This is a genomic window from Nocardia sp. NPDC052316 (assembly GCF_044547795.1).
Taxonomy (GTDB): domain Bacteria; phylum Actinomycetota; class Actinomycetes; order Mycobacteriales; family Mycobacteriaceae; genus Nocardia.
This window is the reverse complement of sequence record NZ_JBIUBB010000005.1, coordinates 456,430-513,492: the sequence shown is the minus strand read 5'-3', so window position 1 is coordinate 513,492 and position 57,063 is coordinate 456,430. Positions and strand designations below refer to the sequence as shown.

Genomic DNA, 57,063 nt, shown 5'->3' with positions numbered 1-57,063 from the left:
GTTCACGGCAGCGCAGCAGTATCTCGCCGCCGCCGTGTACCTGGACGCGAATCGGTTGCCGCAGTTGGCCAAACATTGCTACGGCAAGTCCGAGGAGCAGCGCGGCCACGCATTGCGGATGGTCCAGTATCTGCTCGACCGTGATCTCGACGTCCAGATCGGCGGCCTGGACGAGATCCGGTCGACCTTCGAATCCCCCCGTGCGGCAATAGCTTTCCTGCTGGAGACCGAGCAGCACCGGAGCACGCAGATCACCGGGCTGGCCCGCGCCGCCCGCGAATCGGGCGACTATCTCGGCGAACGCTTCGTCCAGTGGTTCCTGAAGGAACAGGTCGAAGACGTCGCCAGAATGACGACGCTGCTGACCGTCATCGACCGCGCGGCGGACAACCTGTTCGACGTCGAGGAGTTCATCGCGCGCGAACTCCGGGTGCCGCAGCGCATCGACAACGCGACCCCGAGAATGGCTGGGACAGCGAAGAATTAATTAGGCAATACTAGCCTCAATAAGGTTGCACTTGGATGACACGCGCCTTGACCAGCGCTAATGTCAGCTACTATGTCCAGCCATCCGGAGTCCCCACGCAGCAAATTCCACGGCCTGCTCCACGATCAGATCAGGCATGAATTCAATGCCGAACATCAATACATCGCCATCGCGGTGTGGTTCGACAATGCTGATCTGCCCCAGTTGGCCAAGCGTTTCTATGCGCAGGCGGTGGAAGAGCGCAACCACGCGATGATGATCGTGCAGTACTTCCTCGACCGGGACATCAGTGTCGAGCTGTCCGGCATCGACGCCGCCAAATCCAAGTTCGAGAATGTGCACGAGCCGATCGCGCTCGCCCTCGCTCAGGAGAAGACGGTCACCGACCAGATCATCCAGCTGGCGAGCACTGCCCGCGAAGAGGGCGACTACCTCGGCGAACAGTTCATGCAGTGGTTCCTGAAGGAGCAGGTCGAGGAGGTCGCCAACATGACCACCCTGCTCACCATTGCCGAGCGCGCCGGGTCCAACCTGTTCGATCTGGAAGAGTTCATCGCCCGGGAAATGAGTGGTCCCAGCGATACTTCCGGCGCCCCTTCGGCAGCGGGTGGATCCGTCTGATAGGCGTCACCCATCAATAGCGAACAGGCCCAGCTCTGCACGATGAGCTGGGCCTGTTGCCGTTCCACACAGTCCTACTGGACGCCACGGTGCTGAGCAGCGATTGCAACGGCCGGCGAATAACGTCCACCGTTTGTTCTTCCGCATCGGTTAGGTGAGACCGCGCTCACTTCCGCGACTTTTCAGCGGTGATAGCCGACCGCACCGGCGGCACAATTAGCAGGACTGTTCTTCGCCGAATTCTCTTATTGGTACGCAACAATTCAGCGCAAGGTCACCTGACGCGACCGCAGACCATCCCGCGACCGACGCTCACCGGCGGTCAACGGCGCGTCCGAAGCCAGCGCCTCCGCCAGCCGGGCGTCGAATTCCTGAGCAGGCTTTGCCCATTCGTCGGCGTGCATCTCCGGATCGAGGTCGAAGACCGGGACGAGCACACCGTGCGTGCGGAACGAGCCGGCGAATCGGGAGCCCTCGCCCAACTGCAGGCCACCCGCGGCGTGCAGGCGGGCCAGCGCCAGCATCAGATCGTCCTCGTTCTCCGGGCGCACCCAGCGGATGTGCGCCTTCTCGCCCGCGTCCACCCACCAGGCCGCGCCGACCGCGTCCGGGCCGAGCGCGATCCGGGCGGACGGCTTGATCGCCTGCTTGGCCTGCTCGATGGTCGCGGCGACCTGCGGGTCGGGCTGCACGCCCTCCGGCACCCACCAGTCGAAGTCCTGGTGCACCGTGATGTCCAGCGGCGCAGCGGGATCGATCACGTCGGCCAGCCGAGGGCCGCCCGCCACGCTCGCCACCGAGGCCAGCGAGTCGCCGGGCTCCGCTGACTGCGTCCACAGGATGGCGGCCGCGATATCGGCGCCCAGGTCGGCACCTTGGAACTGCACCTGCGCGCCGACGTAGCCGCTCGGCGACTCGCCCGCCCGCACCAGTGCGGCCACCGCACCCGGTAGCACCGTCGCGAGCACGACCGAACGCTCCGCCGCGACACTCGACGCCAGCTTCAGCTCGGCGGTCGCCGACGGCACGAACTCGCACAGCGCGACCAGATCGCACTCCGCGGCCAGCCCCTCGAAGGGGCGCGAGACGGACTGCGCCGCCTGCTCGAGCGCCACCTTCCGCTCGGCGAGACGCTGTGCCCGGTTCCCTCCGGGCTTAGGACTATTCCGCTTGCTCTTACCCACGGGGGGTCAACCTACATGGTGTGCGCTCCGCCACCCCGCGCGCCACGGCACCGGGACGGTGCTGAGCGCGGCTGCGGACAGTTGGCCGCTGAACGGCGCACGCGCACAAGCTGGTTCGCCGGTCCGCCGACCCGAGACGAACCGGTCGCCGGACCAACTCTGTCAAGCGGCCTTCCGTCAGCCCAGCTGGGGAGCAGCGCCGACGAGCAGCGAACCGAGGCGCGCCGATTCGGCGACGACGGATACGCAAGGACTGCTTCAGAGGTCAACGGTGCCAACCCGTTCGAGCGGGTCAGGCGGCGTCGAGCAGCGCCTTGGTGCGACCGGGATGGTTGGTAGCAACCCAACTCACACCGAGGTCGGCGCACAGGCGCACGTCGTCGGGGTCGTCCACGGTCCAGCAGTAGGTGGCACGGCCCGCGGCGGCGGCCTTGTCGACCAGTTCGGGGTGGTCGCGCAGCGTCTTCACCGACGGGCCGACAGCGGTGGCGCCCACCGTGGTCGCGGCGCCGCCACCGAGGTAGCGCGACGACTCGCCGAGCAGCACGGTCGGCAGCAGGGGTGCGGCCCGCCGAATCCGCCAGACCGCGGTGGCGGCGAAAGACATGACCACCGCGCGGGAATGGTCGGCGGAGGCGGGGGTGGCGATGCCGAACCGCTGCAGTTCGGCCAGCAGCTTGTTCTCCACCAGCGCGCCGTAGCGGACCGGGTGCTTGGTCTCGATGAACAGCTTGGTCGGCCTGCTGCGCCAATCGAGCACCAACGTGATCAGCTCGCTGAGGGTGAGCACCTCCGCGGCTTCGCCGTCGGCGCCGAAGTCGAGGTCCTTCAGTTCGTCCAGCGTCATCTCACTGACGAGGCCGGTGCCGGAGGAGGTGCGGTCGACGGTGCGGTCGTGCACGCACACCAGGTGCCCGTCCCTGGTCAGCCGGACGTCGCACTCGACGCCGTCCGCGCCTTCCTGGAGCGCCAATTCGTATGCGGCGAGCGTGTGTTCGGGGCGCGCCGCCGACGCACCGCGGTGCGCCACGACGAACGGTGCGCGACTGACCTGGCTCACTTGGCCAAAACCTCCTGTTGCTCACGGTCCACTGCACCGTTGTCCTCAACGCCCGCGCCGCTGTCTTCAGCATTGTTGTGCTCAGCCGCGTCCGGCGCGGACTCGCCGACCGCCCGTGGCGCACGTCCACCGGGCTGCACCGGCTCGATCACCGGCACGGCCGGGTCTACGGCGACCAACCAGCGCCGCGCGTTCCGGCTGCGGCCGAGCACATCTCGTTCCTCGACCACACGCATCATGGCCAGCGTGAGCACCGCGACGGCGGCGGCGACCAGGTCGGTGAACGCGGTGAACAGCACGCCATCCGCCTCGGCCTGCAACGAATCGGCGGTCCGCCACAGCAGCGCGGCCGCGGCGACCACACCGCCGAACACCCAGGCGGCCCACCAGATCCGGATCGCCCGCAGCGCGCGCGGATCGGACCGTCGCGCGACGAGCTCGGTCAGGAAGACCCCGGGCCACAGCAGATTGACCACCGGAACCACGCAGCCGAGCACCAGCACGCGCACCGATCGCGGGTCGGCGCGCCCGGTTTCCTGGAAGGCGGCCCGCCGCGCGTCGACCAGCCAGCCGACCACGGCCACCGCGCTCAGCAGGGCGAACAGGAGGGCGAGCACCGCGGCACCGACAACGAGCACGTCGGAACAGAGCAGCAGCGCGGGATGGATCAGCCGGGTGCGGTTGCGCAGCAGGAGCAGATAGCGCAGCAGCTCGGCGACGGACGCGACCGCGAACAACGCCGTAGTCGTGATCAGCAGGGTGGATGCTTTGGCGGTCAGCCTGGTGAGCGGACGAGGGGCCTCGGCGGCCGGCCTCGGCGGCGGATCGACCAGACCCCACCGCGGAATATGGGTGTAGCGCGGAGTTCCGGCGCTCGGCACGGGCTGCCCGGCGGCCGGGGACCTGCGCGCGCGGTGGTCCGGCCGACGCGCCACCCAGCGATAGTTACGCCGCTCGGCGGGTGCGTCGATGGGCGCGGGCGACAGCAGCACGCCGCGGCAGCGCGGGCACCAGTGCATCGGGGTCGACTGCACGGCCCAGCGCGCGCCACACCGCGCACAAGGTTGGACGACCGTGCTCACCGTGCCTCCTGTGTCTCGCGGGACACCCGCGCCCGGTCGGCGCTGATGAGCGCTGCGCCATCGTGTCTCATCACGCCTCCTTCGCGGGGGTCCTAGTAGATCTTCGCCTGCCCGGCGCCGTCGGCGACCAGCGGGCGGCCCGCCTGCTGCCACGCGACCATGCCGCCGTTGACCTGGATGGCGTCGAAGCCGATGTGCGTGAGGTATTCGACCACCTGGAGGGAACGGCCGCCTTGCCTGCAGATGACGTAGAGATCGACGTCGTACTCCAGCTCGTCCACCCGGGCGGGCACGTCGACCATCGGGATGTGCACGGCGCCCGGCGCGTGCCCGAGCTGCCACTCGTCGTCCTCGCGCACATCGAGCAGGATCGCCCGCGTGGCGTCGGCGGCCGGTTCGGCGCTGTCGAATTCGCGCGGCACCGCGTCCACCGGGACCGAGGGCACATGGGGGCTCGTCACGGTTTCGATCCTGCCATGGGCGACCGGGGGCCGTGCGATTCCGCCCGCGCCGCGGTCGCGGGCGGCTCGACATCGAGCCGATACTTCAGGTATGTTCTGCGTCCCGGAACCCTGATCGATGCCCCGATCAGGGTGGGCGTGTGTATACCTCCGACAGAGTTATCCACATAATCCACAACTTCATCCACAGGCTGCAGCTATCAGACAGCGCGCCACTTTCAGGGTTTGGCTATCAAAGCTACCCTCCGGCTAACCAACTCTCCGAGCCCAGAACACCGGATCAAGGGTCTTTCCGTAGCTCTCAGCGGATTCGCGGCATGCCTTTCGGCGCGAACGACCGATCCGAGACTCCCCTCCAGCCGCCAATCCCGGAGCGGTCATTCGCCGCCGACCTCGGAACTCGCGGCGCGGCGGGTCCCGATATTTACTTGGACGGCGGCGGGTCCCGATCGGTTCCATAAAAAACGAGAACACTAGCGAAAAACTGAAATACTGGGCTCCACCGGTAGCTGTCGGTAGCCTGTGGCCATGAACGTGAGCAGGGGGCTACTCGACGGCATGGATACGGCTGGGCTCAATGTCGCTCTGTCCGAGGCGACCTGCCTCGGCCTGGAGGTCGACGCGGCGGCCGGGCAACTACGACTCGACTTAGAGGTGCTGACGCTTCCGGAAAACGGAACGCCCACCGAGGATTACCGGGTTCAGGTCACCTTCACCGGAGTCAGCCGCGTCGCGGCGTCGCTGCGCGTGCAGAACTGGGACGACCTCGAACCGCGCGTGCTGCCACTGGAACTGACCGGCCTCGACGAGGCCATCCGCAGCTTCGGCGGCGGCAGGCTGCACGGCTGGGAGTTCATCGACCTCGACGACAGCGGCTGGGCACTGTGGAGCGAGTTGCTCAGCTTCGACACCACCCTCGACGAGCACGTCTCGGCGCACGTCCTGGAGTTCTCCCAGGAAGAGGGCATCGACCCGCGCGAGCTCGACGTGCGCGTATGGTTCGACAACATGGTCATCAACGACACCACCGGCCGGGAGATCCCGCTGGCGGAGTTCATCGCGGGCGCGGCGCGCTGGTGGGCGGCGCACGACGCGGGCGACCCGCGCGCGACACGTCCCGGAGTCGCGCCGCCGCTCTGACTCCAGCCCACCGATACCGCACACTCGGACTTGCCGGATGTGCGGTATTTCTGTCTCCGGGCGTCGCCGGAGCGGGCAGCGAACTCGGTGGTTCTCGCGCGGAAACGCCCGCTCGCCGCCGGCGCGTTCCGGGATCGGCGGCCGCCGCGAGTGACCATTGACGTAGTGGGTATCCGGAACGAGGATCGGTGCTGCCGATCGGGCAGCGCTGCTCCGAGCGATCACGGACGCGCGCGGGGAGGCGCAGTCGCTCCACTGGTTCGTCGTACCGCGACATGGTTCGATGCAACGCGTGAGGTTCGACCCGCTGCCGATGACGACGTGCCGGTGCACAGCCCGTGCCCGCGTCGGAATGCGGGGGCATCAGGCCCGGTTGGAACCGAGCGGGTGTACGAATGATGGTTGGGTGTGCTCGATAAGGGCGCACACAGCCCGACATAGGAAGGGACATCGTGGCTGAGTACACGCTGCCAGATCTGGATTACGACTACAGCGCCCTGGAGCCCCACATCTCCGGGCAGATCAACGAGCTGCATCATTCCAAGCACCACGCCGCTTACGTCGCGGGCGCGAACACCGCGCTCGAGAAGCTCGAAGCGGCCCGCGAAAGCGGCGATCACGGCGCCATTTTCCTGTACGAGAAGAACCTGGCCTTCCACCTGGGCGGGCACGTCAACCACTCCATCTGGTGGAAGAACCTGTCCCCCAACGGCGGTGACAAGCCGGTCGGTGACCTCGCCGCCGCGATCGACGACCAGTTCGGCTCGTTCGACAAGTTCCGCGCGCAGTTCACCGCCGCGGCCAACGGCCTGCAGGGCTCCGGCTGGGCGGTGCTCGGCTACGACACCCTCGGCCAGAAGCTGCTGACCTTCCAGCTGTACGACCAGCAGGCCAACGTCCCGCTGGGCATCATCCCGCTGCTGCAGGTCGACATGTGGGAGCACGCCTTCTACCTGCAGTACAAGAACGTCAAGGCGGACTACGTGACCGCGTTCTGGAACGTCGTCAACTGGGAAGACGTGCAGGACCGCTTCACCCGCGCCGTCGGCCAGGGCAAGGGCCTCATCTTCGGCTGATAGCGGACTACGCGCCCACAGGCCCGTGTCCCTGCCGCGGTTACGCGGTCGGGGCGCGGGCCCGTCGCCGTTTCGGGCGATCATCGCGACGCGATCAGGACACGCCCGAGCGGCAAACCGGTCTCGGACCGTGCCCCCGATCGACCGTCGCGAGCCTGTGGGCTGGATCAATCGCTGGTCAGCCCGATTTCACCGGGCGGCTGGCACTCTTTGGTACTTGTGTGCCAGGTGATTCGTAGTTCATTCTCGGATTCCACAGTTCGAGGACGGGCAAAGCCGCTGGGAGCGCTATCGAGCGTGAACGCGCGAGGCCACCCCGGTTACCCGGACGGGAGGCACCATGCGGACCAATGGACCGATCGGCATCACGCCTTTCCATGCCCGCGGCTCACTGCGCGGCTTCGTCATCTCCGGCCGCTGGCCGGACACCACCAAGGAATGGGCGCAGGTACTGGTGCTCGCCGTCCGGGTGGCCACGTTACCCGGGCTGCTGTCCACCTCGACGGTGTTCGGGGTGCGCGAGGAGCTACCGGACGACCCCGAACCCGACATGGTCGGGCTGGTGATGGCCGAGGGAACGGTACTAGGCGAGGAGGCCCTCGCACCCGGCCGGTTTGCCGACCATGTGCCTGCTGCCCTGCTGATGCTGCATCCACCCTCGGAAACCCGGCCGTCCCTGCCCGAGTGCGCGGGTGCCGCCTCCGGCTGCGTGCTGCTGCCCGGCGTGCCGCATCTCGGCCTGGAACACCGTGCGGCGTGGGCCGAGGCCGAGTCCGATGGGACGGTCACCTCCCTGGTCAGCCGGGTGGGACTGGACCCGATCAGCGATCCCGACACTGCGGTTCTGGCCATGCTGCTCGCCGCGTAAGGGTACCCGAAACTCTGCGCATGGATCGCCAAACTTATTGCGCCCATTGCGATTTGGATAACAGTCGGTTGGCGCGGTCGAGCACCCGCGGGTAGAGTCGGGGACAGCGAAGGGGAGTAGCCCCCAATTGCACAGTCGACATACTGACCCGCCACCCCACGAGGGCTCGGGTCCGGCTGGGTGAACCGGCGCAGACCGGTGGGCGAGACCTTCGGCCGAGACAACTATTTCGTTGTCGGCCGGAGGCATACCCAGACTCCGACCGGCAGGCCGGAGACCCGGGAGCCGCACACATCATGATCGCCACCGTTTTGCTGAGCATCGGCATCGTCTTCCTTGCCGAACTCGGTGACAAATCCCAGCTGATGGCCCTGACGTTCGCGTTGCGCTACCGCTGGTGGGTCGTGCTCGGCGGCATCGCGACCGCCTCGGCCGCGGTGCACCTGATCTCGGTGGGCGTCGGCTACTTCCTCGGATCGGCACTGCCCACCCGGGCCATCTCGCTGGTCGCCGCCCTCACCTTCCTGGCCGTCGGCCTGTGGACGCTGCGCGAACACTTCGGCGCGGACGAAGAAAACCCGGCCCCGAAGTCCTTGCGCGCGAGCACCGCACCGTTCCTCGTGGTGCTGTCGGCCTTCCTGCTCGCCGAACTCGGCGACCGGACCATGTTCGCGACCGCCGCGCTGGCCACCGACTACGACTGGGTCGGCGTGTGGCTCGGCTCGACCATCGGCATGGTCGCCGCCGACGCGCTCGCCATCGGGATCGGCATCCTGGTCGGCAAGCACCTGCCGGAACGCGCGATCGGGATCGGCTCGGGGCTGCTGTTCCTCTACTTCGGTGCCGCCACGCTGCTCGCCACCGCCGCGCCCGTGCTGGGTGGGCCGACCGTCGCCGCACTGGCCGCCGGGGCACCGGCGGTGGGCGGCGCGGTCATGCTGATCCTGCGCACGCTGCGTCCCGCCGCGCAGGCCGGACACCCGTCGGCGCCCGAAACGGCTACTCCCGACCTGTCTGCGGCCGGCTCAGCCGCGCCCAGCCCGCCGTCGTCCGTTGCCGCAACGCCTGACACGGCAGTATCCGGCGCGGCGCGGGATACGGAGAGGCGCTGGTAGTCCAGCAGGTTCGCACTGGATCCGGAAGTGGTCCAGCCAACTCTGGCTAGGTCTGCGGTTCGTCCGATTCGAGCAGAGCGTCGCCGTACAGCTCCCCGCCGCGCCGCACCAGATTCAGCAGCGGTACCCGCAGCGCCAGCAGGCCGTCCAGGTCGTCCGCCGCGATCCGGCCGGTGACCATCGCGCTGATCGAGGCCGCCAGGGTCTGGCAGGCGAACCGCTGATCGTCGGTTCCGGCGCCGAGCACATCGGCGATCAGGCCTACGAACAGTTCCATCAGCTGAGCCCGCCGCGAGAGCGCCGCCGAACCCACCGCGTAGACCTCGACCAGGAACAGCCGCGCGCTGGCCGGATCGTCCACCAGGTGCTGCAGATAGGCCCGAAAGATCCGGTCCATCCGATCCAAACTGCTCAGCTCCGGTCCGGCCGGATCATCCGCGCCGCGGGAGGCCTCCTCGATGCGGCCGAGCAGATTCTGCACGGCCCGCTCGTAGGCGGCTTCGAAACACGCCTCCTTGGAACGGAATTGCTCGTAGAAGGTCTCCCTGGAAACTCCGGCGCGCTTCAAGATCGCCGCAACGGACGTTCCGACATAACCGTTCTCGGTCATCGCCTCGGCCATCGCGATCAGGATTCGCTCGCGCTGCGACGCGACCACCTGCTCCCGCGGCAGGCCGTGCCTACCGCGCGGGAGTTGGCGTGCGCTGGTTGCCGATTCGGTCATTCGGTGGCTCCGGTGGTTCGGTCGGGCTAGGCTGGCCGCTCCATTTTGCGGGGTCGGGTGGGTTGGTCCGTTGTGAAGGGTGCCTCTTCACTTCGCGCGATCTCCAAGGCGCGCCGCACCCCTCGGCGCAGCGTGAAGCCGATCAGCCGCTGGGCGATCGGCCGCAACGGCAGCGCGACGGCCACCCACCAGGGCGAAACCACCTGACGACGCCGGCGCGCGATGGCCTTCTCCACCGAGTCGATGGCGGGGCCGAGCGGCGCGACGCCGGAGACGGTGGCGCGGCCGAGGATCGCGCGGGCCGCGGCGGTGCCGAAGCCACGCGAGGTCATGTCGGTGTCGAGTTCGGCGAAGTAGGCGATGCCCACCTTCGCGCCGGTGTGTTTCAGCTCGATCCGCAGCGTGTGGCCCAGCGCCTCCACCGCGGCCTTCGACGCGCTGTAGGCGCCGACCAGCGGCAGGTTCACCGCGGCGGCGAGCGAAGAGACCACCAGCGCATAGCCGTTCGCGTGACTGATGTGCGGACCGGCCGCGCGCACCGTGTAGTAGACGCCGAGCACGTTGACCGCCAGCGTCTCCTCCAGCACCGCCGGATCACCGCCGATCAACGGCAGCTGCCGCGCCACCCCCGCATTGGCCACCACCACATCCAGCCCGCCGAGCTCACCGACCAGCGTCTCCACCACCCGGTCCACCTGCGCCACATCCCCCACATCGCAGTAACGCCACGGCGCGTCCCCACACTCCCGCGCCACCTCCCCCAGCAACTCCTCCTCCAACCCCAGCAACGCGACCTTCGCCCCCGCGTCATGCAGTTGCCGAGCCAACGCGGCCCCGATCCCCCGCGCCGCCCCGGTGATCAACACCCGCCGCCCAGCCACCGACACCCCACCGAACAGCTTCATGCAGCGACGGTACCACCGAAGAACACGTTTGTTCGCAAATAGCCGAGTGTACGACCGAATAGCAGAACCGACCTGCCGAAATGCACTGCTACCTGCGCGTATTTCAGTTATGCGCGTACGCAATCAGATGTAACGCACATCACAAGCGGTCGATACAGCCGTCAGCAGTTAACCGTTCTCGACAAAGGCGAAGACATGACGACACCGCGCGATGAGTACCCATCCCAGCCACCGCAGAATCCCAACTGGGGCAATCAGCCGCCGGCCGGGAGCGGCCATCCCGGCCAGTTCCAACCACCTCCCGGATACGGGCAGCCGCCGCAGAAGAAGTCCAACGCCGGAAAGATCGTGCTGATCGTGGTGGCAGTCATGGTCGGGCTGTGCGGATTCGTCGGGCTCATCGCGGTGAACGGCGGGGACGACAAGGAGAAGGATACGGCGGCCACCAGTGCGGGGGCGGCGGAGCAGCCGCCTGCCGAGCAGCCATCGGCGGGGGCGCCCGGTCTCCATACGCCGGTACGCGACGGCAAGTTCGAGTTCGTCGTCACCGACGTTCAGATCGGTCTCAGCGAAGTGGGCGACAATCCGTATTTGCAGCGAAAAGCGCAGGGCGCGTACACGATCGTCACGATGACCGTGCGGAACACCTCGAACAAGCCGCAGGGATTCAGTCCCAGCGACCAGATCCTGTTCGACACGAAGAACCGCAAATTCGAGAACGACACGATGGCCGCGATAAACCTGCAGCCCGACACCAGCATGTACGCCGCCATCAACCCGGGCAACAGCGTGACAGCGCAGGTGGTGTACGACCTGCCGCCCGACGCAGTACCGAGTCACCTCATGCTGCACGATTCGATGTTCTCCGGCGGAGCGAAAGTGACTCTCCAATAGCCGCGCCCAAGGTACAGCGATGGTTCTCTCGAAAATGAGAGGGATGCCTCATGAAGGTCGGTGGTGGCAACCGTTAGGGTGCAATTGACGAAGGGCCAACTGGCTGTCACGAACGAGAGGACCATCGTGGAGATTTCGGGTTCCGCCGCCATTGTCACCGGAGGCGCATCCGGCCTCGGCGCCGCCACCGCCAAGCGTTTCGCCGAGCTGGGGGCCACTGTCTTCGGACTGGATGTGCCGCAGTCGATCGAGCGGGCCGGGGACAATGTGCCCGCCGGGGTCACCCTCATTCCGGCCGATGTGACCAGCAACGACGAGGTCAGCGCCGCGGTCGCGCAGGTCGTCGACTCGGGTGCGCCGCTGCGCATCGTGGTCAACTGCGCCGGTGTCGGCTGGGCCGGGCGCATCCTGTCCAAGAACGGCCCGCACGACCTGGAGCTGTTCCGCACCGTCATCACCGTGAACCTGCTCGGCACCTTCAATGTGATGCGCCTGGCCGCCGACGCCATCGCCAAGACCGACACCGTGGACGAGTACGGCCAGCGCGGCGTCATCATCAACACCGCCTCGGTCGCCGCGTTCGAGGGCCAGATCGGCCAGATCGCGTACTCGGCCTCCAAGGGTGGCGTGCACGGCATGACCGTGCCCGCCGCGCGCGACCTGGCCCAGTTCGGCATCCGGGTGAACACCATCGCCCCCGGCATCATCGACACCCCGATGCTGGCCGGCGTCACCGAGGAGTACCGCAAGGGCCTCGAGGCGGGCGTGCCCTTCCCGTCCCGCCTGGGCCGCCCGGACGAGTACGCGCAGCTGTCGCAGTACATCGTCGAGCACGACTACCTCAACGGCGAGACCATCCGCATGGACGGCGCGCTGCGCATGGCCCCGCGCTAACGAACACCCCCGCGAAAACCGCCGTCGACCAACCCGGTCGGCGGCGGTTTTTCGTGCCGGCTCAAGCCACCGGCTTGTGCCCGATGCCGAGGAACGCGGTGGTGGACAACGGCCGCTGCGGGCGATAGTGCTCGGCGAGGTAGGCCTTCATCAGCGCGACGCGTTCGGCCCACGCCTGTTCGCCGACGCTGCGGCGCATCATGGCCAGCGGCGCGCTGCTGCGTACCAGGGTTTCCCACATCTCGTCCGCGCTCGCAAAGGCGAGCGCGGTCGAGTGTCGTTGGATGGAGATGGCTTCGAAGCCGGCGCGGCGCATCTCGGTCTGGAAGACCTCGGGATTTTCCAGGCTGAGGTAGTTGGGCTGCGGCTCCTGCACGCTGGGGTCGGCGGCGTGCAGCGCGCCGAACATGGTCCGCATGAGCGGTGACTCGACCACCGGCGCCCAGCTGGACACCACGGCCGTGCCGCCGGGGCGCAGCACCCGGAACAGTTCGGCGAAACCTTTGGTCCGCTCCGGAAAGAACATCAGCCCGAACATCGAGAAGCCGGCGTCGAAGGTGTCGCTGTCGAACGGCAGAGCCTGCCCATCCCCCACCCGCGCTTCGATATTGGTCAGCCCGGCGGCCCGCGCGGCGGCGGTGAGCCGCTCGATCATCGGGGCGGAGAAGTCGATGGCCTGCACCCGCGCCACCTGCGGCGCGGCCAGCAGGCTCAGCAGGCCCGTCCCCGCCGCGACATCGATGACCTGGGAAGACGGTGTCAGCGAAGCGAATTCGAGCGCGCGATCGGAGAAGGGTTGCATGAGCGCGGGCGCGAATTCGGCGTATCCCTCGGCGACGAGATCCCACGGCTCGGCGACGGCAAGCGGGTTTCCGGACATAAGCTGACGATCCTTTCGATCGCCCAAATTTAACCGCGTCCACCCATGACCGAGCACCAACTCAGGCGAATATCGCTGTGCGCGAAGCTATTCGGATCGCGTGCCAGAAGGTAGCGAAGCCTGTCATTTCACACTGGACGCAGGATAGTGAGTGCCCAAGCAGCCGACGCACCGGCGAACGCACTTCGGCGGGGACCACCGTGCGGTGGCCCCTGCCGAAGATCGGATCAGAGCGTGCGCGTGAGGCGATCGGTGAGGATGTGCGCGAACCGCGCCGGATCCTTCAGCTCGCCGCCCTCGGCCAAGACCGCTGTGCCGTAGAGCAACTCGGCGGTCTCGGTGAGCTCGGGCACCTTGCCCGCGTCGGCGTCGTCCTTGCGGGTGTCGTAGGCGTCGCGCAGACCGGTGACCAGCGGGTGGGTCGGGTTGAGCTCGAGGATCCGCTTGGTCTCCGGCACCAGCTGACCGGACGCGCGATACATCCGCTCCAGCATCGGGGTGAAGTCGAAGACGTCACCGACGAGGCAGGCGGGTGAGGTGGTGAGCCGGTTGGTGAGGCGCACCTCCTTGACGCTCTCGTCCAGGGTCTTGCCGAGCCAGGTCAGCACCTCGGCGAAGTCCTTGTCCTGCTGTTCGCGCAGCGCCTCGGAGGCCTTCTTCTCCTCCTCGGACTCCAGGTCGACCTCGCCCTTGGCGATCGAGGTGAAGGCCTTGCCGTCGAACTCGGGCACCGAGCCGACCCACATCTCGTCCACCGGGTCGGTGAGGATCAGCACCTCGCGGCCCTTCGCCTTGAAAGCCTCCATGTGCGGGGAGCTTTCGACCTGCTGGCGCGACTCGCCGGTCATGTAGTAGATGGCGTCCTGCCCCTCGGGCATGCGCTCCACGTACTGGGCCAGCGTGGTCAGCTCGGTCTCGGAGTTCGTCGAGGCGAACGAGCTGACCTGCAGGATGGTCTCGCGGTTGTCGAAATCGCCGAGCAGACCCTCCTTGAGGACGCGCCCGAACTCCTTCCAGAAGGTCTGGTACTTGGTCTGGTCCTCGGCGCCCTGCAGGTCCTTGACCGTGGACAGCACCTTCTTGACCAGCCGCTTGCGGATCATCTGGATCTGGCGGTCCTGCTGCAGGATCTCGCGGGACACATTGAGCGAGAGGTCCTGTGCGTCGACCACACCCTTGACGAAGCGCAGGTACTCCGGCATCAGCTCTTCGCAGTTGTCCATGATGAACACCCGCTTGACGTAGAGCTGCACGCCGCGCTTGTGCTCGCGGGTGAACAGGTCGAACGGCGCCTGCGACGGCAGGAACAGCAGGGCCTGGTATTCAAAGGTGCCCTCCGCCTTGAGCGGGATGATCTCGAGCGGATCGTCCCAGGCGTGGCTGACGTGCTTGTAGAACTCCTTGTACTCCTCGTCGCTGACCTCGCTCTTCGGGCGGGTCCACAGCGCCTTCATGGAGTTGAGGGTCTGGTCCTCGACGACGGTCTTCTCGGACTTCTCGACGCCGTCGGGTCGCTCCGCAGGCTCCGCTCCTTCGCCCCCCTCAGCCTCTATGGTGACGGTCCGCTCGACCCGCATGCGGATCGGCCAGGCGATGAAGTCGGAGTACTTCTTGACGATCTCCCGGAGCTTCCACTCCTGGGTGTAGTCGAAGAGGTGGTCCTCTTCGTCGGCGGGCTTGAGGTGCAGCGAGACCGCGGTGCCCTGGGGCGCGGTGTCGAGGGTTTCGATGGTGTAGGTGGAACTGCCGGCGGCCGACTCCCAGCGGGTGCCCTCGGTCTCGCCGGCCCGTCGGGTGGTCAGGGTGACCTTGTCGGCGACCATGAAGGTCGAGTAGAAGCCGATGCCGAATTGGCCGATCAGCTCCGCGGTGTCGACATTGGCCGCCGCGCTCTTGGCCTCGTTCAGCTTCTTGCGCAGCTCGGCGGTGCCGGACTTGGCGAGGGTGCCGATCAGGTCGACCACCTCGGCGCGGGACATACCGATGCCGTTGTCCCGAACGGTCAGGATCCGGTTGTCCTTGTCGACTTCCAGCTCGATGTGGAGGTCGGACGTGTCGACATGCAGATCCTTGTCCCGGAAGGACTCCAGCCGCAGCTTGTCCAGCGCGTCGGAGGAGTTCGAGATCAGCTCCCGCAGGAAAGTGTCCTTGTTGGAGTAGACCGAATGGATCATCAGCTCGAGCAGCTGATGCGTCTCTGCCTGGAACTCGAGTTGTTCGACGTGCTCTGTCACGACGCGATAGTACGACGCCCGAAATCTTCGAGGCCAGGAACCTCGAGGTCTGCCCGATTCGACATCCACTCGCGCAGCACCTGGGTGGCGCGGACGTCGTCCTCGTTATACTCCAGCAACCGGGTGCGCTGCGACAGGTCGGGGTCGCCCTCGTAGCCGACGGCCAGCCGATACCAGCTCATCGACGCCTCGCCGCCCGCCTCGGCGTCGCGCCAGGCGAAACCGGCGACCGGCGCGATCTTCTTCAGGCCCTTGCCGTTCGGGCAGATGAACTGATCGGAGACGGCCTGGAACATGTCCACCCACTCGGGTCCGTCGACGAACGCGCGCACCTGATCGACCGTCGGCACGCCGGGCCGCCCGGCGAAGCGGCGCGCCGACTCGTAGAGCCACTTGTCCTCGGCGGTGCGCGAGTAGCAGTAGGCGGCAAAGGTTTTGCCGCGCGCGGCGGCCTCGGCGCGGATGGTCATCAGCCAGGTCCAGAACTCGCCGAACGAGCGGCCCTCGTCCTCGGTGGGCAGCGGATCCCAGGTGACGAACGGGCGATACACGCCGTCGAGCAGCGTGCCCCACAGGTACGCGCCGTACTCCTGGAAGCTCTCCAGGTCGACGTCGACCTCCACGTCGGCCCGCTGCACCCGGATCGGCGCCACCCGGCGGACCAGCGGCGCGCCCGCGATCCAGGCGCGCGCGGTGACCACCGCCTCGTCGAACGGGCCGTGCTGCCAGTCGTCAGGATCGTCGCCCGCCCACTCGGCCAGCTCGTCGATGGTCTGCACGCCGTGCCTGCGCAGCACGTCGGCCCGCGAACCGGGCGCGACCAGGCTGACGTCGCGATGCTCGATGAGCCAGCCCTCACAGCTGGGTCCTTCGATGCTGCGCGTCCACCACGGGCACTGCCTGCACTCGGGCACCTTCGACGGAATGGTCGGCAGTTCGCCGCGGACCACTGCGACGCGGTCGGCGTAGCGCTGGTCGTAGTCGGCGAGCACCGGTCCGAGGTCGTGCACCAGGATGCAGTCGAAGTGGTAGCCGATCACGCCGCCGACCAGCGCCGGGCTGGCCATGCCGTGGCGCTGCAGCATTCGGTACAGGTGCGCGAGGCGCTGCTGGTCGCGCGGCTGCTGGCGCAGCTTGCGGTGCCGGTCCGGTTTCGGGTTCCAGTGGAACGGGCTCGAGGTGGTCGGGTGGAAATCGGCGGGTTCGGGGTTTCGTGGGTCGGTCACCTTGTGGTTCACCACGATCACCGGGATGTACCCGCCGCGGTCGAGGTCGCGCAGCAGGATCTCCGAGCCGCCGCGCCTGCCCGTCTCCGGCTCCTGCGGCAGCAACCCACCCCAGATGTGTTGCACGCCAGCCGCACACGCCCGCATGGTGGCCTCGGCTCGCTCGGCCGCGCGCAGCGTGGGGTCGATCACCACCCAGCCTGCCGGGTCCGCGGCGATCAAGGCGTCGCGTACCCGCAGCCGATGTGCGGTGGCGGCCTCCCTGCGCTGCCGCACCCCAGGGTCCTCGGTGACACCGAGCAGCGCCCCGGGATGCGCCGCGTCCAGGTGCAGTCGATGCCGACAACCGATGAGCGCCCTGGCATCGATGAAGGGGGTCGGCGCATCCGCGACGCCGGCCGGCCGTTCGACGGCCGTGCCGTTGTGCTTGCGACCCGCTCGGTCACCGATGCCCGATTCCACGCTATGCAGTATGGTCCCTACCCCCGACAAACCCACGAACCCCATGGGCAACGGCACTGTTCCCGGCTCGTCGCCCTGCCACGCTCGCTGGTGTCGCGATGCACCCGTTAGGGTAGGACGCAAACCGTGTGACATGGGCGGACGGGCTTTCCCCGGCGTCGTACTGCCATGGCAAACCAGCATGACGGAGGGCCTTCGATGGGGTTGTTCACGAAGCGCAAGCGGCGCCCGAGCCGCAGGGCCGAGGCGAAAGCTCTCAAGCACAAGGCCGGTTTGGAAGCCAAGCTGGTCGCCAAGAACGACCGCAAAGCCCGTCGCGCGGAGGCCCGTACCCAGCGCAAGGTCGCCAAGGCGCAGATCTCGGCCCTGCAGGCGGAGGAGAAGGCCGCGCTCAAGCTGGCCGCCAAGGCCGAGCGTGAGCTGTTCAGCGCCGGTCAGGTGAAGAAGTACCTCGGCGTCGCCCGGGTGCTCATTCCCGTGCTCGCGCCGCTGGCCTACCGGGGCGCGACGTTCCTGCGCGCGCAGCTCGACACCCGCAAGGCTCAACAGCTCGGCATCGGCGTCGAGCAGCTCGCCGACTTCAGCGGCCACGGCGCCAAGCTGCGGGCCAGGATCGTGAATACCGAAGCGGCCCTTGGCAAGGTCGGCGCGCAGGGCGGCAAGGACAAGGCCGAGACGCAGAAGTTCGTCGCCGCCACCCAGACCCGCCTGGACAGCCTGGCCGCCGCGGTGCAGACCGCCGAGCAGATGCCCGCGCCGCGGCGGCGCGCCGTGCACGCCTCGATCGCGGACGAACTGTCCGGCGTCGAGGCGGACGTGCTCGCCCGGCTCGGCGTGCGCTGAGCTTCGCCCGCGATGCCGCCAGCACCTGATACCGGCCACCTGCGCGGTGGCCTGGTCGGTGTGCTGGTCGGCGCGCTCGCCGTCGCCGCGCACGGGGTCGCCGGCGGCGGTTTTCCCGGCTCGACGGAGCTGACGCTGGTGCTGCTGGTCGCCGCGCTGGCCGGTAGCGCCGCGAATGTGGCTGCGCGCGGACGTGGTTCGGTACTCGCCCTGTTGGCCCTCGGGCAGGTGGCGAGTCATCTCGCGCTGTCCGGCCTGCTCGGCCACGAACACGGCGGTGCCGCAACGGATCCGCTGCCCACCGGCGGGATGCTCGCCGCGCACGCCGTCGCCACGATCGGCTGCGCCGCGGTCATCTCGGTCGTCGAACGGCTCTACGCGCTGGTCTCCGGCGCGGTCCGCGCGGTGCTCGCCACACCGCGACTCCCCCGCGTTACCGGATCGCCGCACTGGTCCGATCCCGGTCTCGCGCACTATCACTGCCCGCCGAAGGGTGCGATCGGCCCGCGCGCGCCGCCGGTGCTCGCCTGACCCGCAGCACCATTACCCTTCGGACAGAAAGTCTCTCCATGCACCGTTCGATTTCGCGCGCCACCGGCACGGCGGCAGCCGCCGCCACCCTCGCCGTGCTGGCCTGCGGCACCGCCTCCGCCCACGTCAGCGTGGACGCGCCGGGCGCACAGCAGGGCAAGTATTCGGTCGCCACCTTCCGGGTGCCCACCGAATCCGACACCGCGAGTACCACCGCGCTCACCGTCACCCTGCCCAACCTGAAAAGCGCGCGGCCCGAACCCATTCCGGGCTGGTCGGTCAAGGTCGACAAGAACGAGAAGAAAGAGATCACCGCGGTCACCTGGACCGCGGACCCGGGTGCTCCCGGTGTCGGCCCCGGCCAGTTCCAGCGGTTCGCGGTCTCGGTCGGCCCGCTGCCCGCGCAGGAGACGGTCAGCTTCCCGGCCAAGCAGACCTACAGCGACGGCAAGATCGTCAACTGGGATCAGCCAGCGGGCAAAGACGGTGCGGAGCCCGAACATCCGGCGCCGTCGCTCACCCTGGCCAAGGGCAAGGCCGACGCGGCCGACGACCACAAGGTCGACAGCGACGCCGCGCACGCCGCCGTCGACGACACCGACAACACCGCCCGCTGGCTCGGCGGTATCGGCCTGGCGCTCGGGCTGCTCGGCGTCGCGCTCGGCCTCGGCAACGTGATCCGGGCGCGGCAGTCGTGACCCGGCGTCTGCTCACCGCACTCGTCGCGGGGGTGTTCCTGCTCGGATTCGGTCTCGCCGCAACGGGAACCGCCGCCGCGCACTCGGCCCCGACGGCCAGCGTGCCGGAGAACGGCGCGACCATCGAGGCGGGCCCGGCGCGCGCGAGCGTCACCTTCAACGAAGCCCTGCAGCCGAGCTTCCCGGCGCTCACCGTGGTCGGGCCGGACGGCAAGCTGTGGTCGAAGGGGTCGCCGACGGTCGACGGCAATACGGTCAGCGTCGAAGTGGGCGAGCTGGGGCCGGTCGGCGAATACACGATCGCCTACCGGGTGACCTCCGCCGACGGCCATCCGGTCAGTGGCACCCGGCATTTCACGCTGAGCAAGGCGGGCAACGGGGTGCCCGGTGCGAAGCCGAACGCCGACAGCGGTGGCTCCGACGATGACGGCTCCGGCGGAATTCCGTTGTGGGTCTTCATCGTCGGCGCCGTCGTACTCTTCGGCGGCGGACTGGCGTTCGCGCTGTTCGGCGGCAGGGGCCGGAAACCGAACCAGTGACCGGTAGGACAATCGGCGGCCGGGGCGGTGCGCGGCGGGGTACCGCTCGCGCACCGTGGCCGGTGCTGCTGATCGTCCCCGCGGGCTTGCTCGGTGTGCTGATCGCTTGGGTGCTGGCCAGGTCCGCCGGTTTCGCGGCCGAGGCCGTCGTCCGGGTACTCGCCGACGGCCTCGGCGCGACGGTGCTCGGGTTGGCCGCGCTGCCCCGGCTGCACCCGCGGCTGGAGCCGCCGTGGCGGTTGCTCGCGGTGCTGGCCGGGTGCTGGTGCGGCACCGAGTTCGCGCTCATCGTGTTCGAGGCGGCCCAGGTGGTCGGGGTGCCGGTCGGCGAGTTGGCGGCCGCGCAGTTCGGCGACTATCTGGTGCAGATCAGCGGCGGGCAGGTCGGCATCGCCATCCTGGTCGGGGTCGGCGCGGTCGCGGGTTACTCGGCGATGGCGTTCCGGCGGACCGAGATCGCCTCCGCCGACCTGGTTCTGGTGTTCGCGGCGGTCGCGCTGGCGCTGCGGCCGATCACCGGGCACATGTCGCAGCAGGCGTTCGGGTCGGTGCTCGCCGCGGTGCACGCGCTGGCGGCGGCGGCCTGGTTCGGGCTGCTCGTGGCGCTCGCGCTGGTGGTGCGCACCCGCGGCGAGTGGGCCGCGGTGTTGCCGAGGTATTCGGCGGTGGCGTTGCCGTTGGTCGCGGCGGTGGCGGCGACCGGGCTGCTCAACGGACTGGTGCGGGTCGGCGGGATCACGCCGTTCGTCAGCAGCGGTTACGGTCGCATTCTGCTCGCGAAAACCCTGGTGCTGATCGGTCTGCTTGCACTGGGCTGGTGGTGGCGACGCAGCTGGGTGCGCCGGGCCGCCGATCACCGGATGACGGCGGAAGCGTCGCTGCGCCGGGCGCTCATCGAGGTGGTCGTGATGGCACTGGCCTTCGGCCTGGCCGCGATGCTCGCGGTCACCGCCTGACGTATGCGCCGTCGTGCACGGCCCCCTCGGTCATTTGCTGATTTCCCCACGCCGAGCGAAGGCTGTGCGGCATCCGAGCCGGGGCACCTCCGGCGACCAGGCGACCTGGATCGCCACCGGTTACTGTTTTCGCATGACCGAAGTGAAGATCGTCGAGGACTGTGCGGCATCGGCGGAGTCCGCGTTCGCCTACGTGAACGACTACCGCAATCTGCCGAAGTTCCTGTACGGGATCCAATCCTTCACCCCGGTCGGCGCGCAGACGGTCGGTGTCGGCGCCGCGTTCGACGGGCACATCAAGCTCGGGCCTGCCTCGCTGAAGTCCCGCGTCGAGGTGGTGCGCTGGGCGGAGAACGCCCTGATCGCGGTGAAGTCGATCAAGGGCTTCGAGGTCGAGTCGACCTTCCTGTTCCACCCGAAGGGCGACGCGCTCTGCACCGTCGACGCGATCGTCGACTTCCGGGTGGGTGGCGGCCTGGCCGGCCGCGCGCTCGGCAAGACCATCGAGCCGTTCGTGAAGATCGCGGTGCAGCACACCACGCACAACCTGATCACCCAGATCCAGGCGTTCCACGCCGATCGCGCCGCGGAATCCGATGAGTCCGTTCATTGATCCGCCGGTACGGGATGCTTAGTCGATGAGTGCCACGCCGTCGTTCGTCCAGCGCATCGGTTACATCGCGGGCCGCACCCTGCCCGCCTCGATGACCGACTGGGTGCGCGCGGACCTGGTCGGACCCGGCGCGACGCGGCGGTATCTGCTGCGCATTCTCGTGCCGTTGATTCCGGTGCTCATGCTGTTTCTGCTGCTGCCCGGTCCGCTGTGGATGGGCCTGGCGATGATGGCGCTGCTGTATCTGCCGCTGATCTACTTCACGGTGGCGTTGATGTATGTGTACCGGCGGCACCGGCTGATCAAGCACGGCCTCGATCCCGCGCTGGCCGACGCGGATGCCCGGCGCAAAACCGAGCCGGAACGTCTCGCGTACGAGCGGCGGCACGGCCGAGGTTGAGGGGCTCAGCAACCTAGCGGTGACCCTTACCACAGGCATAGCCTCTAGGTATGAAAACCCCCACAATTCGGCAGCGGATCGCCTACGATCTGGGCCGCGAGCTCCCCGAGGAGCTGCACGAGTGGGTCATCCACGACCTCGTCGGACACGGGGCCATGGAGCGCTATCTCGTCCGATTTCTCGGGCCTGTGCTGCCGTTCTTCGCCCTGGTACTGCTGTTCCCGGGTCCGATGCCGCTGAAGATCGGCTTGATCGTGATGATGATCGTCCCGATGGTCATCTTCACCGTGGCGCTCAGCTACGTCTGGCGCCGCTACCGTTTGGGCCAGCACGGGCTGAACCCCGAACTGGTCAACCGCGCCAAGTTCTCCGAACACGATCGGGAGAGGTACGAACTGCGCTACGGGCACCGTTAGCGCCCTCCAGACGGGACGCGCACACCCGAAGCAACCACCACGCGCGAGTTTTGCGAGCGCCGTTCGCGGCCCGTCTCGCGTCCGAGTGGCCGAAGCGCATGCGACGAAGTCGCTAGTCTCGGCCGCTCGGACGCGAGACTGAGGGGGCCGTGAACACGCCGGGCCGCAGGCACGGCAAAATAAACACAGTGACCGAATCGCAGAATGTTGTCGCCACTGCCGACCTGGCCGACGAGATCGGCCCCGAGATCCGCAGCTGCGACACGCAGTTCATCCAGTTCGGTGGCCGCGCGGCATTCTCCGGCCGCATCTCCACCATCCGCTGCTTCCAGGACAACCTGCTGGTGAAGCAGACGCTCGGCGAGCCGGGCCACGGCAAGGTGCTGGTCGTCGACGGAGCCGCGAGCGTGCACACCGCGCTGGTCGGCGACATCATCGCCGGTCGCGGCGTGGACAACGGCTGGGCCGGGGTGATCATCAACGGCGCGGTGCGCGACTCGGCCATCCTGCGCACGCTCGACATCGGCATCAAGGCACTGGGCACCAACCCGCGCAAGAGCACGCAGACCGGTTCCGGCGACCGTGACGTCCCGGTCGAGTTCGGCGGCGTCACCTTCGTGCCGGGCGACATGCTCTACAGCGACCACGACGGCGTCGTGGTGCGTGCCGAGGACTGAAAGGTCCGCTCAGACCGACACTCTCGCCTGATGACCGGCCAGGGTGACGACGTCACCGATCTGCAACTGCCTGCCGCGGCGCAGCTCCACCTCGTCGTTCACCCGCACCAGACCGGACGCGATCACCGTCTTGGCCTCGGAGCCGGATTCGATCAGGTTGGCCAGTTTCAGGAACTGACCGAGCCGAATGACGTCGTCATCGATCGGTACATCGACTGGTTCTGACATGAGGTACATCCTTACCTTGCCTGCGTAATCGGCAAACGCCAGCCCCCTGCGCGCGTTGCTGACACGCGTGTGCGACGCGCCGAGAACCGACATGCCCGGGTGGTCTTCGAGCACCGAAACGGCGGCACCGTACACACTGGTTCAGTGACCACCACGCAAGCCCGGCAACACCTGATCGAACCGCCCGCGGATAGACCGACCCCACCCGTCCCGCATCGGGGACATGGCCGACTGGCCGAGGTACCGCATATCGCGGGCCTGGTGCTCGGGGTTTTCGCGGTGGCGTGTTTCCTCTGGAGCCTCTCGCCCGGCCTGCGCTTCCTGACCCAGGTACCGCGCCGCTACATCGACAACTACTACTTCGACGCCCCCGACACCAACCTGATGTGGGCGCTGATCATCGGCCTGCTCGCGGGCGCGCTGGCCAGCCGTAAACGGATCGCCTGGTGGTTGCTGCTCGGTTATCTCGCCCTGTACGCGCTGGCCGACGGCCTGGATTTCGCGGACACCGGCAACATCGACGCGCTGGTGGCGATGATCCTGCACCTCGGCGTGATCGGCGTGCTGATCGCCGCGTGGCGGGAGTTCTACACGAAGGTGCGCCGCGGGGCGGGCTGGAAGGCGCTCGGCGTGCTCCTCGGCGGCCTGACGGTCGGCTGCCTGCTCGGCTGGGGGCTGGTCGAGTTGTTCCCCGGTTCGCTGCCGAGCGGCGCGCAGCGACCCGGCTGGGCGATCTATCGGGTGACCGCAGCGGTGCTGGTGGACAACGAACACTTCGACGGGCACCCGCGCCCGTTCGTCAACTTCCTGCTCGGCCTGTTCGGCGCCGTCGCGCTGCTGGCCGCGGTGCTCATCCTGCTGCGTTCGCAGCGGGCGGCGAACGCGATGACCGGCACCGACGAGTCGGCCATCCGCGGCCTGCTGGAGCGTTCCGATCTGGAGGACTCGCTCGGCTACTTCGCGACCCGCCGCGACAAGGCGGTGGTGTTCGCGCCAAGCGGCAAGGCGGCGGTGACCTACCGCGTGGAACTCGGCGTCTGCCTCGCCAGCGGCGACCCGATCGGCATCCGCGAGGCCTGGCCGCAGGCCATCGATGCCTGGCTGCGGCTGGCCGACCAATTCGGCTGGGCCCCCGCGGTGATGGGCGCCAGCGAACTCGGCGCGACCTCGTACCGGCGGGCCGGGCTCTCCGCGATCCGGCTCGGCGACGAGGCCATCCTGGACACCAGAACGTTCTCCCTCGCCGGCCCGGAGATGAAGCCGGTCCGCCAGGCCGCGAACCGCCTGCGCAAGCACGGCATCACCGTGCGGATCCGGCGGCATCGCGACATCCCGGCCGAGGAGTTCCGGCAGGTGATCGCCCGCGCGGACGCCTGGCGCGACACCGAGACCGAGCGCGGCTTCTCGATGGCGCTCGGCAGGCTCGGCGATCCGCTGGACGGGGACTGCCTGCTCGTCGAGGCGGTCAACGGGCAGGACCGGGTGCTCGGCATGCTGTCGCTGGTGCCGTGGGGGCGCACCGGTGTCTCGCTGGAGTTGATGCGCCGGGATCCACACGGCCCGAACGGCGTGATGGAGCTGATGATTTCGCAGCTCGCGCTGAACTCCGAACAGCAGGGCATCACCAAGGTCTCGCTGAACTTCGCGGTGTTCCGCTCGGTGTTCGAGGAGGGCGGCCGGATCGGCGCCGGGCCGGTGCTGCGGCTGTGGCGCGGTGTGCTGCTGTTCTTTTCGCGCTGGTGGCAGCTGGAGGCGCTGTACCGCTCCAATGTGAAGTACCAGCCGCATTGGGTCCCAAGGTTTTTCCTGTTCGAAGAGCGCAGGCAGCTGCCGAGGGTCGCGGTGGCCAGTGCGCTCGCCGAGGGTTTCCTGCCGCGCTTCGGCAAGGAGCCGGATACGGTCGCGCACACCGGCATACACAGCGCGGTGCCCGCGACCATGACCGGACTGCATGCCGACGGCAGCCCGCCGGACATCGCGCACGTCGAGGGCGGCGAGCAGCTGCCGCGCCGCCCCGAGCAGGTGCGGGTGCGGATGGACAAGCTGGACCGGCTCACCGCGTCCGGTGTCGAGGCATATCCGGTCGCCTATCCGCCGACGCACACCGTCGCCAAGGCCAGGCAGTCGCCGCGCGGCACCACGGTGCGGGTCTGCGGCAGGCTGCTGCGCATCCGCGACTACGGCGGCGTGATCTTCGCCGTGGTGCGCGACTGGACCGACGACATCCAGCTGGTGATCGACCGCGACCGCGTCGGCGCCGAGCGCAGCGCCGAGTTCACCGAGTTCTTCGACCTGGGCGACCTGATCGAGGTCAGCGGCCAGATCGGCCGCAGCCGCCGCGGCGAACTCTCACTGCTGGCGGCGGACTGGCGGATGCTCGGCAAGTGCCTGCATCCGTTGCCGGACAAGTGGAAAGGCCTGTCCGACCCCGAGGCGAAGGTGCGGCAGCGCTACGTCGACATGGCGATCAACGCCGAGACCAGGGAGGTGCTCGCCAAGCGCAGCGCGGTGGTCCGTTCGCTGCGCGACTCGTTGCACGCCTGGGGTTACCTGGAGGTGGAGACGCCGATCCTGCAGCAGGTGCACGGCGGCGCCAACGCCACCCCGTTCCGCACCCACATCAACGCCTACGACCTGGATCTGTACCTGCGGATCGCCCCCGAGCTGTACCTGAAGCGACTCTGCGTCGGCGGCATGGAGAAGGTCTTCGAGATCGGCCGGACCTTCCGCAACGAGGGCGTCGACTTCAGCCACAACCCCGAGTTCACCATTCTCGAGGCCTACGAGGCGCACAGCGACTACGAGCGGATGATGCACGCCTGCCGCCAGCTGATCCAGGACGCCGCGCTCGCCGCGAACGGCGCGATGGTCGCGATGCGGCCGCAGGGCGACGGCTCCTATGAGCCGGTGGACATCTCCGGTGAGTGGGCGGTGAAGACGGTGCACGGCGCGGTCTCCGAGGCCATCGGCACCGAGATCACCCCGGACACCGAGCTGGACCAGCTGCGCGAGCTGTGCGACAAGGCCGAGGTGCCTTACCAGCACGGCTGGGACGCGGGCCAGGTGGTGCTGGAGATGTATGAGCACCTGGTCGAATCCCGTACCGAGGAACCGACTTTCTACATCAACTTCCCCACCTCGGTGTCCCCGCTGACCCGCGCGCACCGCTCGATTCCCGGTGTCACCGAGCGCTGGGACCTGGTCGCCTGGGGTGTCGAACTCGGTACCGCCTACAGCGAACTCACCGACCCGGTCGAGCAGCGCCGCAGGCTCACCGAGCAGTCGATGCTCGCGGCCAACGGCGATCCGGAGGCGATGGAGCTCGACGAGGACTTCCTGCAGGCCCTCGAGCACGCGATGCCGCCGACCGGCGGGCTCGGCATGGGCGTGGACCGGGTGGTCATGCTGATCACCGGGCGCAGCATCCGCGAGACGCTGCCGTTCCCGTTGGTGAAACCGCGCTGAGCCGAGACAAGGTTCGCTACGCTGGGTTATTCGGTCCGGGCGGCCGAATACTCGGGTTGACCGGCCGGTGGTTCGGGCGTGCGGTGAGTGGTATTCGGCCCGGGAGGAGACCGATACACGAGATGGGGTTGCCGAATGTACCTTGACCTGCTGACCAATATGAGCCTGGTGGACACGAGCGTGTGGGCGAGCCCGGACGTGTGGAACTCGGCGCTGGACCTCGCGGCCAAGAAGAAACGCCGAAGCAGCGGTGGACTGATCGTCGGCGCGCTGTGCTGCCTGTTGGTCGTCGCGGCGATCATCGCAGGCGTCTACCTGCTGCGCCGGCGCAAGAAGGGACCCAACCAGCAGCCGCCGAACCAGCCGCCCTACGGCGAGCAGCCCCCGTACGGGCAGCAGCAACCGCCTTACACTCCTTGACCGACCGAATGGCCCGGCTCGCACAGCGAACCGGGCCATTCGTTTGTCGCGCCCCTTCGGTCAAAGGACGGTGCGCTCGGACGCTACCTCCGCCTCCAGCAACAGCTCGTCGTCCAGGTCCACGCCGGGTGCGGTGGCGGGCACCGACTTCAGCACGAACACCGCGGCCAGCAGCGCGGCCACGACCAACGCGGCACCGATCCAGAACGCGAGCTGGAACCCACTGGTCAGCGCCTCGGGCACCGGAGTGCCGGCCTCCAACAGGTCGGTCGTCTTGCTCGCCGACAGGGTGGCGAGCACGGCGAGCCCGAGCGCGCCACCGACCTGCATCGTGGTGTTGGCCAGTCCGGAGGCCAGCCCCGCCTCCTCCGGTGCGACGCCGGACATCGCCAGGTTCATCAGCGCCGGAAAGGCAAGGCCCGCACCGGTTCCGAACAGCACCATCGGGCCGAAGATGTGCGGCAGGTAGCCGCCGTCGACCAGCGACGCCGCCCCGAGGCCGAGCGTGACCGGATCGGTCCAGCCGTACTCGGCGGCCGGCTTGACGATGGTGTAGACGCCGAGCATCAGCGCCGCCGTGATCAGTACGGCGCCGGGCACATCCGCGCCGTCCTTCAGGCCCGCGCCCTGAATCCTTGTCCAGGATCTTCACCGCGGCGAGCCCGACCAGGATGCCGATCGGCAGGTTGACCAGGAAGATCAGCCGCCAGTCCAGCGCGGTGAGCAGGCCGCCGAGCAGCAGGCCGATCGCGCCACCGGCCGATGCGACGAACGCGTAGCGACCGATCGCCTTCGCTGCTCCCTCGGGTCAGGGAACATCGCGAAGATCATGCCCAGGATCACCGCGGAGGTCATCGCGCCGCCGATGCCCTGCGGGAAGCGGGCCGCGATCAGGGTGACCTCGTTGACGGCGAGCCCGCACAGCACCGAGGCCACGGTGAAGACCACCAGGCCGGACAGGAACATGGTGCGGCGACCGATCAGGTCACCGAGCCGGCCCGCCAGCATCAGCAGGCCACCGAACGAGATCAGGTATCCGTTCACCACCCAGGCCAGCCCGGCCGAGGTGAACCCGAGGTCCTGCTGGATGTCGGCGAGCGCGACGTTCACGATCGTGGCGTCCAGCACGATCATCAGCATGCCGCCGCACAGCACATACAGCGCGAGCCATCGGCCGCGGTCCGCCACCTCACGCGTCCGTTCTCTTACCTCAACCACCCTCATCGTCTCGTTGCGCACCCATTTCCAGGCGGCTCGGGCTGCCGGCGTGCGGGCCGACTTCGACCTGCACCTCACCGGGCCCGATGCGAACACCGACGAATTCCACGCGGTGGTCGACGACGGCACGCTCACGATCACCCGCGGTGCGAGCGGCACCGCGGCGACCGCCATCCACACCAGCGTCGCCGCCTTCGTCGCGGTCGTCTACGACGGGCACGCGATGGCCGAGACGATCACCGCGGGCGTCACCAGGGTGACCGGCGACGCGACCGCCGCCGAGCAGTTCACCACCCTCTTCGAGCTGCCGAGGGAGTGCACCGGGCGTTGAGCCCGCGCCGTGTCGCGCCCGGATCGAGGCGCGGCCCGCGATACGGCAGAGTGGGCCTGTGCAGTTGATCCTCGTTCGCCATGCCCAGCCGGTCCGGATCATGAACTCCGCCGGTCCCGCCGATCCCGAGCTCGCGCCCGTCGGGCTCGAGCAGGCCGAGCGGGTGCCTGCCGCGTTGAGCCAGCACCGGATCACCCGGGTGGTGAGCAGCCCGCAGCGCCGGGCCCGCGAGACCGCGGCACCGACCGCCGCGAAGCTCGGCGCAGGCCTCGACATCATCGACGACCTCGCCGAATACGATCGCGATCTGCCCGCCTACATTCCGATCGAGGACGCCAAGGTCGAGTTCCGCGAGGTCTACGAACGGATCAAAGCGGGACACCTGCCGCACCAGATCGACGGCAAGGCGTTCAAGTCCCGGGTGCTCGACGCCGTCACCGAGATCGCCGCGGGCACCGACCCGGCGGGCACGGTGGTCGCCTTCACCCACGGTGGCGTGATCAACGTGCTGCTCCAGGAGATTCTCGGATTGGAACGGCCGCTGACCTTTCCGATCGACTACTGCTCGATCACCCGAATCCTGTTCTCCCGCACCGGGCGCCGGACCGCGGCGACCATCAATGAGAACGGGCACGTCTGGGATCTGTTGCCGCGCAATATCACAGCCTGAGCGCCACTCACAGACGATTGGCAGGGACGTCGCACCGGCGTCCCAGCGACGGAACCTTCTATGGGACGGGTGCGCTACCACCCTCAGTAGCGCACGGTTTCCAGAGAAAGGATTCCCGTGTTGCTCTCCAGTACATCGAGACGCCGCCTGACCCGAATTGCCGTGGCGGGAGCGTTGATCGCGTTACCGGCAGGCGCGCTGGCCGCGACCGCTTCGGCGGCGGCACCCGATCCGGCGGCTATTGCGCTGACCCCGGCCGACGGCACCGATATCAGTGCGCATCCGCACAGCGGCCTCGACCTGCCCGGTGGCCGCGGGCACGACGGCCCGCGGGTGGAATATCGCGAGGGTCCGCGCGGTGACGGGCCGCGCATCCACAAGGACGAGCCCGGTCCGCGGATCCTCTTCAAGGACGGTCGCCCGTCGACCGGTTCCGCGGGCAGCAGCTGATCGCTTGTCCGGCTAGTCCATACGACGAAGGCCCACCTCCTTACCGGAGGTGGGCCTTCGTTTCGGTGCGCGGTAGCTCTAGGCCATGCCCGCAATCCAGTTGTGCATCCAGGAGACGGCGGTCTGGCCGCCGCCGACCGGGTAGCTGCCGTACAGGGTGTGCGCTTGCGACTTGTAGAAGCGCTCCAGGTCCTTGGCCCGCTGCTCGTTCGCCGACTCGGTCAGCTGCGCCTGCAGTGTCGGCACGCCACCGTGTGCGAACAGATCGTTCATGATGTTTCCGGCTTCGATCTGGTAGCGCCACATGTTGGCCGGGTTCGCGTCCGAGGCCTGCGCCAAGAAGCCGGCGAAGCGGGTGACGAAGTCGTCGGTCGCGGTCGCGCAGTACAGATCGCTCACCGCGCAGATGGTGCGGGTGCGGTCGCTGATCCAGCCGAAGCCGCCGACCCGGGGGCCGCCGGCACCCGCGCCGGGCGCCGGGGCGCCGATCTGGATGTCGGTCGGGGCACGGCGCGGGTCGGAGATCAGGCCGACGCCCGCGATCCGCTCCGGCGCGACCACGCTGAGTCCGGTGCCGATCTCGGCCGCGAGATCACCGGCGGCGTCGGCGCCCTGGCTGTAGCCGACGAGCGCGATCTTCGTCGCGCCGCACGACTTCGCCATGTCGGAGATGAGGCCGCGCGCGGTGTCGACGGCTTCCTTCTTCGAGTTGCCGTAGACCTCGCCCTCCCACGGGAACGCGGTCGCGGCATAGGTCACGTAGTCGACCTCCGCCGAGCGGGGCAGATTGTTGGTGACCCCGGCCAGCATGCCGGGCTTCGGCGTCTTGTCTTTGCCGGTCTCCCAGGTACCCGGAATGGCCACCACGTACAGGCTCGGGCAGCCCGGCGCCGCGCTCGCGGCCCCGGCGCCGAACACCATGCCGGACAACACCGTCGCGGAAGCACCGAGAGCCGCGACAACCTTCTTCAACTGCATACCGCTCCAGTCCAAAACCATGCCTCTCGCGAGTTGCGTCCTCGACAAGTTGCGCCCCAATGCTGACCCCGACGGATGACGTTCCAGTGCACGCCGGGTTAACACAAGCCACCCACCGACGTGTCGGCTACGACCACAGCCCACATCCCAAGATCAGCAGCGCGACGGGATCACAATAGAGGTCCCGGCTCGTCGGCGCCATCCGAAACCCCGGCCTTGTTCGAATTTTCGTCGAATGCCCAAATCCCCAGCTGCCCAGCGCAACCCGTCACCAACCGGCACACGCCGGACCTCCGTTGCCGCGTCAGATCCAGGGCAATCACACAGCTACCGCAAGCCCAGCCGTAACCCGCGCAACCGACCTTCTGGCAAACCCCGCGACCCCGCGCGCGCCGCTCCACCGACCAAGACACCACCGGGGGCAAATCCGCGAAACACCCCCTACGTCCCGTTCGCCGCGAAAGTCCTTATGCGCTGGGATAGTTGAGCGTCGAACTGGATTGTCGTCAGCCCCCTTGTTATTCGGGGCAGCCGCAGCGGAAAACAAAGGCGCCTGTGGACATTGCTGTCCACAGGCGCCTTTTCCGCTCCGGTAAGAGAGGGGTTCAGATCATCGTTGCGCGACCATGGTGGGGGTGATGGGGGCGGGCAGGGCCGTCTCACCTTCCAGGAAGCGGTCCACCGCGGCGGCCGCGGCGCGGCCTTCGGCGATGGCCCAGACGATGAGGGATTGGCCGCGGCCCATGTCGCCCGCGACGAAGACGCCGGGGATGTTGGTCGCCCAGTTCTTGTCCCGCTGGACATTGCCGCGCTGGTCGTAGCCGACGCCGAGATCTTCGAGCAGGCCCGGCTTCTCGGGGCCGGTGAAGCCCATGGCGAGCAGGACGAGGTCGGCCTCGAGGGTGAAGTCGGTGCCCTCGACCTTCTCGAAGCGGCCGTTGACCATGGTGACCTCGTGCGCCTGCAGGCCGGTGACCTTGCCGTCTTCGCCGATGAAGCGCTCGGTGTTCACAGAGAACACCCGCTCGCCGCCCTCTTCGTGCGCCGAGGACACCCGGTACATGAGCGGGTAGGTCGGCCACGGGGTGGAGGCGGCGCGCTGCTCGGGCGGGCGCGGCATGATCTCGAACTGGTGAACGCTGGCCGCGCCCTGCCGGTGCGAGGTGCCGAGGCAGTCGGCGCCGGTGTCGCCGCCGCCGATGATGATGACCTTCTTGCCGCGCGCGTGAATCGGCGGCAGGCCGTCTTCGTCGGTGACGTCGTCGCCGAGCTGCACCTTGTTGGCCCACGGCAGGAACTCCATGGCCTGGTGGATGCCGTCGAGCTCACGACCGGGGATCGGCAGGTCACGCGCGAGGGTCGCGCCACCGGAGAGCACGACCGCGTCGTAGGTTTCGCGCAGCTGCTCGGCGGTGATGTCCACCCCGACGTTCACGCCGGTCTTGAAGATGGTGCCCTCGGCCTCCATCTGCGCGAGCCGCCGGTCGATGAAGCGCTTCTCCATCTTGAACTCCGGGATGCCGTAGCGCAGCAGCCCGCCGATGCGGTCGGCCCGCTCGAACACGGTCACGGTGTGGCCCGCGCGGGTGAGCTGCTGTGCGGCGGCGAGACCCGCCGGGCCGGAGCCGACGACGGCGACGCGCTTGCCGGTCAACCGGGTCGGGTAGACCGGGGCCACCCAGCCCTCGTCGAAGGCGTTCTCGATGAGATCGACCTCGACCTGCTTGATGGTCACCGGGTCCTGGTTGATCCCGAGGACACAGGACGCCTCACACGGCGCGGGGCACAACCGCCCGGTGAACTCCGGGAAGTTGTTGGTGGCGTGCAGCCGGTCGATGCCTTCGCGCCACTGCCCCTTGTAGACCAGGTCGTTCCACTCGGGGATCAGGTTGCCCAGCGGGCAGCCGTTGTGGCAGAACGGAATACCGCAGTCCATGCACCGGCTGGCCTGACGCTGCAGGGTCTCCTTCGGATACCCCTGTTCGTAGACCTCTTTCCAGTCCATCAACCGCAACTCGACCGGCCGACGGGTCGGTAGCTCGCGGTGCGTGTGCTTCAAAAATCCTTGTGCGTCAGCCACGTTCGGCCTCCGTAATCTTGCCTGTGGACATCGGACTCAGCTGTGGGGTGCGTCGCGTGTCAGCCACGGGCCGCCTCCATGATCGCCTCGTCGACGTCCTTGCCCGCCTTCTCCGCCTCGGAGATGGCCAGCAGTACCTTCTTGTATTCGCGCGGCATCAGCTTCACGAAGTGGTTCACCTGCTGCGACCAGTCACCCAGGATGCGTTCGGCGACAGCCGAACCCGTCTGATCGCGGTGCTGGGTGATGATGTCGCGCAGCCAGGTGAAGTCGTCACCGGAGAGCTGCTCGACGGCGTCGGCCTGCTCGGGGTTGAGCCTGGACTCGAAGGTGCCGTTCGGGTTGTAGACGAACGCGACGCCGCCGGACATACCGGCGCCGAAGTTGCGCCCGGTCTCCCCGAGGATGACCACCCGGCCACCGGTCATGTACTCCAGACCGTGGTCGCCGACACCCTCGACCACCGCGAGGGCACCCGAGTTACGGACGGCGAAGCGCTCGCCGACCACACCGCGGATGAACGCCTTGCCGTTGGTGGCGCCGAACAGGATCACGTTGCCCGCGATGATGTTCTCTTCCGCAACGAACTCGGCAGGCGCGTCCAGCGACGGGCGCACCACCAGGTGGCCGCCGGAGAGTCCCTTGCCGACATAGTCGTTCGCGTCACCCTGCACCCGCAGCGTGATGCCAGCGGGCACGAAGGCGCCGAAGCTGTTGCCCGCCGAGCCGGTGAAGGTGATGTCGATGGTGTCGTCGGGCAGGCCCGCGCCACCGTAGAGCTTGGTCACCTCGTGGCCGAGCATGGTGCCGACGGTGCGGTTCACGTTCGTGATCTTGGTTTCGAACTTCACCGCCTGGCCACGCTCGAGCGCGTCGCGGCTCTGCGTGATCAGCTGCTGATCCAGCGCCTTGTCCAGGCCGTGGTCCTGGGTCTTGGTGCAGCGCCGGTCCTGGTACATGAACGCGGTCTCGACATTGTCGAGGATCGGCGACAGGTCGAGCTTGCTGGCCTTCCAGTGCTGCTTGGCCTTGGCGGTGTCGAGCAGGTCGACCCGGCCGATGGCCTCGTCCAGCGTGCGGAAGCCCAACTGCGCCAGCAGTTCCCGGACCTCTTCGGCGATGAACAGCATGAAGTTCTCGACGAATTCCGGCTTGCCGGTGAAGCGTTCGCGCAGCACCGGGTTCTGCGTCGCGACACCGACGGGGCAGGTGTCGAGGTGGCAGACCCGCATCATGATGCAGCCCGACACCACCAAAGGCGCAGTGGCGAAACCGAACTCCTCGGCGCCGAGCAGCGCGGCGATCATCACGTCGCGGCCGGTCTTCATCTGACCGTCCACCTGCACGACGATCCGGTCGCGAAGTCCGTTGAGCAGCAACGTCTGCTGGGTCTCGGCCAGGCCGAGCTCCCACGGGCCGCCCGCGTGCTTGAGCGAGGTGAGCGGCGAGGCACCGGTGCCGCCGTCGTGGCCGGAGATCAGCACCACGTCCGCGTGCGCCTTGGACACACCGGCCGCGACGGTGCCGACGCCTGGCTCCGCAACAAGTTTCACGTGAATCCGCGCCTGCGGGTTCGCGTTCTTCAGATCGTGGATCAGCTGCGCCAGATCCTCGATCGAGTAGATGTCGTGGTGCGGCGGCGGCGAGATCAGGCCGACACCCGGCGTGGAGTGCCGCACCTCGGCGACCCACGGGTACACCTTGTGCGCCGGAAGTTGGCCGCCCTCACCGGGCTTCGCGCCCTGCGCCATCTTGATCTGGATATCGGTGCAGTTGGTCAGGTAGTGCGCGGTCACGCCGAAGCGGCCGGAGGCCACCTGCTTGATCGCGCTGCGCCGCCAGTCGCCGTTCTCCTCCGGCTCGAAACGGGCCGGCGACTCGCCGCCCTCGCCCGAGTTCGACCGGCCGCCGAGCCGGTTCATCGCGACGGCCAGGGTCTCGTGCGCCTCGGCGGAGATGGAGCCGTAGCTCATCGCGCCGGTGGAGAACCGCTTCACGATCTCCGACGCCGGCTCGACCTCATCGATCGAGATCGACGCGCGCTCCTTCTTGAACTTGAACAGCCCGCGCAGCGAGGCCAGCCGCTCGGTCTGGTCGTCGACCATCTTGGTGTACTCCTTGAAGATGGAGTACTGACCGGTGCGGGTCGCGTGCTGCAGCTTGAACACGGTGTCCGGGTTGAACAGGTGGTACTCACCCTCGCGCCGCCACTGGTACTCGCCGCCCACCTCGAGCTCGCGGTGCGCGCGCTCGTTGCGGTTCTCCAGGAACGCCAGCCGGTGCCGCTCGGCGACGTCGGCCGCGATGTCCTCGAGGCCGATGCCGTCCAGGTGCGAGCGCAGGCCGGTGAAGTACTCGTCGGCCAGGTCCTGGGACAGGCCGATCACCTGGAACAGCTGCGCGCCGGTGTAGGAGGCCAGCGTCGAGATGCCCATCTTGGACATCACCTTCAGCACGCCCTTGCTGGCGGCCTTGTTGTAGTTGGCGACCGCCTTGCGGAAGTCCTCGGCGTGATCGCCGGTGCTGCCCGGCATTTCGAGCGCGCCGCGCTCGAGCATGTCCTCGATGGTCTCGAAGGCCATGTACGGGTTGATCGCGGCCGCGCCGAAGCCGACCAGCATCGCCATGTGGTGCACCTCGCGGGCGTCACCGGCCTCGACGACGAGACCGACCATGGTGCGGGTGCGTTCGCGCACCAGGTGGTGGTGCACCGACGCGGTCAGCAGCAGCGACGGGATCGGCGCCAGCTTCTCGTTGGACTCGCGGTCCGACAGCACGACGATCCGGGCACCGCCGTCGATGGCGGCCGACACCTGGGTGTTGATCGCCTTGAGCGCCTTGCGCAGACCCTTGCCGCCCTTGGCCACCGGGTACAGGCCGCGCACGATCACCGAACGCAGCTCGGGCTGGGAGCCGTCGTCGTTGATGTGCACCAGCTTGGCCAGCTGGTCGTTGTCGATGATCGGCGATTCGATCGCGATCTGCTTGCACGACTCCGGGCCGGGGTGCATCAGGTCGGCCTCCGGGCCGATCGCCCGGCGCAGGCTGGTCACCACCTCTTCGCGGATCGCGTCCAGCGGCGGGTTGGTGACCTGCGCGAACAGCTGGGAGAAGTAGTCGAACAGCAGCCGGGGCCGCGACGACAGCACCGCGATCGGGGTGTCGGTGCCCATCGAGCCGAGCGCCTCGCCGCCGGTCTTGGCCATCGGCGAGATCAGCAGGTTCAGTTCTTCGTTGGTGTATCCGAAGATCTGCTGGCGGATCAGCACCCGGTCGTGCGACATGTGCACGTGCGGGCGGTCGGGCAGGTCCTCGAGCTTGGTCACACCCGCGTCCAGCCATTCCTGGTACGGGTGCTCGGCCGCAAGGTCGGTCTTCAGCTCGTCGTCGCCGACGATGCGGCCCAGCGAGGTGTCGACCAGGAACATGCGGCCGGGTTGTAGTCGGACCTTGCGGACCACCTTGGACGGGTCGATGTCGAGCACGCCGACCTCGGAGGCCATCACCACGAGGCCGTCGTCGGTGATCCAGATGCGGCTGGGGCGCAGGCCGTTACGGTCGAGCACGGCGCCGACCACGGTGCCGTCGGAGAAGCACACCGACGCCGGGCCGTCCCACGGCTCCATCAGCATCGAGTGGTACTCGTAGAACGCGCGGCGACGCTGATCCATGGTCTCGTTGCGTTCCCACGCCTCGGGGATCATCATCAGCACCGCGTGCGGCAAGCTGCGGCCGCCGAGGTGCAGCAGCTCCAGGACCTCGTCGAAGCGCGCGGTATCGCTCGCCCCCGGGGTACAGACCGGGAAGATCTTCTCCAGCCGGTTGTTGCCGGCCGAGTCGGTGCCGAAGATGTCCGAACGCAACAGCGCCTCGCGCGCCCGCATCCAGTTCTCGTTGCCGGTGACGGTGTTGATCTCGCCGTTGTGCGCGACCCGGCGGAACGGGTGCGCCAGCGGCCAGGACGGGAAGGTGTTGGTGGAGAAGCGCGAGTGCACGATGCCGAGGGCGGACTCCACCCGGCCGTCCTGCAGGTCCAGGTAGAACGCGCGCAGCTGCGGCGTGGTGAACATGCCCTTGTAGACGAAGGTCTGGCCGGACAGGCTGGGGAAGTACACCGACTCCTTGCCGACCGTGCCCTCGCCGGGGCCCGCCTTGCCGAGCTCGTGCTCGACCCGCTTGCGCACGACGTAGGCACGGCGCTCCAGGTCCATCCCGGACAGCTGCTCGGCCGCACCCCGCGGGGAGCCGATGAAGATCTGCCGGAACGTCGGCATGGCGTCGCGAGCCAGCGCACCGAGCGACGACTCGTCGATCGGCACCTCGCGCCAGCCGAAGACCTCGAGGCCCTCTTCCTTGACGATCTTCTCCACGCCGTAGGCGGCACGCGCGGCCTCGCGCCTGGCCTGCGGCAGGAAGGCGATACCGGTGGCGTAGGAGCCCTCCGGCGGCAACTCGAAGTCCACGATGGCGCGGAAGAATCGGTCCGGAACCTGGATCAGGATGCCCGCGCCGTCACCACTGTTGGGTTCGGCGCCCGCGGCACCACGGTGCTCCAGGTTCAACAGAGCCGTAATAGCCTTGTCGACGATGTCGCGGCTGCGGCGGCCGTGCATGTCGACGACGAACGCGACACCGCAGGCGTCGTGTTCGTTCGCCGGGTCGTAGAGCCCGACGGGTCCAGGTGACCTGTGGCCAGGAAGTTGCATCATGCCTCTGCCTTCAAGAAGGGCGTTCGACGAAATGAATTACGCAATTTCGCCTGAATGCCTCCGTACAAGACTGCGCCCGTACGTTCCGAAACCAGCCGCGCTGATGGTCTCAGTGTTCGATTAGTGGTGCTCTCGGGCTCTGCGTGGTTACGCAAGCTTCCGCCTCCGAGCCTGACGTTCGCACCACTGTGTGCAGTCACGTCTCCAGTTGTTCACCCGCTTCAGTGACGTAGTGGGTGCTCGTCGGTAACAGATCCCTAACGAGATCCTTACCTCCGTGCGGGTTCTCGCCAGCTACGCTGAGCACCGGTCCAGGAGCTGCCCGAGCGGGCGAGGGTGCCGATCATTCTGTGTTCGGCGTAAGAGCAAACGATAAGTCAGGTCCGGGGCCCAACCAACTAAGGTTGCACTAATAACCGGGTCTAGCTGGGCTTCTTCATTCGGTCCTCCACGTGTGCGCGTCGTCCAGTGTAAAGCAGCGGGTACCGCTGGATCGACCCTGCGGCACCCTCGGCCAGCCGCTCGACGCCGACGCGCGAGGGCGGCCCCAACCCTCGCAAAACGGTCAGAAGAACGCTCCTACCTGCATCGAAGATGATTTCCCTCGCTCAGCATCCGGCAAACCCCTCGGCGGCGGCTAACTCGGAAGCGGGCTGGATGAGATATTTCCGACAGGGTCCTGACGAGCCCGAGATGTGATCCGACCGTCCGGACTGTTTTGTTTTCTGTGGCCTTCAGCACATCTTCAGCTAACACGTGGGAGTGGTATTCGACACATTTTTGCGGCCGAAATCTATACGCCGTCAGGGGGTAATGGGTGTGGTTTATTGCGGGCCTGAACGCTTTTCGCCGAATATTCGCCGACAGCGCGCGCATACCGCCTGAAGACGGCGCTTAAGAAAGGCTTAAGCGGAGTATGGCGCGGGTTCCGTGGGGAGCGCGCAGCGTTCAACGCGGCGCGCACAACGACGCCGCGGCACGCACCAGCGCGGCCTGATGCAAGGCGTCGGTATTTCCGGCGACGAATACGTCGAAGACGCTGTAGGCCAATCTTTCCGCGCAGTCCGGCGCGGTGAGCTCGGCCCGCCGGGCGGCCAGCTGGTCGACGATCTCGACGTTCACCCGGTCGATCACCGGACGCACCGCCGCCAGATCGGGTGCCGAACCGGGGGCCGCGGCCGGGTCGAAGCGCCAGCGGGTGATCAGACCGCGCTGCACGATCTTGTTGGACTCGATCTGGCCGGAGAACACCTGCCGCACCCACGGTTCCGGCAGGTCGCGCCCCGCGCCGAGCTTCGCCATCGCGTCGTAGACCACGGCCTCCCTGGCCGGATCGTCGATGGTGGGCTCGGTGCCGCTCGCCGCGGCGGCCACCCACTTCGCCGCGGCCACCGCGTCACCGGTGTCGAGCCGCTCGAGCACCAAGGCGACCAGGCGATCCAGCGACTCGGCTCGGTCGTCGCCCGGAGCGGCCGCTGCGCTAACCGGCGACATGATCAGTGCCGCCGACACGATCATCAGCATGACAAGGCGCATAACCCGACCTCCTGAGCTGGCTCGCGCGGAAACCGATCATCGAGCCAGGGTAAGCGAACGGACCCGCGCGCTCGGTCCCGAAAGCGGCGAGGCGCGGCGGCCGCCGACCCCCGTACCCGCACCACATCGGCGGTTTTGTGAGCCTGACCACATACCTCCGCCGCCACTCGGTGTGTCGGGTTCGGTCCTGTCACGCTGTGACCACGAAACCGTGACGGTTTCATCGAGCCCTGAAATCGACTGGGACCAAGAGGATGTGAGCTCCCATGACCGTCATCGGCTTGTTCACCTGGCTCGGCGGGGGTCAGACCGGTGAAGTCGCCTACCGCCACGAGCGCACCGGCTATGCCGTCACCGGTGCGGCGGTGCTGTTGTTCGCGGTGGTGGCCGGCCTGGTCGCGGTGCTCGCGCTGGCCTCGACGGACACCTGGGCCGTGCTCGCCGTTGTCGCGGTGGCCATGCTGGTCGCGGTGCTCGCGGGCGCGATCGCCCGCGCGGTGGCGACCGCGCGACCGAGCGGCGAGCCCGACCGGCTCGGCCTGCTCGCCCGCATCGCCGTCGCCGTGCTGGCCGGCGGGTTGCTCGCCGAGCTCGCCGCGATCGTCGTCTTCGGCGGCAGCGTCGACCGGACTCTCGACGAACGAGCCCAGCGTTCCGTCGCCTCCGAACCCAGGGTCGTCGCCGCGACCGCCGATCTCGACAAGGCCCGCGCCGACCGGACCGCGCTGGATCAGTCGATCGCCAAGGCGCAGGCCGACCTCGATCGCTCGCTGGTGATCGCCCGCTGTGAGTTCAACCCGACGCCCGATTGCCCGCAGACCCGGATCACCAATGTGCCGGGACGCGGGCCGGAGGCCACGACCGCCAACGACATGCTCGACGACGCCCGCAGGCAACTGGCCGCGGCGCAGGGCCGGGCCGACGCGCTGGACCAGCGGATCGCCGACGACGAAAAGGCCGTTCGCGCAGCCGAGTCGGCCGCCTTCGCCGACGCCGACCGCGGCCTCGGTGCGCGCTGGCTGGCGATGAACGAGTACACCACCCACCACCCGGGCGCATTGCCGCTGCGCGTCCTGACCATCATCGCCTTCGTCGCGCTGGCGCTGCTGCCGCTGATCCTGCGCTGGTGGCGCGGGCAGACCTCGTTCGATCGGCGCGTCGCCTACCTCGATGTGCAGGCGCGGGCCGAGCAAGAAGCCGACACGGCCATCGCGCTGAAACGGGCCGAGGTGCGCGCCGAGGCCGAAGCGCTGCGCGCCGAACAACAACTCACCGCGGCCCGGCTCGCCGCCGAGGCGGACACCGCCATCGATCGAGAGCGCCAGCGCACCAGGATCGTCGCGGCCATCGGCGGGCTGGAGATCGGTATCGCCGAACCGCCGCGCCGCCCCGCACTGCCAGCCGCACCGGCTGACGACCGAAAGGACAGCTCCGTGTCTGAAGGATTCGCGCCGTCGAACCTGCCCGCTCCTGTCACCGCGCGCGAGCTCGGCTCGAGCACCGCGGTGCCGACGCCCAAGTCCGGTGGCGGCCTGGAACTCCCCTTGATCGGCACGGTGCCGTTCACCGACACCGCGGCCCGGTTGATCCGCCCGCTGGTCCCGTCGTTCGTGGCCAACGCGATCGACAACGCCACGCACCCGCTGCGCACGGCCCGCCAGGCGTTCGAAGAGGTCGAGGAGATCACCTTCACCCTGCGCCGCACCCGCAAGGTGACCGTCGATACCCAGGACTCACACGCGCCGACCGGTTATCAGCTCGCGCCGGGCTCGCCGGAGGCGCTACACGCCCAGCGCGTCGCCGCCACCGTGGTCGACGCGGACTACGGACAGCAGGACCCGCGCTACTCGGCACTGCCCGAGGGCGCTGCGCAGCCGTACGGTCTGGCGGCCGGGCGGCAGGACGAGCTCGGCGGCCGCCGTAACCCCGAACTGCCGGGTCATGGCCGCCGCGAACTGCCACGCGGCAACTGACCGTCTGCCGCGGGCTGGTCGAGGCGCTCGGCCGGTCCTGGACCACTGGTCCGGCTCTTCGCGGGTCCTCCGGCCTAGGCTTTGGTGCCATGGCCCACAGTGACGTCTCGACAGCCGCGTTCGGGTCGCGGCTGCTCGGACCGGTGGACGAGTCCTCGGGGATGCGGCGGATCCGGGTTCAGCTGCTGCTGACCGTGCCGCTGGTGGCCGCGAACCTGGCGGGCATGGCCGTCACTTTCGCGCTGATCGGGTTCGTGCTGCCCGGGCCGACGGTGTTCACCAGGGAATTGCTGCTGCTCGACGTCATCGCGACGCCGCTGTACGCGGCACTGGCCCTGCTGATCGGCATGTGGTGGGGCACCGTGCGCGGCCTGCGCACCCTGCGCTGGGCGATCCAGCCGGACCAGGTGCCCACCGAGGCGGAGCAGATCGCCGCGGCCAGGGTGCCCCGGCACCTGGTGCTGCAGCAGGCGCTGCTGTGGTCGGGCGCGGCCGCCGTGCTGACTCCGCTCTACGCCCTGGTCGAGCCCGCGCTCATTCCCAAGATCCTGATCGGCATCGCCTTCAGCGCCATCGTGGTCTGCGCCAACGGCTACCTGATCGCCGAGTTCGCACTGCGGGCGGTGACTGCGCGCGTGCTGGACGCGGCGCCGCTGCGGCGGCGGCGCGGCATGGGTGTGTTCTCCCGCTCGATGGTGGCCTGGATGCTGGGTGCCGGTGTGCCGGTGACCCTGTCGATGATCGTGGCGGGGTGGGCCCTGGTCGACTCGTCGGTCAGCACGGCCCGGCTCGCGGTCTGTGTGCTCTCGCTCGGCGGCGCGACGCTGGTGTTCGGACTGTTGCTGATGATGCAGACCGTGTCCACGATCATCGCGCCGATCCGCGGGGTGCGCCGCGCGCTGCGGCAGGTCGAGGACGGTGACCTGCGGGTCGCGATCACCGTGTACGACGGCACCGAATTGGGTGAGCTGCAAAGCGGTTTCAACCACATGGTGGAGGGGCTGCGCGAGCGCGAGCAGATCAGGGACCTGTTCGGCAGGCACGTCGGCCGCGACGTCGCCGACGCGGCGCTGGCCGGCAATCCGACGCTCGGCGGCGTGGAGACCGAGGCGGCGGCGCTGTTCATCGACATCGTCGGCTCGACCACGATGGCCGCGACGGTGCCCGCACCCGAGATGGTCGCCATTCTCAACCGCTTCTTCGACATCGTGGTCGACGAGGTGGAGGCGCACGGCGGGCTGCTCAACAAGTTCGAGGGCGACGCCGCCCTTGCCGTATTCGGCACGCCCGCCGCCCTTTCCGACGCCTCGGGTGCCGCCTTGGCCTGCGCCCGCGCCATCCGGCAGCGCCTCGACCTGACCGCCGACGACTTCATCGCCGCCATCGGTGTCGCCGCGGGCCGGGTGGTCGCAGGCAATGTCGGCGCTCGGCAGCGCTACGAGTTCACCGTCATCGGCGACGCGGTCAACGAGGCGGCGCGCCTGTGCGAGCTCGCGAAGCACGATGACCTGCTGCTCACCTCGGCGTACACCGTCAACAGCGCCGACGACACCGAGGCGGCGCATTGGCAGCTCGGCGAGTCCGTCACCCTGCGCGGCCGTCTCACCCCGACCCGCCTCGGTCGCCCGCGCGGTTCCGGGCCACCGGCCGATCGCGGCCCGCACCCGAGCGAGCAACGAACCGAATGACCGGTCGCGCCCGAATAGTGAGCGACCACAACTCGATATAGCTTCGCGCCCGCTCCCAGTGTCCGGAGCGGGCGCGAAGTTCAATTTTTACGGACGCGCGGCCCGCAGCCGGAACGCGACCACCGCGGCGATCAGCAGGATCGACGCCGTACCGAGCGCGGCGAAGTGGATGCCGGAGACGAACGCCTCGTGCACCGAGGTGAGGAACGCCCCCGACACCGACTCCGGTAGCTGACGCGCGAAACCCGTGGCGGCGCCGAGGGATTCCGACGCGACACCCACCTGGTCACTCGGCACGCCGGTCAGGTCGAGGCCGTTGCGGAAGATCGCCATGACCACGCTGCCGAGGATCGCGACGCCGAGGGCGATGCCGGTTTCGTAGGCGGTCTCCGAGACCGCCGCGGCCGCACCGGCCCGCTCGGCGGGTGCCGAGCTGACCACCAGGTCCGACGAGACCGTCAGTGCGATACCGACACCCGCGCCGATGAACAGGAAGCCGAGGATGAACGGCATCGTGCTACCGGCGGCGTCCGGGCCCAGCCACCAGAACAGCGCCGAGCCGAACGCGGCGACGGTCAGCGCACCGCCGAGCACCGCACCGGGCCGCACCCGCTGCACCAGCCACGCCGCGGCCAGCGACGCGACCACGCTGGCCGCCAGACCGGGCAGCAACAGCAAACCGGCCTGCATCGGCGAGTGGCCGAGCACCAGCTGCAGGTACTGCGAACCGAAGAACAGCACACCGGCCAGCGCGAACACCGCGAGCAGGTTGGTGATCACCGCGGTGCGGAACCTGGGTAGCGCGAACAACTTCAGGTCGAGCATCGGATTCGCCAGCGTGCGCTGCCTGCGCACGAACAGCACGCCAGCGGCGACACCGACGGCACCGATCGCGGCCAGCTGGACGCTGGCGCCGTGCGCCGCCGCCTCCTTGATCGCGTAGACGATCGGCACCAGCGCCAGCATCGACAATCCTGCGCTCGGCAGGTCGAAGCGGCCGGGGTTCGGGTCACGCGACTCCGGCACCAGGAACGGGCCGAGCGCGATCAGCACCAGCATGACCGGCAGGTTCACCAGGAACACCGAGCCCCACCAGTAGTGCTCGAGCAGCCAGCCGCCGAGCAGCGGACCCGCCGCCGCGCCGCCACCGGCCATCGCGCTCCACACCGCGATGGCCACGGTCCGCTGCCGCGGATCCAGGAACATCGAGCGGATCAGGCCGAGCGTCGCGGGCATGAGCGTCGCACCGGCGACACCCTGCAGCACCCGCGCGCCGATCAGCATCGCAGGCGAGACGGCCCACGCCGCGAGCACCGAGGCGACACCGAAGCCCGCCGCGCCGATCAGCAGCAGCCTGCGGCGGCCGATCCGGTCGCCCAGGTTGCCCATCATCACCAGCAGGCCGGCCAGCACGAAGGAGTACACGTCGATGATCCACAGCAGCTGTGGCGTGGTCGGCGCCAGATCCGCGCTGATCGCGGGCACGGCCAGGTCGAGCACCGTGGCGTCGACGGCGAGCAGCAGCAGGGCGAGGGCGAGTACGGCGAGGCCGGCCCAGTCGCGCGCGGTCGCGCGGGGCGGGGCTTCGGTGGTCGTCCCGGTCTTCCGGGGGTTCTGCACGGTTGATGTGGTCATTGGCTTTCTCGACTTCCGTCGCACTCGTTTCTTACCGTCCGGACGGTACAGTACCAGACCTTACCGTCCAGCCGGTATAGTCCGGCCGGTGACGGTGAACACCCGCGACCGCATCCTGGACGCCCTCGAATCCCTGCTCCTGGAGAAAGGCATGTCGCATGTGACGTTGGAGAGCGTCGCGGCGAAGGCAGGCGTCTCCAAGGGCGGCCTGCTCTATCACTTCAAGAGCAAGGACGCGCTGCTCGCCGGGCTGGTCCGGCGGCTCACCGAACGCGCGAATCAACAGCTGGCCGACGCCAACGCCCGCGGTCAGTCGGTCGCCGGGTGGTATCTGCAGACCCCGAATCCCGACAACGCCACCGACGCGGTGGAACTGGAGCTCTACCGCTCCATGCTGGCCACCATGCGCACCATCGACGCCGCGACCGATGCGGACGCCGACGAGGTGCAGCGGGCGCTGATGGACATGATGAGCTCCTGGTCCGATGACCTGGACACCGAGATCGCGGACCCGGTGCAGGCCGACCTCATCCGGCTGGTCGGCGACGGCGTCTACCTCCGGGCGCTGCTCGGCCTGCCGCAGATCGACCCGGCCCGGTACCGCCGCGTGGTGCAACGCCTGCTCGAGCCACAGCACCCCGAGTAACCGAAGGCGCTGCACGGACCGCGAATCGGGCACTGACCGTTAGACTCGGCCCGTGCTACCTGCCGCCGACCCGGCCGGTGCCGTCGGGGCGGGAGCAGATCCGGTACCAGGGTCCCCTGGCACGACGGTGCCGATCCGTCCGATGACCTTCCGCGAACTCCTCGATGTGCCGTTCGCGCTCATCCAGGCGAATCTGCTCGCGCTGGCCTGGTCCAGCATGCTCGCGCTGGTCACCGCCGAGCTGATGGTCGTCGCGGTCACCGCGGCGATCTCGACGCTGACCGACGGCTCGGACGCCGCGATCGCCGCGGCCGCCATCCTGTCGACCATGGCCTGCGCATGGCTGCTGCGGTTCGTGCTGCGTGGCACGACCGTTGCGATCGGTCTCGCGAGCGTGGCGGGTGCCCCGATCGGCTGGCGCACCGCGCTGCGCCGGGTCGGCGCGACGGCCGGACCGTTGCTGATGTTCCAGGTGCTCTACACCGTGGTCGGGGTCGGCGTGCTCGCCCTGTCCAGCCTGCTGATCATCAGCTTTCCGTTCGGCGTGGCCTGGCTGGGGCAGCTGCGGGCCAAGCGCTTCGTCGCGGTGCCGGTCATGTTCGTGGAGCGGGCTACGCATCGAGCGGCGGTCGAGCGCTCGAAACTTCTTGTCGCAGGCGCGGAATGGCGGATGGTCGGACTGTGGTTCGCGCAGCGCTGTCTGCTGGTCCTGTTGTCCGTGCCGCTGCTGGGTATTCCGTGGTACCTCTCGGATTTCTCCGGCACCCACCGATGGCAGGTGATCGTGCTGCTCACCACGGGCGTGCTGCTGATCGTCGCGTTCGGCGAGGTGGTCGAGGCGGCCACCAGGGTGGTGTCCTACGTCGACCGCCGCTGCCGCCGTGAGGGTTTGGACATTCACGTCCCGGGTCGTGAGGTGCGATGAGCGAGCCCGACCAGGCACCCCCGAACCCGCCGCGCCTCGGTGCCGCGGCCGACCATCGCGCGGCGGCCGAGAACGCCGCACAGCACCGAGATTTCGACAGCGCGCTGCGCGAACGCTTCCGCGCCGTGCTGCGCGGGCTGGAACAGCGCGGCGTGCTCGAGGTACGGCGATCACGCACCGCACGCGAGACCGCGAACGACGTAACCACCGCGCTGCCGGGCGACGTCGCCGCCGAATTCCACCCGGCGGCACACAGTTTCGACGAGGTCGTCTACGGCGGGCGGCGGGCGACCGAAGACGAGTACCGCAGACTCGAGTACGCCGATCGGTTCTCCGCGGCGGCGCCACCACCCGCGCCGGAACCCACCGAGATCACCGTCACCGAGCAGGCGCCGCGCACCCGCCGGAAGCTGCCGCCGCTGCCCGCGCTGGTGCGCAACCCCAAGTTCTGGGCCGCCCTCGCCGGCGCGGCCGTGCTGCTCCTGCTGCTCTACGGCGCGTTGCAGTCGTGCGGCGCGCCGACCGCGCCCAAGCCACCGCCGCCACCGGACGTCCCGAACCCCGAGCCACCGCGCGACTTCGACGCACCCGGCTTCGGCGCCGGCGACGACCCGATCTGGGACCGACTGCCCGCACCCGTTTTCTTCGGTGGGTTGCAATTCCTGATCGCCGCCGCGCTGGTGGTCTGGTGGCGGGCGCGGCGCCGGGGCGCGCTGGTGCGCGAACCACGACCGGTCGAGGTCGCCGCGAACGAGTTGCTCGCCGGGCAGGCGGCGCTGTATCGGCGCTCGAAGGACCACGAGCATGTCGCGGGGAAGCTGCGGGCGGCGACCCTGCGCCGGATCCGCCCGCCGCTCGGCATGACCGCGGACACCCCGCCGGACCGGCTCGTCGCCGCTGTGGCGGCCCGCACCGGTACGCAGCCGGGACAGATCGGTTTCGCCCTCTTCGGCGCGGTGCCGGACGCGGACATCTTGGAACTCGTTGCCACCCAACTCGACTGGATCGAATCGGAGGTCGGATGACCATCCCCACCACCAACACCAACCACACCCCCACTGCCGAGGCGGCGGGGGCGGCGTTCGCGGCGTTGCGCGGCGAGATCGGCAAGGCGGTGGTCGGCAACGACAACGCGATCATCTTCCTGGTGCTCGCGCTGCTGTGCCGGGGCCACGTGCTGCTGGAAGGTGTGCCAGGCGTGGCGAAGACGCTGCTGGTGCGAGCCTTGGCGACGGCACTGGAGCTCGACCACGCCCGGGTGCAGTTCACCCCGGACCTGATGCCGGGCGATGTCACCGGTTCGCAGATCTACGACCCGCACTCGGCCGAGTTCACCTTCCGGCACGGCCCGGTGTTCACCAACCTGCTGCTGGCCGACGAGATCAACCGCACGCCACCGAAAACCCAGTCGGCCCTGCTGGAGTCGATGGAGGAGCGGCAGGTCTCCGTCGACGGTCAGCCACGGCCGCTACCCGATCCGTTCGTCGTGATCGCCACCCAGAACCCGATCGAACAGGAAGGCACCTATCCGCTGCCGGAGGCACAGCTGGACCGGTTCCTGTTCAAGGTCGACATCCCATTGCCCGGTCGGGACGACGAATTCCGCGTGCTCCAGCGGCACGCCGCGGGCTTCGATCCGCGCGACCTGGCCGCGGCGGGCTTGCGACCGGTGGCGGGGCCCGCGCACATCGCCGCGGCGCGGGCTGCGATCGGCAACGTGACGATCAGCCCCGAGGTGCTCGCCTACGTGGTTGACCTGTGCCGGGCCACCCGGGTGTCCCCCGCCGTGCAGCACGGCGCGTCCACCCGCGGCGCCACCGCGCTGATGGCGGCCTCCCGCGCGTTCGCCTGGCTGAACGGGCGCGGCTTCGTGACCCCGGACGACGTCAAAACCCTTGCCGTTGCGGTTCTTCGGCACCGGCTGCAGTTGCGGCCGGAGGCCGAACTGGACGGCGTGACCACCGAGAGTGTCATGACATCGCTGCTGCTCTCGGTCCCGGTCCCGGTGTAGGCCGTGGTCGTCACCGGTCGGCTGGCCGCCGTCGCAGGGCTGCTCGCACTGCTCGTCACCTTCGTCGCCCCATCGTTGCCCGGCGTGCTCGTCGCGACCGGCGTGCTGGCCGCCGCCCTGCTCTTCGACCTCGGTTCGGTCGGCCGGGCCGGCGATCTCACGCTGTCCAGGCAGCCGCTGACCACGGTGCGGCTCGGCCGGTCCACCGAGGTGGAGCTCGTCGCGACCAACATCGGTGCGCACACCCTGCGCGGCACCGTGTGGGACGACTGGCCCGACAGTGCCCGCGCCGAAAACCGGACGCACCAGCTCGATCTGGCGCCCGCGACCCTGGTCCGCTTCCGCACCACACTGACACCGGCGTACCGCGGCGACCGGGTGGCCGGGCCGGTCACCGTGCGACTGATCGGACCGCTCGGCTTGGCGGGCAGGCAGACGCGCCGCACCGTCGCGGCCCGCGTGCGCGCACTGCCGCCGTTCCGCAGCGAGCGGCTGCTGCGCTCGAAAGTCAAACGGCTGCACCACCTCGAGGGCCGCAACGTGGCGAATATGCGGGGCCAGGGCACCGAGTTCGACTCGTTCCGCGAGTACGTCGCCGGCGACGACGTGCGCGCGATCGACTGGCGTGCCACCGCACGGGCCACCGACGTGCTGGTGCGCACCTGGCGCCCGGAACGCCACCGGCACATGCTGATGCTGCTTGACACCGGCCGGGTCAGCGCGGGACGGGTCGGTGCTGGTACCCGGCTGGACGCGAGCATCGAGGCCGCGCTGCTGCTCGGCGGTCTCGCCGCCGCCGCGGGCGACTCGGTCGACCTGCTCGCCTACGACCGCGAAGCACGCGCCGAGGTCCGCGGGATCAGCGGAAAAGGCTTGCAGCTCAAGCTGATGCACGCGATGGCAGGGGTCACCCCCGCCCTGGTCGACACCGACAGTGCGGCTCTGGTGCGCGCCGCCATTCAGCGCACCCGCCGGCGCAGCCTGGTCGTCTGGTTCACCAGCCTCGACGGCGCAGCGGTCGAGGAGAACCTGCTCCCGGTCCTGCCCACCCTCGCCCAGCGCCACCGCGTGCTGATCGTCTCGGTCACCGACCCGGAGGTCGCCGCGGCCGCGGCCCGCCGCGCCACCCGAGCCGACCTCTACCCCGCGGCCGCCGCCGAGTCCATCCTCGCCGAACGCGCTCTGGTCCAGGAGTCACTGCGGCGCAAGGGCATTGCGGTGGTCGCCGCCGCCCCCGATCGCCTCCCCGAAGCCCTCGCGGACGAATACCTCGAACTGAAGCAGTCCGGCACGATGTAGTCCCGCCGCGGGCCAACCGCCTGTGCAGGCGCGGCCGGCGGAGGACTATGGAGCACATGTCTGATCTCGCCGCGTTCGTCCGTGGGCTGCCCAAGGCCGAGTTGCATCTGCATGTGGAAGGGACGCTGGAGCCGGAGTTGAAGTTCCGGCTGGCCCAGCGCAACGGGGTCGAGCTGCCGGAGCAGACGGTGGACGAGGTCCGGCAGACGTACCGCTTCCACGATCTGACCTCGTTCCTGCAGGTCTACTACCCCGCCATGCGAGTGCTGCTGGAGCCCGCGGACTTCCATGATCTGGCGTTCGACTATCTGACCAGGGCACACGCCCAGGGCGTCCGGCACGTCGAGATGTTCTTCGACCCGCAGGCGCACACCGGGCGCGGTGTCCCCTTCGCCACCGTGCTGGACGGGTATCGGTCGGCGATCGTGCGGGCGCGGCGCGAATTCGGGATCTCGGCCGAGCTGATCCTCTGTTTCCTGCGCGACTACTCCGCGGAGTACGCCATGGCGACGCTATTGGAAGCCCTCCCCTACCGCGACTGGATCATCGGCGTGGGCCTCGACTCGGATGAGCGCGGCAATCCGCCGAGCAAGTTCGCGGGCGTCTTCGCGCGGGCCCGCCGCGAAGGCTTCCTGCTGACCATGCACTGCGACATAGATCAACAGGATTCGATCGAGCACATCCGGCAGGCACTGGAGGACATCGGGGTGGACCGGATCGACCACGGCACGAACATCGTGGCGGACGATCGCCTGGTCGAGCTCGCCAAGGCCAAGGGCATCGGGTTCACCTGCTGCCCGGTCTCGAACTCGTTCGTCACCAGCCAGATGAAATCGGACGAGATCGTCGGGCTGCTGGCGCGTGGGCTCCTCGTCACCGTCAACAGCGACGATCCCGCGTACTTCGGCGCCTACGCGGCGGACAACTACCTCGCTCTCGCCGAGCACGCCGGTCTCGACCTCGATCAACTTGTCGCACTGGCGAAGAACTCGTTCCGCGCCGCGTGGATCACGCCGGCCCGACTGGAGCTGTTCCTGCGGGAGATCGACGACTATGTCGCCGCCAATCGTTAAGGCGGTGTAATCATCGAGCCCAGGTGAAGCTGCGGACCCACCTGCATCGGAGCCTGACGGAAGACGGGGAACATCGGCGGCGGCAGCACCCGGCGCTGCCGCTCGGCGATGACCGCGCCGAGAATTTGGAGCGGCGGATACCCCGCCGGCGCAGGCACTTGCAGCCGTGCGCACACCGCATCCACCAGCGCGGTGCCCAGCTCGTGCTGCACCACGGGTGTAAGAGTGTGGAACCGACTCAGGTACTGGCGCACCGCGAGCGCCAGGTCATCCGGCAGCATGGCCAGCGGTAGCGGCCCGGCCCAGCCCGCGAGCCACGGCGGCGCGACCGCGAGCAGCGGCGCGGGCAGCGGCCGCTGGGCATGCACGACCACGGTGCCCGCGAGCACGTCACCGATCCGTCGCGCGTTCGGCGAGCACATCGAGGTGAGCACCGCGACAGCGCCGAACGCGCCGAGCATCCAGAAGTCGACGATCGCACCGGCCAGCCCGCGGGTGAGCGCGTGCCGGAAGTCGATCGGGCCGCCGTCCGCGCGCACCACGCGCAGACCGAGCAGCAACTTGCCGAAGGTGCGACCGCGCCACACGGTTTCGCACGCCACCGGATAACCCACCAGCACGCCGACGACCGTGACCAGTACGGCCACGTCCAGCCACGCCGGGTCCGCGCCGCTGGGCAGCAGGACACTGATGGTCAGCACGAACAGCACGGCGGCCAGCATGGCCTGCACCACCACGTCGATCAGGAAGGCGGTGGCCCTGGTGGGGATCCGGGCGATCGGCAGCTCCAGCGCGACCGCTTCCCCGGTGGTGAATTCAGCCATGTCGATAGCATTCTCCCGAGCGGCGGTAGTGGGAGGCAAGCCTGTGGATGTTGACGCGTACAGCTATGCGCACCGAAGGGCCTGGGAACGCCTCGATTACCTGTCGACGCGGCGCAAGCTCACCGGTGCCGAGGCGGACGAACTCGTCACCCTGTACCGGCGCACGTCGCAGCAGTTGGCCCGGCTGCAATCGCACAGCCCCGATCCTGAGTTGATCGCCGGGTTGAGCGCGCTGCTGGCCAGGGCGCGCGGCCGGGTGCTCGGCGGCCGGGTCGACACCTGGCCGGAGATCGGCCGGTTCTTCACGCACCGGTTCCCGGCTGCCCTGTATCGGGCGTGGCCGTGGTGGGCCGGGGTGGCTGCGGCGTTCCTGCTGGTGTCCGCCGGGCTGGCCGGCTGGGTGGCCCGATTCGATTCGGCCCGTACGGTTCTCGGTATTCCGCGGGACACCGGCGCGCTGACGGAGCGGGGCGGCGCCTTCGAGACCTACTACTCCGAGCATCCCCAGGGTGCGTTCGCCGCGCAGGTCTGGACGAACAACGCCTGGGTGACCGCGATCGCCCTGTTCACCGGTGTGCTGATCCTGCCTGCGGTCTATCTGTTGTTCATGAACGCGCTCAATCTCGGCGTCTCCGCCGGATTGATGGCCGAGGCGGGGCGGCTGGATTCGTTCTTCGGCTTCATCCTGCCGCACGGCACGCTCGAGCTGACCGCCATCTTCGTGGCCGGTGGCGTCGGCCTGAAACTCGGCTGGACGCTGATAGACCCGGGTCGGTCGAGCCGGGTGGAGGCGGTGGCGCGGCAGGGCCGGGCGACCGCGACGGTCGCGCTCGGGTTGGTCGCGGTGTTGCTGGTGTGCGGCTGCATCGAGGGATTCGTGACGCCGAGCGCGCTGCCCGCGCCGGTGCGGATCGCCATCGGGTTCACCGCCGAGGCGTTGTTCCTGGTCTATGTGTTCGGAGTGGGCCGTCGTGTGGTATCGGCGCGGGCCGAGGGCGCACCGGGAGCGATCGGAGATGTGTCGGGCGAGGGTCGGTAGACAACCCCGAGCACACACTGAGCGACATGGGTTCGGACACGCGACAGCAACGCTGAGTCACAGCGCGGTTTCGGTGTCCCCCAATTGAGTTCCGCTGGCCGCAGCGAGTCGTGCTCAGCTGCGGCCAGCGTTACCGTCGACTCTACACAATCGTTATCCCGATGCAACCCTCCTCGCTCGTGTCAAGCGTATAAAGCAGCGCGCCAGCAAACCCTGGTGGCGACATCACTTTTCACCGTTCCAGCTAACTTGCAGCTGCGACTTCGGCGCGGTTTCGCGGGACCCAGAAGGACGCGCTCGGGCGAATCCGCAGGTCTGCCCATATCCACTTCGTGGCGGTACAAACATTCTTCGAGCCATTAGCTGCGTCCTCGACATAGAGCCCTCCATCCCCGGCCTGTATGGCGGATGACCTGCGAGTTCGTCGTGAGAAATCAAGGTAGCTAGACAACGGATGAACAGAAAGCGACCATAGGTTTGTTTACAGCGTAATTAACACGATGCATACCCGGTAGGGCGATCCGTACACATGCATGTGTCTTGTCAAGATCAGGAATAACCAGACACCGAAAGGCGCTCCTCGGAGCGTCGCGAGCAGGCTGGTTCAGCACCTCGGCCGCAACCTCGAGACAGGGTGTGATCTTCGCCTCACTGATCGCGGGGACCCCGGCGAACACGGCGAAATCGACACTGCGGCAAGCATTCCCCACTTCGGACACACCGGGCCAACACGCCGATCAGGACGCCAACTGGGGCTGCATAACGACGCTTGTCCGGTACCCGTGCGGAACACGAGTCGCGGTCGTCCACAGCCTGGGAGTCGCGCACGCTCCACCGTTGTGGACAGGATCGGCACGGCTCGCGGCCATCCGCCGCGTCGCCGACCACCGCCATCGATGTCCACACCTGGGTACCGCCGCGTCATCCACAGCGACGGCGTTATCTCGAGTGCTTGCTCACAGGGTTGTCCCCAGCCAAACGGACGCTCATGCACAGCCCGCACCCAGGCGCTTCGGCCGCGATTCCGCCGCATCGCTCAAGGTCGGGACGGCAACGCGCAGATGAACGGCGTTCGGCCATCCCGAAACAACACACAGCATCATCCACAGCCGCGAGCGACCGGCGGCCAAACCTGGTGCCCCGCAATAACGCGCCCAGAGCAGGGTGTGACACAGGACGGCGCTGATCGATGCTCCTCGAGCAGCGCACAGATCTATCCACAGAGCGCTCACCCGTCATCAGCTTGTGCATAAACCGCGAACTCGACTGAGCGGCAGCGGTATTAAGCACCCGAAATGGTCGGACAACAACGCCATCGGCTCAGCCGACGCGCAGGATCCCGGTGATCGTGCCCTGCAACACCCGCCGTCCGTGCGTGATCAACGGCGACGTCTGCAGCGGATCGTCGACGATGGTGCCGGGCAGCGGACTACTGGCGGTCACCGCGCCGGTATCGGGATCGATGACGGTGAACGCGTAGCCGTCCAGCGGCGTCGTCGTGTCGAGGCCGACCCTGGCCACTGTGTACAGCGCTGCGTCGGCTGTGGACAAATGGGGAACCGCCGCACTGCGCACCGTGTTCTCCCACACTGTGCGGCAACCGTTCTCGTCCACATCCACCCTGGTCATGCCGCCGGTGAACGGCGCGGACGCGGGCACCGCCGGTCCCGCGCCCTCGGGCACCGCCGGATACGGATAGCCGTAGGTGCTCGCCACGAACAGCGAGCGGCCGATGCCGACCGGTGAATTCTCGCTCCCCGCACCGCCCTTCGTGAGGACCGGCTGCGTACACACCAATTGTCCGTTTCCTGAACGGAATACCAACGCGTTGACCTGGCCGTCTGCGTTGTCGACGATGGTCAGATAGTCGGCACCGGTGTGCGGCCCGAAATACGTGGGAGTCGACCCGGTACCCCAGCTGAGCTGCCCCGGCTTGCGGGCCGGACCGCGTTCGTACGCCGCCCGCCACAGCACCTCGGGCCGGCCCGACGCATCGGCCCGCAGTTCGTAGAGCGCATGCGTGGTCGCCACGGCGATCCGTCCGCTCGGTGCCGCCGAAATACTGTTGGCCACTTGCTCGCCGGCTGGCAACGAGACCGCCGCCACTGTCCCGGACGGCCCGACCGTCCCCACCACACCCTGACCGGTGGCGAACCAGAGGGTGCCCGCCCAATCCGGCACCAACCCGGTCACGTTGTCGCCCAGCGGAATCACCGCCGACAGATCGGCCACCTGTTCGATGACCAAGCGCCACGTGCCCGCCACATCGCGAGTATGGCCGATCCTGAGCAGCCGATTGTCTCCATCGACCACGACGAGCCGGTCTCGGTTGTCCAGATACGCGTACACGCCGCCGAGCAGACTGCCCTTGGTGAGCGGGAGCGCCGCCAGCGAATGTCCGATCGATCCCGGCGCAGCGGGGTCGATCAGGTGCACGGTCGGCGTCTGACCGGCGATCGCCGTGCACAACGCGACCACCAGCTGGTCCGAGCCCTCCAGCAGTGTCGGGCACGCCGAGGCGAGCGGATAGGCCGACACCGGCACTGCACCCGCACCGGGTCCGGCCAGCGGCGTGGCGTCCGACGAGCCCGCGTCCCCGTGCATCGTCGAGGTGCCGAGCGGCCCGAGGTGCGGATTGGCCGGTGCCAGCGGCCCCCACAGTCCGGTCGCCGCGGCGGGGCTCGTGGTGAGCAGCGCCACCGAGCAGGCGGCGAGCAGAATCAGCGGTGCACGCATGGCGGTCTTTCGGGTCGGCGACACAGCGTCCGGTCGAACCGAAACGAACGCCTTTGGCACAGTATTCGAAACGTCGATGATCCAAATGTCGCCGGTCGCCCGCCGCCGTCGCGCGCCCGAACCGACGACGCGAGTGCGCCTACGATGGCGCCATGAACGGTCTGCGTGCCCGGTTGTTGTCCACCTTGGCCGGTCAGCTCGGCAATCCACACGGGCTGCTCGGCAAGGGTGTGGCGTTCATGCTCAACCGCGGCAACAAACGCGCCATCGCCGCCGCGGTGACGGCCGCCGCGATCACCGAGGGCGGGACCGCGGCCGACCTCGGATTCGGTGGCGGCGCCGGGCTTTCCCTGCTGCTCGACCGGGTCGGGGCCGATGGCGTCGTGCACGGCATCGAGCTCTCCGCCGACATGCTCGCCCGCGCCCGCGCAGGCCACCCACGCGAAACCGCCTCGGGCCGACTGCGGCTGGCCGAGGGTTCGCTCACCGCGCTGCCGCTCGCCGACGCCAGCCTCGACGCCGCGATCACGGTCAACACCCTCTACTTCGTGCCGGAGCTGGACGCGGTCTGCGCCGAGCTCGCCCGCATCCTGCGGCCCGGCGGCAGGCTGGTCGTCGGCGTCGGTGACCCGGAGGCCATGGCCAAGTTGCCGTTCACCCGGTACGGGTTCACGCTGCGCCCGGTCGCCGACGTCGTTGCCGCGCTGGAGCAGTCGGGCTGCGTCGTCACCCACCAGCAGCTGCCGAACCCGCCTATTCCGCATCATCTGCTGATCGCGACGAAACCCGCGTAACTGCCGCACGCGACTACATCAACGCGCCGCCGTCGATCCGGATCTCGGTACCGGTCATGTAGCGGCCGTCGTCCGAGGCGACCATCGCGACCACACCGGCGATGTCCTCCGGGCTACCGAGCGCACCGCCGTTGAGCCAGCCGGTCATCCGGGCGAACAGCTTCGGATCGAAACCCTCCGGCTGATCCAGGATCGATTTCGTGGTGATACCGCTGGTGATCCCCGCGGGCACGATGTTCACCGCGCGCAGACCCTGCTTGGCGTACTCCAGCGCGATCGCGTGGGTGAACGCGTTGACGCCGCCCTTCGAGGCCGCATACGCCGCGAGGTAGGGCGCGGCGCTGAAAGCCGCGGTCGAAGAGAGGTTCACGACCACCCCGTGCCCGGAGTCGACCAGGGCGGGCAGCGCGGCCTGGGTCATCAGGAAGGTGCCGGTCAGGTTCACCCCGATCACCTGGTTCCACGCATCGAGCGGCATCTCGTGGGTGCGGGCCGGGCGCAGGATGCCCGCCGCGTTCACCAGCACGTCGAGTCCGCCGAGGAACTCCAGCGCCGTCGCGGTCGCGGTACCGACCGACGCGGGGTCCGCGATGTTCACCGTGACCGTTCGCAGTCGGTCGGCGGCATCGCCCGCCTTCTCCGCCGTGGCCGCCAGTCCCGGCTCATCGATGTCGGCGGCGACCAGCTGGGCCCCCTCGTCCAGCAGCCGCAGGGCGATGCCCTGTCCGATGCCGGAGCCTGCTCCCGTCACCACCACGCGGCGGCCGTCATATCTGCGCATGCCAAGAATTAGAACAGGTTCTCATTGTGAGTCAAGACACTTCTGTGGTCTCGTTTCGCGGGCGCCGAACTGGAACACGTTCTAGTCTGGGCGGATGTCGCACGACGCGTTCCAACCGGCCAGGCTCGGGCCGGTTCAACTGCGCAACCGGATCATCAAGGCCGCGACGTTCGAGGGACGCACGCCGGACGCCTTGGTCACCGACGAGCTCATCGATTTCCATCGCGCGGTCGCGGCGGGCGGTGCCGGGCTGACCACGGTGGCCTACTGCGCGGTCGCCCCCGAGGGCAGGACCGACCGGCACCAGATCTGGATGCGGCCCGAAGCGGTCCCCGGGTTGCGACGGCTCACCGACGCGGTGCACAGCGAGGGCGGCGCGGTATCGGCGCAATTGGGCCATGCGGGCCCGGTGGCGAACGCCGCCTCCAATCGCGCGCCCGCGCTCGCGCCGAGCACGCAGTTCAGCCCGATCAGCCTGCGGCGCACGCACGCGGCGACCGCGGCCGATATCCGGCGGATCATCGCCGCCCACGCCCGCGCCGCCCGGCTCGCGGTGGACGCCGGTTTC

The 57,063-nt window shown here is 68.6% G+C and carries 52 protein-coding genes and 2 pseudogenes (2 of these 54 cut by a window edge); 33 read left to right on the top strand and 21 right to left on the bottom strand.

Features of this window, described 5'->3' with window-relative positions; translation table 11 throughout:
* Together ACIHA7_RS25965 and ACIHA7_RS25960 are read left to right on the top strand one after the other, a co-directional pair.
* On the top strand, positions 1-487 hold the 3' portion of the coding sequence (locus ACIHA7_RS25965) for a ferritin (RefSeq protein WP_397293538.1). Its footprint begins 62 nt before the window's first position; only the last 487 of its 549 coding nucleotides appear in the window; the start codon falls outside the window, past its left edge; it ends in the stop codon at positions 485-487.
* Between the two features lie 72 nt (positions 488-559).
* On the top strand, positions 560-1,108 hold the full coding sequence (locus tag ACIHA7_RS25960) for a ferritin (RefSeq protein WP_107653565.1): 549 nt from the start codon (positions 560-562) through the stop codon (positions 1,106-1,108).
* 263 nt (positions 1,109-1,371) lie between these two features.
* On the opposite strand, the gene ACIHA7_RS25955 is transcribed toward ACIHA7_RS25960, so the two are convergent.
* From ACIHA7_RS25955 to ACIHA7_RS25940, 4 genes are all read right to left on the bottom strand, one after another.
* Positions 1,372-2,292 carry a DUF5926 family protein gene (locus ACIHA7_RS25955; RefSeq protein ID WP_397293537.1) on the bottom strand — a complete coding sequence of 307 codons (921 nt, stop codon included), beginning with the start codon at positions 2,290-2,292 and terminating at the stop codon, positions 1,372-1,374.
* Positions 2,293-2,584: 292 nt separating this feature from the next.
* On the bottom strand, positions 2,585-3,352 hold the full coding sequence (locus ACIHA7_RS25950; RefSeq protein WP_397293536.1) for a glycerophosphodiester phosphodiesterase: 768 nt from the start codon (positions 3,350-3,352) through the stop codon (positions 2,585-2,587).
* Positions 3,349-4,434 carry a DUF4328 domain-containing protein gene (locus ACIHA7_RS25945; protein ID WP_397293535.1) on the bottom strand — a complete coding sequence of 362 codons (1,086 nt, stop codon included), beginning with the start codon at positions 4,432-4,434 and terminating at the stop codon, positions 3,349-3,351. Before ACIHA7_RS25945 ends, ACIHA7_RS25950 begins: the two co-directional genes overlap by 4 nt.
* A gap of 92 nt (positions 4,435-4,526) precedes the next feature.
* A complete protein-coding gene (locus ACIHA7_RS25940) occupies positions 4,527-4,895 on the bottom strand; it encodes a rhodanese-like domain-containing protein (RefSeq protein WP_397293534.1) in 369 nt (122 codons plus the stop codon).
* 528 nt (positions 4,896-5,423) lie between these two features.
* Between ACIHA7_RS25940 and ACIHA7_RS25935 the strand changes: the two genes are divergently transcribed.
* The 4 genes from ACIHA7_RS25935 (at position 5,424) to ACIHA7_RS25920 (ending at position 9,094) form a co-directional block, all read left to right on the top strand.
* Positions 5,424-6,035: a hypothetical protein gene (locus ACIHA7_RS25935; protein WP_397293533.1), complete on the top strand. Its 612-nt coding sequence runs from the start codon at positions 5,424-5,426 to the stop codon at positions 6,033-6,035.
* Between the two features lie 452 nt (positions 6,036-6,487).
* The gene (locus tag ACIHA7_RS25930; protein WP_107653560.1) at positions 6,488-7,111 is read left to right on the top strand and encodes a superoxide dismutase; all 624 of its coding nucleotides are present in this window, start codon (positions 6,488-6,490) and stop codon (positions 7,109-7,111) included.
* Positions 7,112-7,451: 340 nt separating this feature from the next.
* A complete protein-coding gene (locus ACIHA7_RS25925) occupies positions 7,452-7,979 on the top strand; it encodes a peptidase (RefSeq protein WP_107653559.1) in 528 nt (175 codons plus the stop codon).
* Between the two features lie 296 nt (positions 7,980-8,275).
* Positions 8,276-9,094 (top strand): TMEM165/GDT1 family protein, encoded by an 819-nt coding sequence (locus ACIHA7_RS25920; RefSeq protein ID WP_397293532.1) that lies wholly within the window; start codon positions 8,276-8,278, stop codon positions 9,092-9,094.
* Positions 9,095-9,140: 46 nt separating this feature from the next.
* Here ACIHA7_RS25920 and ACIHA7_RS25915 read toward each other — a convergent pair whose 3' ends face one another.
* Both ACIHA7_RS25915 and ACIHA7_RS25910 read right to left on the bottom strand, forming a co-directional pair.
* Positions 9,141-9,818: a TetR/AcrR family transcriptional regulator gene (locus tag ACIHA7_RS25915; protein ID WP_397293531.1), complete on the bottom strand. Its 678-nt coding sequence runs from the start codon at positions 9,816-9,818 to the stop codon at positions 9,141-9,143.
* A 26-nt stretch (positions 9,819-9,844) separates the two neighbouring features.
* On the bottom strand, positions 9,845-10,723 hold the full coding sequence (locus tag ACIHA7_RS25910; RefSeq protein WP_397293530.1) for an SDR family NAD(P)-dependent oxidoreductase: 879 nt from the start codon (positions 10,721-10,723) through the stop codon (positions 9,845-9,847).
* Between the two features lie 348 nt (positions 10,724-11,071).
* Here ACIHA7_RS25910 and ACIHA7_RS25905 point away from each other — a divergent pair, with 348 nt between their 5' ends.
* The gene (locus tag ACIHA7_RS25905; RefSeq protein WP_397293529.1) at positions 11,072-11,617 is read left to right on the top strand and encodes a DUF4352 domain-containing protein; all 546 of its coding nucleotides are present in this window, start codon (positions 11,072-11,074) and stop codon (positions 11,615-11,617) included.
* 126 nt (positions 11,618-11,743) lie between these two features.
* Positions 11,744-12,511, top strand: a complete 768-nt coding sequence (locus ACIHA7_RS25900; protein ID WP_397293528.1) for an SDR family NAD(P)-dependent oxidoreductase — start codon at positions 11,744-11,746, stop codon at positions 12,509-12,511.
* A 61-nt stretch (positions 12,512-12,572) separates the two neighbouring features.
* Here ACIHA7_RS25900 and ACIHA7_RS25895 read toward each other — a convergent pair whose 3' ends face one another.
* From ACIHA7_RS25895 to ACIHA7_RS25885, 3 genes are all read right to left on the bottom strand, one after another.
* Complete coding sequence (locus tag ACIHA7_RS25895) at positions 12,573-13,391, bottom strand: class I SAM-dependent methyltransferase (RefSeq protein ID WP_397293527.1); 819 nt, start codon at positions 13,389-13,391, stop codon at positions 12,573-12,575.
* 227 nt (positions 13,392-13,618) lie between these two features.
* Positions 13,619-15,625 carry a molecular chaperone HtpG gene (gene htpG / locus ACIHA7_RS25890; protein WP_397293526.1) on the bottom strand — a complete coding sequence of 669 codons (2,007 nt, stop codon included), beginning with the start codon at positions 15,623-15,625 and terminating at the stop codon, positions 13,619-13,621.
* Positions 15,622-17,358 carry a TM0106 family RecB-like putative nuclease gene (locus ACIHA7_RS25885; protein ID WP_397293525.1) on the bottom strand — a complete coding sequence of 579 codons (1,737 nt, stop codon included), beginning with the start codon at positions 17,356-17,358 and terminating at the stop codon, positions 15,622-15,624. The genes htpG and ACIHA7_RS25885 overlap by 4 nt, the downstream gene beginning before the upstream one ends.
* 153 nt (positions 17,359-17,511) lie before the next feature.
* Here ACIHA7_RS25885 and ACIHA7_RS25880 point away from each other — a divergent pair, with 153 nt between their 5' ends.
* The 9 genes from ACIHA7_RS25880 (at position 17,512) to rraA (ending at position 22,986) form a co-directional block, all read left to right on the top strand.
* Positions 17,512-18,156, top strand: coding sequence for a DUF6474 family protein (locus ACIHA7_RS25880; RefSeq protein ID WP_397293524.1), 645 nt, complete (start codon positions 17,512-17,514; stop codon positions 18,154-18,156).
* Positions 18,157-18,168: 12 nt separating this feature from the next.
* Complete coding sequence (locus ACIHA7_RS25875; RefSeq protein ID WP_397293523.1) at positions 18,169-18,687, top strand: hypothetical protein; 519 nt, start codon at positions 18,169-18,171, stop codon at positions 18,685-18,687.
* A 38-nt stretch (positions 18,688-18,725) separates the two neighbouring features.
* The gene (locus tag ACIHA7_RS25870) at positions 18,726-19,385 is read left to right on the top strand and encodes a YcnI family protein (RefSeq protein WP_397293522.1); all 660 of its coding nucleotides are present in this window, start codon (positions 18,726-18,728) and stop codon (positions 19,383-19,385) included.
* Positions 19,382-19,924: a copper resistance protein CopC gene (locus ACIHA7_RS25865; RefSeq protein WP_397293521.1), complete on the top strand. Its 543-nt coding sequence runs from the start codon at positions 19,382-19,384 to the stop codon at positions 19,922-19,924. Before ACIHA7_RS25870 ends, ACIHA7_RS25865 begins: the two co-directional genes overlap by 4 nt.
* Positions 19,921-20,880: a CopD family protein gene (locus tag ACIHA7_RS25860; protein WP_397293520.1), complete on the top strand. Its 960-nt coding sequence runs from the start codon at positions 19,921-19,923 to the stop codon at positions 20,878-20,880. The genes ACIHA7_RS25865 and ACIHA7_RS25860 overlap by 4 nt, the downstream gene beginning before the upstream one ends.
* A 133-nt stretch (positions 20,881-21,013) precedes the next feature.
* Positions 21,014-21,493: an SRPBCC family protein gene (locus ACIHA7_RS25855; protein WP_397293519.1), complete on the top strand. Its 480-nt coding sequence runs from the start codon at positions 21,014-21,016 to the stop codon at positions 21,491-21,493.
* Between the two features lie 25 nt (positions 21,494-21,518).
* Positions 21,519-21,893: a DUF5313 family protein gene (locus tag ACIHA7_RS25850; protein WP_397293518.1), complete on the top strand. Its 375-nt coding sequence runs from the start codon at positions 21,519-21,521 to the stop codon at positions 21,891-21,893.
* Positions 21,894-21,943: 50 nt separating this feature from the next.
* A complete protein-coding gene (locus ACIHA7_RS25845; protein WP_397293517.1) occupies positions 21,944-22,309 on the top strand; it encodes a DUF5313 family protein in 366 nt (121 codons plus the stop codon).
* Between the two features lie 188 nt (positions 22,310-22,497).
* Complete coding sequence (gene rraA / locus ACIHA7_RS25840) at positions 22,498-22,986, top strand: ribonuclease E activity regulator RraA (RefSeq protein WP_397293516.1); 489 nt, start codon at positions 22,498-22,500, stop codon at positions 22,984-22,986.
* Between the two features lie 9 nt (positions 22,987-22,995).
* On the opposite strand, the gene ACIHA7_RS25835 is transcribed toward rraA, so the two are convergent.
* On the bottom strand, positions 22,996-23,214 hold the full coding sequence (locus ACIHA7_RS25835; RefSeq protein ID WP_107659886.1) for an RNA-binding S4 domain-containing protein: 219 nt from the start codon (positions 23,212-23,214) through the stop codon (positions 22,996-22,998).
* A gap of 144 nt (positions 23,215-23,358) precedes the next feature.
* Between ACIHA7_RS25835 and lysX the strand changes: the two genes are divergently transcribed.
* Both lysX and ACIHA7_RS25825 read left to right on the top strand, forming a co-directional pair.
* Positions 23,359-26,679, top strand: coding sequence for a bifunctional lysylphosphatidylglycerol synthetase/lysine--tRNA ligase LysX (gene lysX / locus ACIHA7_RS25830; RefSeq protein ID WP_397293515.1), 3,321 nt, complete (start codon positions 23,359-23,361; stop codon positions 26,677-26,679).
* A 135-nt stretch (positions 26,680-26,814) separates the two neighbouring features.
* Positions 26,815-27,099 (top strand): hypothetical protein, encoded by a 285-nt coding sequence (locus ACIHA7_RS25825; protein WP_397293514.1) that lies wholly within the window; start codon positions 26,815-26,817, stop codon positions 27,097-27,099.
* 60 nt (positions 27,100-27,159) lie between these two features.
* Here ACIHA7_RS25825 and ACIHA7_RS25820 read toward each other — a convergent pair whose 3' ends face one another.
* The 3 genes and pseudogenes from ACIHA7_RS25820 to ACIHA7_RS25810 all read right to left on the bottom strand — a co-directional run.
* Complete coding sequence (locus tag ACIHA7_RS25820) at positions 27,160-27,699, bottom strand: hypothetical protein (RefSeq protein ID WP_397293513.1); 540 nt, start codon at positions 27,697-27,699, stop codon at positions 27,160-27,162.
* A gap of 91 nt (positions 27,700-27,790) precedes the next feature.
* Positions 27,791-27,838: pseudogene (locus ACIHA7_RS25815) on the bottom strand (hypothetical protein); the annotation flags it as partial.
* 71 nt (positions 27,839-27,909) lie between these two features.
* A pseudogene (locus ACIHA7_RS25810) lies at positions 27,910-28,239 on the bottom strand (MFS transporter); the annotation flags it as partial.
* 91 nt (positions 28,240-28,330) lie between these two features.
* Here ACIHA7_RS25810 and ACIHA7_RS25805 point away from each other — a divergent pair.
* The 3 genes from ACIHA7_RS25805 to ACIHA7_RS25795 all read left to right on the top strand — a co-directional run bounded on the left by ACIHA7_RS25805 (position 28,331) and on the right by ACIHA7_RS25795 (position 29,768).
* Positions 28,331-28,648, top strand: a complete 318-nt coding sequence (locus ACIHA7_RS25805; RefSeq protein WP_397293512.1) for an alkyl sulfatase C-terminal domain-containing protein — start codon at positions 28,331-28,333, stop codon at positions 28,646-28,648.
* Positions 28,649-28,706: 58 nt separating this feature from the next.
* Positions 28,707-29,318: a histidine phosphatase family protein gene (locus ACIHA7_RS25800; RefSeq protein ID WP_397293511.1), complete on the top strand. Its 612-nt coding sequence runs from the start codon at positions 28,707-28,709 to the stop codon at positions 29,316-29,318.
* Between the two features lie 117 nt (positions 29,319-29,435).
* Entirely contained in the window at positions 29,436-29,768 is a 333-nt protein-coding gene (locus ACIHA7_RS25795; protein WP_397293510.1) for a hypothetical protein, read from the top strand.
* Between the two features lie 78 nt (positions 29,769-29,846).
* On the opposite strand, the gene ACIHA7_RS25790 is transcribed toward ACIHA7_RS25795, so the two are convergent.
* The 4 genes from ACIHA7_RS25790 to ACIHA7_RS25775 all read right to left on the bottom strand — a co-directional run bounded on the left by ACIHA7_RS25790 (position 29,847) and on the right by ACIHA7_RS25775 (position 39,071).
* Positions 29,847-30,746: a cutinase family protein gene (locus ACIHA7_RS25790; protein WP_397293509.1), complete on the bottom strand. Its 900-nt coding sequence runs from the start codon at positions 30,744-30,746 to the stop codon at positions 29,847-29,849.
* Positions 30,747-31,356: 610 nt separating this feature from the next.
* Complete coding sequence (locus ACIHA7_RS25785) at positions 31,357-32,826, bottom strand: glutamate synthase subunit beta (RefSeq protein ID WP_397293508.1); 1,470 nt, start codon at positions 32,824-32,826, stop codon at positions 31,357-31,359.
* A gap of 59 nt (positions 32,827-32,885) precedes the next feature.
* On the bottom strand, positions 32,886-37,535 hold the full coding sequence (gene gltB / locus ACIHA7_RS25780) for a glutamate synthase large subunit (RefSeq protein WP_397293507.1): 4,650 nt from the start codon (positions 37,533-37,535) through the stop codon (positions 32,886-32,888).
* Between the two features lie 948 nt (positions 37,536-38,483).
* Complete coding sequence (locus ACIHA7_RS25775) at positions 38,484-39,071, bottom strand: chorismate mutase (protein ID WP_397293506.1); 588 nt, start codon at positions 39,069-39,071, stop codon at positions 38,484-38,486.
* A gap of 266 nt (positions 39,072-39,337) precedes the next feature.
* Here ACIHA7_RS25775 and ACIHA7_RS25770 point away from each other — a divergent pair, with 266 nt between their 5' ends.
* Together ACIHA7_RS25770 and ACIHA7_RS25765 are read left to right on the top strand one after the other, a co-directional pair.
* Positions 39,338-41,044 carry a DUF4407 domain-containing protein gene (locus ACIHA7_RS25770; RefSeq protein WP_397293505.1) on the top strand — a complete coding sequence of 569 codons (1,707 nt, stop codon included), beginning with the start codon at positions 39,338-39,340 and terminating at the stop codon, positions 41,042-41,044.
* An 89-nt stretch (positions 41,045-41,133) separates the two neighbouring features.
* On the top strand, positions 41,134-42,732 hold the full coding sequence (locus ACIHA7_RS25765) for an adenylate/guanylate cyclase domain-containing protein (RefSeq protein WP_397293504.1): 1,599 nt from the start codon (positions 41,134-41,136) through the stop codon (positions 42,730-42,732).
* 87 nt (positions 42,733-42,819) lie between these two features.
* On the opposite strand, the gene ACIHA7_RS25760 is transcribed toward ACIHA7_RS25765, so the two are convergent.
* Complete coding sequence (locus ACIHA7_RS25760; protein ID WP_397293503.1) at positions 42,820-44,367, bottom strand: MFS transporter; 1,548 nt, start codon at positions 44,365-44,367, stop codon at positions 42,820-42,822.
* Between the two features lie 88 nt (positions 44,368-44,455).
* On the opposite strand from ACIHA7_RS25760, the gene ACIHA7_RS25755 reads away from it, so the two are divergent.
* From ACIHA7_RS25755 to add, 6 genes are read left to right on the top strand one after another with little or no spacing between them, the layout of a single operon-like run.
* Positions 44,456-45,013 (top strand): TetR/AcrR family transcriptional regulator, encoded by a 558-nt coding sequence (locus ACIHA7_RS25755; protein WP_397293502.1) that lies wholly within the window; start codon positions 44,456-44,458, stop codon positions 45,011-45,013.
* A gap of 52 nt (positions 45,014-45,065) precedes the next feature.
* Complete coding sequence (locus ACIHA7_RS25750) at positions 45,066-45,938, top strand: hypothetical protein (RefSeq protein ID WP_397293501.1); 873 nt, start codon at positions 45,066-45,068, stop codon at positions 45,936-45,938.
* Positions 45,935-46,963, top strand: coding sequence for a DUF4129 domain-containing protein (locus tag ACIHA7_RS25745; RefSeq protein ID WP_397293500.1), 1,029 nt, complete (start codon positions 45,935-45,937; stop codon positions 46,961-46,963). Before ACIHA7_RS25750 ends, ACIHA7_RS25745 begins: the two co-directional genes overlap by 4 nt.
* On the top strand, positions 46,960-47,949 hold the full coding sequence (locus ACIHA7_RS25740) for an AAA family ATPase (RefSeq protein WP_397293499.1): 990 nt from the start codon (positions 46,960-46,962) through the stop codon (positions 47,947-47,949). The genes ACIHA7_RS25745 and ACIHA7_RS25740 overlap by 4 nt, the downstream gene beginning before the upstream one ends.
* A gap of 3 nt (positions 47,950-47,952) precedes the next feature.
* Positions 47,953-49,248, top strand: coding sequence for a DUF58 domain-containing protein (locus tag ACIHA7_RS25735; protein ID WP_397293498.1), 1,296 nt, complete (start codon positions 47,953-47,955; stop codon positions 49,246-49,248).
* Between the two features lie 56 nt (positions 49,249-49,304).
* On the top strand, positions 49,305-50,321 hold the full coding sequence (gene add, locus ACIHA7_RS25730; protein WP_397293497.1) for an adenosine deaminase: 1,017 nt from the start codon (positions 49,305-49,307) through the stop codon (positions 50,319-50,321).
* Here add and ACIHA7_RS25725 read toward each other — a convergent pair.
* Positions 50,318-51,145, bottom strand: coding sequence for an RDD family protein (locus tag ACIHA7_RS25725; RefSeq protein WP_397293496.1), 828 nt, complete (start codon positions 51,143-51,145; stop codon positions 50,318-50,320). The two genes, add and ACIHA7_RS25725, sit on opposite strands and share 4 nt — an antisense overlap.
* A gap of 43 nt (positions 51,146-51,188) precedes the next feature.
* Here ACIHA7_RS25725 and ACIHA7_RS25720 point away from each other — a divergent pair, with 43 nt between their 5' ends.
* Positions 51,189-52,184 (top strand): stage II sporulation protein M, encoded by a 996-nt coding sequence (locus ACIHA7_RS25720; RefSeq protein ID WP_397293495.1) that lies wholly within the window; start codon positions 51,189-51,191, stop codon positions 52,182-52,184.
* A gap of 1,320 nt (positions 52,185-53,504) precedes the next feature.
* Here the strand turns inward: ACIHA7_RS25720 and ACIHA7_RS25715 are convergent.
* Complete coding sequence (locus ACIHA7_RS25715; RefSeq protein WP_397293494.1) at positions 53,505-54,920, bottom strand: hypothetical protein; 1,416 nt, start codon at positions 54,918-54,920, stop codon at positions 53,505-53,507.
* A 152-nt stretch (positions 54,921-55,072) separates the two neighbouring features.
* Between ACIHA7_RS25715 and ACIHA7_RS25710 the strand changes: the two genes are divergently transcribed.
* A complete protein-coding gene (locus ACIHA7_RS25710) occupies positions 55,073-55,714 on the top strand; it encodes a class I SAM-dependent methyltransferase (RefSeq protein WP_397293493.1) in 642 nt (213 codons plus the stop codon).
* 13 nt (positions 55,715-55,727) lie between these two features.
* On the opposite strand, the gene ACIHA7_RS25705 is transcribed toward ACIHA7_RS25710, so the two are convergent.
* Positions 55,728-56,495: an SDR family NAD(P)-dependent oxidoreductase gene (locus ACIHA7_RS25705; RefSeq protein WP_397293492.1), complete on the bottom strand. Its 768-nt coding sequence runs from the start codon at positions 56,493-56,495 to the stop codon at positions 55,728-55,730.
* Positions 56,496-56,589: 94 nt separating this feature from the next.
* On the opposite strand from ACIHA7_RS25705, the gene ACIHA7_RS25700 reads away from it, so the two are divergent.
* Positions 56,590-57,063, top strand: the 5' end (the start) of a protein-coding gene (locus ACIHA7_RS25700; protein ID WP_397293491.1) for an NADH:flavin oxidoreductase. Its footprint extends 711 nt past the window's final position; only the first 474 of its 1,185 coding nucleotides appear in the window; the start codon lies at positions 56,590-56,592; its stop codon lies off the right edge, out of view.

What these genes read in the sequence shown, in the direction of transcription:
- ACIHA7_RS25960 (WP_107653565.1), top strand. Translation starts at nt 560, where the DNA reads ATGTCCAGCCATCCGGAGTCCCCACGCAGCAAATTCCACGGCCTGCTC.
- ACIHA7_RS25935 (WP_397293533.1), top strand. Translation starts at nt 5,424, where the DNA reads ATGAACGTGAGCAGGGGGCTACTCGACGGCATGGATACGGCTGGGCTC.
- ACIHA7_RS25925 (WP_107653559.1), top strand. Translation starts at nt 7,452, where the DNA reads ATGCGGACCAATGGACCGATCGGCATCACGCCTTTCCATGCCCGCGGC.
- ACIHA7_RS25920 (WP_397293532.1), top strand. Translation starts at nt 8,276, where the DNA reads ATGATCGCCACCGTTTTGCTGAGCATCGGCATCGTCTTCCTTGCCGAA.
- ACIHA7_RS25915 (WP_397293531.1), bottom strand. Translation starts at nt 9,818, where the DNA reads ATGACCGAATCGGCAACCAGCGCACGCCAACTCCCGCGCGGTAGGCAC.
- ACIHA7_RS25910 (WP_397293530.1), bottom strand. Translation starts at nt 10,723, where the DNA reads ATGAAGCTGTTCGGTGGGGTGTCGGTGGCTGGGCGGCGGGTGTTGATC.
- ACIHA7_RS25895 (WP_397293527.1), bottom strand. Translation starts at nt 13,391, where the DNA reads ATGTCCGGAAACCCGCTTGCCGTCGCCGAGCCGTGGGATCTCGTCGCC.
- ACIHA7_RS25885 (WP_397293525.1), bottom strand. Translation starts at nt 17,358, where the DNA reads ATGGGGTTCGTGGGTTTGTCGGGGGTAGGGACCATACTGCATAGCGTG.
- ACIHA7_RS25880 (WP_397293524.1), top strand. Translation starts at nt 17,512, where the DNA reads ATGGGGTTGTTCACGAAGCGCAAGCGGCGCCCGAGCCGCAGGGCCGAG.
- ACIHA7_RS25875 (WP_397293523.1), top strand. Translation starts at nt 18,169, where the DNA reads ATGCCGCCAGCACCTGATACCGGCCACCTGCGCGGTGGCCTGGTCGGT.
- ACIHA7_RS25870 (WP_397293522.1), top strand. Translation starts at nt 18,726, where the DNA reads ATGCACCGTTCGATTTCGCGCGCCACCGGCACGGCGGCAGCCGCCGCC.
- ACIHA7_RS25855 (WP_397293519.1), top strand. Translation starts at nt 21,014, where the DNA reads ATGACCGAAGTGAAGATCGTCGAGGACTGTGCGGCATCGGCGGAGTCC.
- ACIHA7_RS25850 (WP_397293518.1), top strand. Translation starts at nt 21,519, where the DNA reads ATGAGTGCCACGCCGTCGTTCGTCCAGCGCATCGGTTACATCGCGGGC.
- ACIHA7_RS25845 (WP_397293517.1), top strand. Translation starts at nt 21,944, where the DNA reads ATGAAAACCCCCACAATTCGGCAGCGGATCGCCTACGATCTGGGCCGC.
- ACIHA7_RS25835 (WP_107659886.1), bottom strand. Translation starts at nt 23,214, where the DNA reads ATGTCAGAACCAGTCGATGTACCGATCGATGACGACGTCATTCGGCTC.
- ACIHA7_RS25825 (WP_397293514.1), top strand. Translation starts at nt 26,815, where the DNA reads ATGTACCTTGACCTGCTGACCAATATGAGCCTGGTGGACACGAGCGTG.
- ACIHA7_RS25790 (WP_397293509.1), bottom strand. Translation starts at nt 30,746, where the DNA reads ATGCAGTTGAAGAAGGTTGTCGCGGCTCTCGGTGCTTCCGCGACGGTG.
- gltB (WP_397293507.1), bottom strand. Translation starts at nt 37,535, where the DNA reads ATGATGCAACTTCCTGGCCACAGGTCACCTGGACCCGTCGGGCTCTAC.
- ACIHA7_RS25775 (WP_397293506.1), bottom strand. Translation starts at nt 39,071, where the DNA reads ATGCGCCTTGTCATGCTGATGATCGTGTCGGCGGCACTGATCATGTCG.
- ACIHA7_RS25770 (WP_397293505.1), top strand. Translation starts at nt 39,338, where the DNA reads ATGACCGTCATCGGCTTGTTCACCTGGCTCGGCGGGGGTCAGACCGGT.
- ACIHA7_RS25765 (WP_397293504.1), top strand. Translation starts at nt 41,134, where the DNA reads ATGGCCCACAGTGACGTCTCGACAGCCGCGTTCGGGTCGCGGCTGCTC.
- ACIHA7_RS25760 (WP_397293503.1), bottom strand. Translation starts at nt 44,367, where the DNA reads ATGACCACATCAACCGTGCAGAACCCCCGGAAGACCGGGACGACCACC.
- ACIHA7_RS25745 (WP_397293500.1), top strand. Translation starts at nt 45,935, where the DNA reads ATGAGCGAGCCCGACCAGGCACCCCCGAACCCGCCGCGCCTCGGTGCC.
- ACIHA7_RS25740 (WP_397293499.1), top strand. Translation starts at nt 46,960, where the DNA reads ATGACCATCCCCACCACCAACACCAACCACACCCCCACTGCCGAGGCG.
- add (WP_397293497.1), top strand. Translation starts at nt 49,305, where the DNA reads ATGTCTGATCTCGCCGCGTTCGTCCGTGGGCTGCCCAAGGCCGAGTTG.
- ACIHA7_RS25725 (WP_397293496.1), bottom strand. Translation starts at nt 51,145, where the DNA reads ATGGCTGAATTCACCACCGGGGAAGCGGTCGCGCTGGAGCTGCCGATC.
- ACIHA7_RS25715 (WP_397293494.1), bottom strand. Translation starts at nt 54,920, where the DNA reads ATGCGTGCACCGCTGATTCTGCTCGCCGCCTGCTCGGTGGCGCTGCTC.
- ACIHA7_RS25710 (WP_397293493.1), top strand. Translation starts at nt 55,073, where the DNA reads ATGAACGGTCTGCGTGCCCGGTTGTTGTCCACCTTGGCCGGTCAGCTC.
- ACIHA7_RS25705 (WP_397293492.1), bottom strand. Translation starts at nt 56,495, where the DNA reads ATGCGCAGATATGACGGCCGCCGCGTGGTGGTGACGGGAGCAGGCTCC.